Consider the following 56709-nt stretch of genomic DNA (forward strand, 5'->3'; position numbering starts at 1 on the left):
CCCTCGCGGGCGATGCGCCGCAGCGTGCGACCAAGCGCCGGCTGCGCGCGCCGCTCGCCGGTCTCCGGCGCGTGGCCACCGGGCAGAAACTGCGCCGCCGCGGCGGCGTTGCCCTGCAGCTTGGCGCGGAAGCGCTGCCAGTCGAAGGCGACGCGCGGCGTGATGCGAAAGCCGTTCTCGGCCGCATCGATCGCCGGCTGCAGGATGCGCTCCAGCGGCAGCGAGCCATGAGCGGCATTGAGATGGCACCAGGCGTCGACCGCCCCGGGGATGGTCACCGCATCGGCCGACGTCGGCGCGATCTGGCTGAGCCCGGCACGCGTCAGGCGCTCCAGCTCGGTCGCCGCGGGCGCGCGGCCCGAGCCGTTGTAGGCCACCGGCACACCGCCGGCCCGGGCATAGAGCACGAAGCAGTCGCCGCCGATGCCGGTCATCGCCGGCTCGACCACGCATTGGACGGCCACGGCCGCAATCGCCGCGTCCATGGCATTGCCGCCGGCCTGCAGGATGGCGAGCGCTGCCTGCGTCGCCTGCGGATGCGAGGTTGCGGCCATGCCGCGCTCGCCGACCGCCAGCGACCGGCCTGGAGTCATGAAATCACGCATGCGGCGTCTCCCTTGCGATGGTGCGGCTCACCCGCTCAGAGCATCGGCAGATGGTGTGGCTTCGGGCCGCGCGGAAAAGCGGCGTCGAGCGCGGCGATGTCGTCCGCGCCCAGCACCAGGCGCAGCGCCGCCGCGTTGTCGGCGGCGTGGGCGGCCGAAGCCGCCTTCGGAATCGGAAACACCGACGGGCGCCGCGCCAGGAACGCCAGCGCGATCTGGCGCGGTGTCGCCTGGTGACGCGCGGCGATCTGCGCCAGCACCTTGCCGCCCGCGGAGCGCGGCGGCGGAAAGTCGTTATGGCCGAACGGCGAATAGGCGACCACGGCGACGCTTTCACGTTCGCACCACGGAATCACCGCATGCTCGATGGCGCGCTCGTTGAGATGGTAGAGCACCTGATTGCAGGCGATGCGGCCCGGTCCGGCGATCGCCAGCAGTTCGTCGAGATCCTCGACATCGAAATTGCTGACGCCCCAGGACCGGATCTTGCCCGCCGCGACCAGTTGCTCAAGCGCGGCGACGGTGTCTTCCAGCGGATGGTTGCCGCGCCAGTGCAGCAGATAGCAGTCGAGCCGGTCGGTCTTCAGCCGCGCCAGCGAACGCTCGCAGGCGGTGACCGTGCCGCGGCGCGAAGCGTTGCTCGGCAGCACCTTGGACACGAGGAAGCAGTCGTCACGGCGGCGGGCAATCGCCTCGGCGATCACCAGCTCGGCATCGCCATACATCTCCGCGGTGTCGATATGGGTCATGCCGAGGTCGAGCCCGCGGCGCAGGCTCTCGACCGCGGCCTTGCGGTCGCCGCTGTCGATGTACCACGTCCCCTGCCCGATGACGGAAACGGCATGGCCGGTCAGGCCGAACGGGCGGGTCGAGGATACCATGGGCATTCACACGAAGGCAGGTCCGTCGGGTGCGTGATTCGCACCCCGCGGAACGTTGAGACGGGCGGGCGGGGCTCGATCGGCGATGATCGAGGCCGGCGCATCCTATGTCCCGGGGAAGGCCTTCGCAATGTCCGGCCCTGTTCCCCACGGCCATGTGACGAGGCGGATCAGGCGGCGCCGACGAACAGGCCATGGGCCTGCCGGACGTTGTCGAGGAACTGGCCGACGCTGTGGCGCCAGGTGAAGCGGAGCGCATGGTCGCGGCATTTGTCGCGGGGAATGTCGAGCGCCTGCAGCGCGGCGCGCCGCAGATCGCGATCGAGACAGCCGCAGCCGGATTCGCCGACGACGTCGAGCGGCCCCATCACCGGAAACGCCGCCACCGGCACGCCGCTGGCCAGCGCCTCGAGCAACACGATGCCGAACGTGTCGGTGCGGCTCGGAAACACGAACACATCGGCCGCCGCATAGACCTCGGCCAGGGCTTCGCCGGTACGCAGGCCAAGGAAATGCACGTCGGGAAAGCGCTCGGGCAGACGATCGCGCAGCGGGCCATCGCCCACCACCACCTTGGAGCCGGGCAGGTCGAGGGCAAGAAACGCCTCGACGTTCTTCTCCACGGCAAGGCGGCCGACGAACAGGAACACCGGGTGTGCAAAGCGCTGGCGCGACCGCGGGCGCGGGCGGAACAGCTCGGCGTCGACGCCGCGCGACCATGGCATCAGCTTGCGGAAGCCGTGCGCCGCAAGATCGCGCGCCAGCGTCGGCGAGCCGACCATGGTGCCCTCGCCGCTGTTGTGAAAGCGCCGCAGCGTCGCATAGCTCAGAGCCAGCGGCACCGGCAGGCGCGCCGCGAGATATTCGGGGAAACGGGTGTGATAGCTGGTGGTGAAGGCGTGGCCATCCCGGCGGCAGACATGGCGCGCCGCCCAGCCGATCGGCCCTTCGGTGGCGATGTGCACGGCATCGGCGCGCGACGTCGCGATGGCGCGGCGCACCGTGTCGGGCCACGGCCAGGCCAGGCGGATTTCCTTGTAGCCGGGCAGCGGCACGGTCGGAAAATCATCCGGCGTGAGAAAGGCAACCTCGGCGCCGAACGCCGGCGCCTCGCGCGCCAGATGCTCGAGCGAGCGCACCACGCCGTTGACCTGCGGCCGCCACGCATCGGTGACCACGAGGATGCGCATCACGCCGCCCGCGCCAGCGGCGTGACCGCCGCGGCGCGCTGATGCTGCGGCCGCGGCCAGTGCACGATCTCGAACCGACCATCGGCATGCTCGACCACGGCGGAGCATGATTCCACCCAGTCGCCGGTGTTGATGTAGCGCACCCCGAAATCATCGTGCATCACCGGATGGTGGATGTGGCCGCAGATCACGCCCTGCACGGCATGGCGCTGCGCCGCCGCGCACAGCTCCTGCTCGAAACGGCCGATGTGACTGACGGCTTTCTTGACGCTGACCTTGGCCCACGCCGAGAACGACCAGTACGGCAGACCGCAGCGTGCACGCAGGCGGTTGAGGCCGGCGTTGAGCACCAGCGCGGCGCGATAGGCCCAGTCGCCGGCCAGCGCCAGCCAGCGCGCGCGCCGCACCACGACATCGAACTGGTCGCCATGGATCACGAGATAGGCGCGACCGTCGGCGCCGTGGTGGATGGCGTGATCGACCAGTTGCACGCCGCCGAACGCCACCCCGGCATGGGCCCGCAGGAACTCGTCGTGATTGCCCGGCAGATAAACGACACGCGTGCCACGGCGCGCATGGCGCAGCAGCTCGTGCACCACGTCCTGGTGCGCCTGCGGCCAGTACCAGGCGGCGTTGAGGCGCCAGCCATCGAGGATGTCGCCCACGAGATAGAGCGTCTCCGGCTCGTAGCGGCGCAGGCAGGCGAGCAGCAGTTCGGCCTGGCTGCCATGGGTGCCGAGATGGGCGTCGGACACGAACAGCGCCCGCACCCGCACGACGTCCTGCGGCCGGATCACTGTTTCCGCCTGCGGCGCGCTGCATGGAGAATCGAGCAGTTGGGAGGCTCGGCGCGGCGTGGCGATCGCCGCGGTCTCGCGCAGCAGCGCCGCCATCACGCTGGCGAGCCCGGCCATCGCCTGCGAGGCATCGCGTGCGACGGTCCGGCGCACGGCGGCACGCTGCCAGCCGATGCCGGCCGCGAAGGCGAGTAGCGCCAGCGCGGCGCCCCAGTAGCGCCCGGCCACCATGGTGCTCGCGACCTGGTGGCCCGACAGCAGGATCGCCGCCAGCATGATGGCGCCCGGCAGTGCCGAGCGCGACAACAACAGCTTCATGTCCACCTCCACATCCGAAACGCCCCGGGCTCGAGGGCCGTCCGGCGTCAGCCGCGATCTGCGGCGAACGCACGACGATGCGCCGCCCGGGACCGGCACATCCGCACCGTCATAAAAATCAGAGTCTCGGCGGCGATGAGCACGATCGCGGTCCAGAAGCCGACTTGCGCCGCATCGTGACCGCTGTTGCGCAGCAGGTAGCCGAGACACAGAAACGGCACGTTCCAGATCAGCGTGCCGATCGCCGTCGCTGCCACGAAGGTGAGCGGTTCGAGCCGCAGCACGCCCGCCGGCAAGGACAGATAGACCCGCGCCATCGGCACGGTCTGGCCGAGCAGCGTGACCCAGAAATGGTTGTTGCGATAAGCCTCGGTGAGGCGAGCGTAGAGCGCCGGCTTGAGAAAAGCGAATTTACCGAACCGCGCCACGAGACGGGTGACGCGCGCATCGCCGAGCACGCAGCCGATGCCATACCAGCCGCAGGCGCCACCGAGCGATCCGAGCGCGGTGGCGAGCACCATCAGCGCGAGGCCCACGCCATCCGCGGCGCTCATGCCGATCAGCATCAGCAGCACATAGGACGGCAGCACCGGCACGAATTTTTCGGCGAAGGCAAGACCGGCGATGCCGACGAGACCGCAGCCGAGCCAGGCGGCAAAGAAGCTGGACGGATCCATGCGTGCCTCTCAGCCAGCCTGCTGGCGCCGCGAGATGCGGTAGACCGAAGCCGGCGGCACGTTGCGCATCGTCTGGCCGATACGCACCGCCTCGAGATCGAGCGCCTGCAGGATCGCATCCGGCACCGGACAACGCGGACCATAGGTGATCTGGTAGAACGCGCCGTTGGGACGCAGATAGCGGAATGCACCGGTCAGGATCGCCGTGACCTTGCGCGGCGGCATCGTCAGCAGACCCAGTCCGCTGATCACCGCCCCGACCGCGCCCGGCTCGAACAGCTCGTACTTGCCGATCCACGCCGCATCCATCCACAGGATGCGCGCCTGCGGAAAGCGCTCCAGCAGCAGGCGCACGAAGTCGGAGCCATATTCGATCAGCGTCAGGTCCTGCTCGCGCACGCCGCGCTCGAGCAGGGCATAGGTGAAGGGTCCAGTGCCCGGCCCCAGCTCGATCACGGGTCCGGTTCGCGCATCGATGTCCTGCGTCATCAGCGCGGCGGCCGCCGGCCCCGACGGCGCGACCGCGGCGACACGGATGGGATTGCGAACCCAGGCGGACAGAAACGGCATTACGTCGGCAAGCGGCATTGCGATTTTCCATGCAGGGGCGATGCCGGCCGACGGATGTCGGCCGGGGCGTCTTGAACCGATCGAAAACGCTGCATCCGGCAGCCGCCGCGGGGTCCGGAATCCGACTCACCGCAGGATCGGCCCGTGTGTGGTCCCATGCCGACGTTGCGGCAAACTGTCGTTCCCGACGATCGCATGCGAATTATCATCAGGCGCTACGTCCGTTCCGCCGCAAGGATGCCGTAATGCGGTGTCGTTAAATGCGGCGCGCATATCGGGCGCGGGGACCGAAAGACCTAATCGATGCGAATTCTGTTGGTGGAGGACCAGCCTGAAATGGCCTCCGCGTTGCGCGTCGCACTCACGCGCCATGACATGGTGATCGACCATGCGCTCAACCTGTCCGAAGCCGAGATCTTCGCCGCCGACGGCAATCACGACGCCGTCGTGCTCGATCGCCGGCTGCCCGACGGCGATGGGCTGTCGCTGGTGCCGAAGCTGCGCGCCAGCGGCAACGCAGTACCGGTGCTGGTGCTGACCGCCCGCGCCGATCTCGCCGACCGCATCGCCGGTCTCGACAAGGGCGCCGACGACTATCTCGCCAAGCCGTTCGCCCTCGAAGAGCTGCTGGCGCGGCTGCGGGCGCTGCTGCGCCGCCCCGCCAACATGCGCTCGGACGTGGTGCGGGTCGGCCGCCTCGCCTTCGACCTCACCCATCGCGAGGCCAGCGTCGACGGCACCGCGATCGAGCTGCCGCGGCGCGAACTGCTGGTGCTGGAGACGCTGGTGCGCCGCATGGGGCGCATGGTGCAGCGCGGCTCGCTGATGGAGGCGGTGTTCGGCCTCGATGACGACGTCCAGCCCAACGCGCTCGACACCCACATCTCCCGCCTGCGCCGCAAGCTCACCGACGCCGGCGCCGGCGTGACCATCAACGGCGTGCGCGGGGTCGGCTATCTGCTGCGTGAGACGCCGCCGTGAGCGTGCTGCGGCCGCATTCGCTGAAATGGCGCCTCGTCGGACGCCTCGTGGCGATGCAGACCGTGATGCTGACGCTGCTGGTGATGCTGATCCTGCCGGTCACCGCGGTGCTGTGGCGCAGCGGCCTGCTCGACAGCTATGAGGGCAGCACTCTCGACATCCTCAAGGAGGCGATCGCCCGTGACAGCGCCGGCCGTCTCATCGTCCACACGACCTCCGATCTCGCCACGCTGAAGGCCGAAGTGTCCGACCTGTGGTTCGTGGTGCGCGACACCCAGGGTCAGCAACTGACCGAAGGCACCATCCCGCCGGACTTCGAACCGATCGCCCGTGCGCTCGACCATGTGAGCGACGCGCGGCTCGGCTTCGGCGAGGGCCTGCCACCGGCCGGCGTCGTCAAATGGGTCGATACCGAAGCGGGCAAGGTGCAGATCCTCACCGGCACGCGCGGCCGCATGTCGGTGCGCAAGATCTTCTCGGTGACGCAACTGCTGTTCCTCAACGTCATCCTGCCGCTGGTGGTGCTGATGGCGCTGGCGACGCTGGTGGCGACGCCGCTCGTCGTGCGCCGCGCGATCGCCGGGCTGCGCCAGACTGCCCTGCAGGCCGAGAAGATCGACATCGACCGGCGCGGCCTGCAGCTGCCGCTCGACACGGTGCCGGCCGAAGTCGAACCGCTGGTACGCGCGATCAACGGGGCGCTGGCGCGGCTCGACAGGGGCTATGAGCGCCATCGCCGCTTCCTGACCGATGCCGCCCACGAGCTGCGCACGCCGATCGCCATCCTCTCGACCCGCGTCTCGTCACTGCCGCCGGGCCCGGAGAAGGCACGGTTGCTGGAGGACGCCACGCGATTGACGGTGATGACCGGACAGTTGCTCGACCTGCAGCGCCTCGACCAGAAGGCCGACCCATTCGGCCCGGTCGAGCTGGTCGCGCTGGCGCAGCGCGTGGTGATCGACCTCGCGCCGCTCGCCTTCAACGCCGGCTATGAAGTGGCGTTCGAGCCGCAGGCCGAGACCGTCACCGTGAAGGGCGACACCACCTCCATCGAGCGCGCCCTGACCAACCTCGTGCAGAACGCCATCGACCACGGCGGCCGCCGCGGCACCATCACCATCACCGTGACCCGCGACGGCCGCATCGAGGTCGCCGACGAGGGCGACGGCATCCCGGCCGGCGAGCGCGAGCATATCTTCGAGCCGTTCTATCGCCTGCAGGAGGGCGGCCGGGGCGCGGGCCTTGGCCTCGACCTTGTCCAGAAGATCATGCACCTGCACGGCGGGCGCATCGAAGCCGACGCCAGCCGCTCCGGCGGCGCGTGCCTGCGCCTCATCTTTCCGGCGGCAGAGACCACGGTCTCCACGCCTGCGGTCGCCCAGGTCGCGACCGCGTAAGACCGCCCCATGGGTCCCCTCAGGCGCCTCGTCTGGCTGTGCGCGCTACCGCTGTTCGCTGCGCTCGCGATCGTTGGCCTGCCGCCGCCCCAGATCATCCGCCCCCACCCGCTCCAACAGCATCAGGAAGAGACGGTGCGGCTGGAGCGGTGACGGCGACGCCGGGGATTGCTGATTCGCTCTACGATGATAATGGCGCGGCGGGATTGGCCGCATGGTTTGTCGTGACGCCATCCTTTTCGCGCCGCGCTCCCCTCACTCACCGGGAGCGAGGCGGCCCTGCGGCAGCGGCGCCGGGCGGCGCAGCCGGCGGCGTGACAGGTAGAGCAGGACGCCGGTGACGACGAACAGCGGCATCAGCGCCGCCGCGATCATGAACGCCAGCCGGCCGGGCCAGCCCAGCACGCTGCCGCGGTGGATGTCGAGCACCGCCGCGAGAACGCGCTCGCCGAAGGTCTTGTCGGCATAGATGTCCGATACCATCAGGCGGCCGGAGGCGGCATCGATGCGGAATTCGTCACGCACGCTTTCGAGCGAGGCGTCAGGCGACCACGACCGCACCCGCACCACCGTGCCGGCCTGCAACGTCAGCTGCGCCGTGGCGTAGTGCGTGCCCTGCTCATGCAGGAACGTCGCCCATGCCCGGTCGAAGCCCGGTGACGCCGCCTCCGGTGCCGCAGCGGCGCGTGGCGCTTTCTTTTGCATCGGCGCGGCCGTCGCCGCCGGGCGCGCCAGCAGCCATTTCGCGCCGTCCTTGTACCACTCGAACGAGTACCACAGGCCGGTGAGCGTGAAGACGAAATAGACCGGCAGCACCCAGGTGCCGACGACCGCATGCAGCGAACGCTGGAAGCCGCGGCCACGCAAGGCCAGCTCCGGCTTCAACCATGCCCGCGCGCTGCGGGACCGGCGCGGCCAGCGCAGCACGAGGCCGGTGATCAGCATCGCGAGAAGGCACAGCGCCGTCGTGCCGGTGATCGTGCGGCCATAGCCGTTGCCGTCGCCGGACAGCAGCAGCCAGCGGTGCAGCTTGCGCACGGTGGCGAAGAAATCCTCGCCGCGCGGCACGCCGAGCACCCGCCCGTCATGGGGATCGACATAGAGCGACGATGGCCGCGCCCCGCCGCCGGAGCGCGCGAAGCGCAGGTGCACCGCGGCAGCGCGATCGCTCGACATCGTCACGCCGGAGACCTTGTCGAGGTTGTAGGGTGACGGCAGGCGCGCGATCAGCTGGTCAGGCGTCAGCGCCGGCGCCTCGCGCGGCTCGACCTTCTCCAGCCCCGCATTCAGCGCCGCAACGATCTCGTCTTCGAACGCCATGGTCGCGCCGGTAAGCCCGACCACGGCCATGACCAGCCCGAGCGCCAGTCCCACCACGGAGTGGATGCGCAGCAGGACTGCCTTGACGAAATGTCCCCGGCTACTCATCGAAGCCGACCTTTTTGACGAGGGCGACCGCAGCCTGCTGGTGGGTCGCGATGACATCGATCGGCAGGGCGTCGGCGGCGAAGACGCCGATGTCGTTGACGATCGGCGCGCGCTCCGCCGCGGCAACCACGGGATATTCGAGCTCGGCGGCGGCGAAGACGGTCTGGGCCGCCGGCGTTGCGAGGAATTCGACGAAGCGCTGCGCCGCGGCGCGGTGGGGCGCGTGTCGCGCGATCGCGACCGCGGTGAGGTTGACATGCGTGCCGCCGCCCCTGAAAGCCGTCGGTACCGCCCTGACCTGCTCCGCCCATACGCGCCAGTCGTCGCCGTCGCGCCCGTCCCGCAGTTGCGCCAGCGCGACGGTGTTGCCGATGCCGATGGCGCAGCCGCCCTCGGCGATGGCACGGATGACGTCGTTGTCCTTGCCGGCCGGCTTGCGGGCAAGATTGGCCTTGAGGCCACGCAGCCAGGCTTCGGTGGCGTCCGCACCATGCTGGGCGAGGAAGGCGGCGATCAGCGCGATGTTGTTCTGGTGCAGCGGCGAGCGCATGCACAGCCTGCCGCGCCAGGCCGGACCCGCGAGATCCTCGTAGTCGATCGGCCCAACGGCGCTGTCCTTGCGCGTCATGACGACCCGGGGCCGGACCGCCAGCGCTGCCCACTGGCCATCGCCGCCGCGCAAATTGGCCGGCACAGCGGCGTCGAGCACCGCCGACGCCAGTGGCTGCGTCAGTCCGTGGCGGACGAGTTGTGTCGTCTTGTCGAGGCCGATCGTCAGCAGCACGTCGGCAGGCGACCCTTCGCCTTCTGACGTCAGGCGCTTGACGAGATTGTCCGCAACGAATTCGACGCGAACGGTGTCGCCGCTCGCCGCGGTGAAGGCGGCCACGACGGGCGCGATCAGGTTGGCTTCACGGATGGAATACACCGTGATCTCGTCCGCACGAGCGGATGCGAAGCCCCCGACGATCGCGCAGGCCAGCGCGGCCACGCGCCCAAGGGCTCGCGCGCCACCGCCCCGCACCGACGGCGGGAGCGTCCAACCACGGGGGCCAGCGGTCGCCACTAGAACTTCACCGTCGCTGACAATGACACGCGCCGCGCGTCGCCCATCGCCACGAAATACTGGCTGACCGCCGAGGGATAATAGACGGTGTCGAACAGGTTCTTGACGTTGAGCTGGTAGACCACCGGCACGTTCTGCAGCTTCGTCTCGTAGCTCGCGAAGATATCGGCGACGACATAGGACGGCAATGTGAAGGTGTTGGCGGAATCGCCGGCCCGTTTGCCGACATAGTGCGCGCCACCGCCGAGGCGCAGCCGGCCCGGCAGCGCATCGAGGAAGTCGTAGACCAGATACAGCGATGCGGTGTTCATCGCGACGTTCTGCAGCGCTTTGCCGACCAGCGTCGGGTCTTCGGTGACCCGCGCATCGGTGTAGCCGTAGCTGCCGATCAGGCTCCAGTTGTCGCTGAGCCGGCCGGTGACGTCGAACTCGACGCCGCGCGAGCGCACCCGGCCCGCCGTGCGGTATTCGACAATGCTGGTCGAGGTGTTGAGCTGCGACACCAGCACGTTCTTTTTGTCGATGTCGTAGAACGCCAGCGTGCCCGACAGGCGGTTGTTGAGATCGAACTTGACACCGGTCTCCCACTGCACGCCCTCCTCGGGCGCGAGATTGGAGCCGATCACCACGCCGCCGGTGAGCGGCGCAATGGTCGAGGTCGGCTTCAGCGACTGGGTGTAACTGCCGTACAGCGAGACCTGTTTGTTGAGCTTGAGGATGACGCCGGCGAGCGGCAACGCCTTGTCGCCGGACAGATCGGTGTTGGCCTTGAACGGCCGGCCGCGGCCGGCGAGCTGCTCGTATTCCATGTAGCGCACGCCGCCGACCACGGCGAGACGGTCGGTGAGATGCAGCGTGTCCTGCAGGAACACGGCGCGGGTGCCGAGCTTGTCGGTCTGGTCGCTGTCGCTCGCCGACACCGTCGTGCCCGGCTGCAGCAGGCCATAGACCGGGTTGTACATGTTGAAGACGTTTGGCGTCGCCTGGCGGATCAGGTCGCGACGGTAGATGACGCGATACTGGGCGTCGCCGCCGATCACGACGTCGTTGCGCAGGCCGCCGAGCCAGAACGCGCCCTGCAGATAGGCGGTGCCGTAGCTGACGTTGCTGAGCGCTCCCTGCGTACCGTCGTTGCTGCGCGTGACGATGCCGCTGACGGGATTGATGCCGGTGATGCGCAGCTGGTTCGCGCCGTAGGACTCGGTGTTGTAGCTGTAGCCCGCGTAGAGCTTCCAGTCCTGGTTGAGACGGTGCTCGACCGAGGCCTGCACCAGATCGGACGTGCCCCACATGTTGTTGTAGGGCTCGTCGAGGCGACGCGTCTTCGGGAGTGCGAGAGGCGTCATGGTACGCGGATCGAGCGAGGTGCCGCGGTCGAACGGATAGATGAAGTCGCGGTGCTCGTAGTTGAGCTGGATGGTGGTGTTGCCGCCATACCAGGCCAGCGAGGGCGCGATGAGCGTCTCGCGGCGCTGGCCGAAATTGCGCCAGTAGTCCTCGTCGACATTGTCGAGGATGAAGCGATAGGCGAGCCCGTTGGCGCCGATCGGCCCGGTGAGGTCGAGGGTGCCGTTGAAGCCGTTCTTGCCGGCGCCGTAGGTCGAGCCGAGCAGCGTGACCGAGCCGTGCTGATAGAGGTCTGGGCGCTTGCTGATGGTGTTGACGACGCCGCCGGGGTCCATGATGCCGTACAGCAGCGACGCCGGGCCCTTCAGCACCTCGACGCTGTCGACCGCGGCATTGAGGCTGCGGCCCTGCACCAGCGGCATGCCGTTGCGCATGATCGAGCCGTCGCGGTTGTCGCCGAAGCCACGGCGCATCACCGCGTCCTGGGTGCCGGCCAGCGTGTTGGTCTGGGTGACGCCGCTGACATTGACCAGCGCGTCGTCGAGGTTGCGCGGCAGTTGATCCTTGAGGACCTGCGAAGGCACGACATTGACGACCTGAGACGTATCGAGCGGCGACGCGCCGCTGCGCAGCGTGGTCGCGCTGGGCATCGCGCGGTAGCCGAGCTTGGCTGTTTCCAGAGCCGCCGCGGCGGCGGCCGCGCGCTCCGATGGCGTCGGCGCCGCGGCGGCGGCAGGCGCCGCGGTCCGGCTGCGCTGGCGCGCGGCCGCCTGGGCGCGGCGTGCGGGCGATGCCGACGCCTGCGTCGTCTTCGGCTTCTGCCGTGGCGCATCGACCGTCACAGCCGGCAGCGGCATGTGCGACTGGGCCTGCGCAACCACTGGCACGAAAATATCGGCCAGCAGGAATGCCGCACCGATCATATATCCCGCATGGCTCTTGTCGGCATGATGGTGGCGATCGTCGACGGAGAGGCGATGAGGTCTGCGCGGCACGTTGTTTTTGCTTTCGGCTCGGAATGCTTGTTCGCGGCAGGCCGTAGCAGCCGACGCGCATGCCGAAAACCTTGCGCAGACTTGAATCGCTCTAAGCAACGCGCGCCTGCACATCGCGGTGGCAAACCACGGTCGTGACGACGATCATCATGATGAAATTGATCGCATCGCCACGCCCGACGGACAAAATGTCGCAGCATCGCGCGCGAGCCCTGCGGCGGCGCATGCGCGTCGACGCGCGCTTCGTGTTGCGAAGCGCAGCCACTGCGCGCTGTCGCGATCATGGAGCGTGTCATCCCAGAGCAAACGCCGCGCGCCAACCTCGTCGCCTCGACAGGCGCGCAACGTGGCGCTCCGGGACACATCATGAAGGGATGGACGCGACAGCCTGCAACTCCCGGCACGATCCGCGGGATCGGCGAATGCTGCGGCCTGTCGCGAACCTTGAACCGAGAGTGCCTGACAGGCGTGCGGCCTCCCGGGGCATCGGCGGACCCGATCCCGGCCGAAGCAAGCCCGGCGAGGAAGCACAACGATCGTCAGAATCGGATGGGGAGGAGGTCTCTCACGGACCCGAGACGGCGGGGCTCGGAATGGTGGGCGCGACAGGGATCGAACCTGTGACCCCTACGATGTCAACGTAGTGCTCTCCCGCTGAGCTACGCGCCCGAAACCGTGAATAAGGGGTGGCGTCCCTATATCGGCTCAGATCGTCCCAGGCAAGGACCCGGGAGCGGGTTTCTTTGGGGGTCCCGGCAGATCCCATGGGCTCCGGAGCGTTTTTTGCCCCGGAAGACGGCTCAGGCCGCCAGCATCTTGTTCACTTCGCTGACCAGTTCCCGCAGGTGGACCGGCTTGGCCAGCACCTTGGCGTTCTTGGGGGCGTCCGAATCAGAGTTCAGCGCCACGGCCGCGAAGCCCGTAATAAACATGATCTTGATGTCCGGATCGAGCTCGGAGGCCCGCCGGGCCAGCTCGATGCCGTCCATTTCCGGCATCACGATATCGGTCAGCAACATTTCGAACGGCTCTTCCCGCAGCCGCTGGTAGGCCGACAGGCCGTTGTCGTAGGACGAGACCTGATAGCCCGCATTCTCCAGGGCCTTCACCAGGAACCGGCGCATGTCGTTGTCGTCTTCGGCGAGGAGAATCTTGTGCATGGCGTCCGGTACGATTCTGGAGGAAACGATTTGCCCCTTATTTGCCCGATAGAGGGTAAATTTCGGGTGAAGGGGAACAGCCGTTGCCGCGTCAGCTTACGAACATTCCACAGCTGAGCTGAATAAAACATGCACCCCTGCGGCCAAAATGTGCTGTCATCAGCGCCCAGACGGTTCGGCACAGGACCCTACGGAAGGCAGCGCCCTGCATGACCCGCTTTGACGACGGCCTGTCGTCCCCCTTCGAGATCGTCGAGCCGCCCCGCTGGCGGGCGCCGATCATCTTCAACTCGCCGCACTCGGGATCGGTCTACCCGGCCGAGTTCATCGATGCGTCGCGGATCGACGTTGTCGCCCTGCGCCGCTCCGAGGACTCGTTCATGGACGACATGATCGCAGGCCTGTGCGACGACGGGGTCGCGGTGGTGCGGGTCAACTTTCCGCGGTCCTATGTCGACGTCAATCGCGAGCCCTACGAGCTCGATCCCCGGATGTTCAGCGGCCGCCTGCCGAGCTTCGCCAACACCCGCTCGATGCGGGTCGCCGGCGGCCTCGGCACCATTCCGCGTGTGGTCGGCGACGGCCAGGAGATCTATCGCGAGCGGCTCAGCGTCGAGGACGGGCTGAGCCGGATCGAGGCGCTGTACAAGCCCTATCACCGCGCGCTGCGCCGCCTCATCGGCAAGGTGCACGAGATGTTCGGCACCGCCATCCTGGTCGACTGCCACTCGATGCCGTCGATCGGCATTTCGCGCGATGAGCCGCGCCGCCCCGACGTCGTGATCGGCGACCGCTACGGCACCAGCTGCGCGCCGCTGCTGACCGCCGTGGTGGAGGAGACGCTGACGTCGCTGGGCTATACGGTCGGGCGCAACAAGCCCTATGCCGGCGGCTTCATCACCGAGCACTACGGCAATCCGGCCGGCGGGCTGCACACCATCCAGATCGAGCTCAACCGGGCGATCTACATGGACGAGCGCAAGCGCGAGCGGGCCGAACGTTTTCCACAGGTCGCGGCCGATTTCGCCGCCCTCGCCCGCACCCTTGTGGCGCTGCCGCTCGGTAACCTCGGCCCCTTCGAGACCGCCGCCGAATAGCCCGCGCCCGAACGATGGACCCGAACGATGGACAGGACACGCCATCGCGTCCGGACGCCGTAACCGCACGACCTCCGGCACAGCCGGAGAGTCACGACAGACCCCAAGGAAAAGACCCCAAAGAAAAAAGGGCCGCTTGCGAAGGCAAGCGGCCCAAGTCTAGGGAGGAAACGCCCAAGGAGGGCAGCGGTAACGCAAAGCGCTACCGCACCGCAACAATATGCAGCCGCGACGCACAAAATGCAAGGGGAATCGAAACCTTTTGCATGCGATGAGCGCATAACTGATCTGTTGCACTCGCAACCAATTGCGAAATTATTACCCAGCAAATTCAAGGAATTAATTAAAAACAACCCCGCCCTGAGCCATTCAAAAACGCCGAAACCAGCCCCAAATTATGAATATTAATTTCAATTCTTGAGCATTCGAACGCCAAAGATGTGAACGGAAGATCTCTCCCGCCGACCTTTCCGATTCCAATATTTGGCCGCCAGCTCCTGGCCTGCAAGACCATCCAGCGCGCGACCGCCTGATCACGCCACCACCGCCCTCATGACGACACACGCCGTTTATGATTCTAGTGTGGATGGAATCGGCGGCAGCATCGGCGCCGTCGCGCCCTTTCGAACGGCCCTGCCCGGGGAGCCCCTGTGACCCTCGTCGACTTCACCGCCTTCCTCGACCGCCTCGCCTCCGCGTCCGGCGAAACCATCCTGCCTTTCTTCCGCACCTCGCTCGGCGTGGAGAACAAGAACGCCGGCAAGGACCTTGATCCGGTCACCGAGGCCGACCGCGCCGCCGAAGCGGTCATGCGGCGGCTGATCAAGGCCAACTTTCCCCAGCACGGCATCGTCGGCGAGGAGTTTGGCGATGAACGCACCGACGCGGAATATGTCTGGGTGCTCGACCCGATCGACGGCACCAAGTCCTTCATTTCCGGCCTGCCGATCTGGGGCACGCTGATCGCCCTGATGCGCCATGGCGTGCCGGCGTTCGGCATGATGCACCAGCCCTATATCGGCGAACGCTTTACCGGTGACGGCGGCGCGGCGACCTACACGGGACCGTCGGGCAAGCGCAAGCTGGCGGTGCGCCGCTGCGCCTCGCTCGCCGACGCAACGCTGTTCACCACCAGCCCGCGCCTGATGAACGAGACCGACCGCGCCGCGTTCGAGCGTGTCGAGACCACGACCCGGCTGTCGCGCTATGGCGGCGACTGCTATGCGTATTGCATGCTCGCTGCCGGTCATGTCGACCTCGTGGTCGAGACCGAGCTCAAGCCCTACGACATCGCCGCGCTGGTGCCGATCGTCACAGGCGCCGGCGGCATCGTCACGACGTGGGACGGCGGGCCGGCGCAGCACGGCGGCCGCATCGTCGCCGCCGGTGACCCGCGGGTGCACGAGGCCACGCTCAAGATCCTCAACGCCTGACGAGGCTGCGCGGTGTCCGAGCTGCTCACCGGCCGGATCGATTCTGCTCCTGCCGCTGACGGCGCCGACCGGCGTGACCGCATCCGTCTCGCCCCCGGCGCCGCCGGCATCGAGCGGCTGGAAGCGCATCTCCACGGCCAGGCGTTCGCGCCGCATCGCCACGACACCTACGCCATCGGCCTGACCCTCGCCGGCGTGCAGACCTTCAGCTTCCGCGGCCGGCGCTGGCATTGCCTGCCCGGCCAGTGCCAGATCCTGCACCCCGACGAATTGCACGACGGCGGCGCCGGCGACGGCGGCAGCTTCGCCTATCGCATCCTCTATCTTGATCCCGCGCTGCTGCAGGAAGGGCTCGGCGGCCGGCCACTGCCGTTTGTCGCCAATCCGGTGCATGACCTTCCCGGCAGCGCGGCCCGGGAGATCTGGAGCCTCGACGCCGAACTCGACGACGTCGCCCGCACCGACCTCGTGGTCATGGTGGCGCGGCTGCTGACGGACGCCGCAGCCGCCCGCGAGCCCCACGCGGCCACGCTCGCCCTCGACGGCCTCAAACGGGTGCGCGAGCTGATCGCCGCCGATCCCGTCCCGCAGCACGCCATGGCCGAGCTCGAGCAACTCGCCGGCCTCGACCGCTGGTCGCTGGCGCGCCAGTTCCGCGCTGCGTTCGGCACCAGCCCGAGCCGCTTCCGCACCCTGCGGCAGCTCGACCATGCGCGCCGGCTGCTGACGGGCGGCGCGCCGCTCGCCGACGCCGCCGCGGCCAGCGGCTTCGCCGACCAGAGCCACATGACGCGGCAGTTCAAGCGTGCCTTCGGCCTGACGCCGGCGCGCTGGACCGCTGCGCTGTCCTGAGACAGGCCCGTTCAGCGCGCCTGGGCGGTGCGCCGCGCGATCGCCCGCACCACCGCCACCATGTCCTCGCCGCCGAGCCCGAGCGCCTGGGTCTCGCCGTACAGCGCATGACAGACGTCGAGCAGCGGCGAGGCGATGCCCGCGCGCCGAGCCGCTTCGGCGACGAGACGGTTGTTCTTCAGCACATCGGTGATCGAGGCCTGCACGGAGAAGTCGCCGGCCGCAAGCTTGTGCAATTTGACCCGGGAGACGCTGCTTGCCATCGGGCCGGCGTCGAGGACCGCCGTGAACTGCTGCATGTCGAGACCGTGCTGCTCGGCGAAGTGTGCCGCCTCGGCGAGCCCCGTCACCATGGTGATGAGAAACAGGTTGACCGCGAGCTTGGTCAGCAGCGCGGTCGGCACCGCACCGCAGTCGGTCGCGGTGTGGCACATCGGCTGCAGCAACGGCCGCACCTCGGCGACAACAGCTGGCTCGCCCGCGAGCATCGCCACGAGCTGGCCGGCCTCCGCCGGCTTGCGCGAGCCGGACACCGGCGCCTCGACATAATGTCCCCCCGCGGCGCGGATGTCGGCCTCGAGCGCCCGTGAATAGTCCGGCTCGGTCGTCCCCATGTGCACGACGGTGCGGCCCGCCACCATTGCGGCGAACGCCTCGGTACGGCGCCGCAGCACGTCGTCCATCGCCGCTTCGGTCGCGAGCATCAGGATCACGACGCGCGCGGCGCCGAACACCTCGGCGGGCGAGCCGGCGACCCGCGCGCCGGCAGCGCGCAGCCGCTCGCAGCTATCGGCCGAGCGATTCCACACCACGAGGGACGTGCCTGCGCGCACCAGATTGAGCGCCATGGGTTCTCCCATGACGCCGAGACCGATGAAACCGATGTCCATTGCCGTTGTCCTTGCAGCCCCGCATCCTCGTTTGAGCGTCGCCGGTGCGGCCGGAGGTGCCGGCGACGGCGCAACGCTAAGGCCGGCGAACCATGGACGTCTTGAACGGTTGTGCGGCCAGCGTCTGACGCCTCACGACGCCCGCCTCTGCCGTCAGATCGTTGCGCTGCTGCGCAGGTGGCTGACGAGTTGCTGCGCGGGCCTGGACAGGGCCTTGTAGCTGCGCATGCACACCACGAGACGGCGCTGCGTCCAGGCATCGCGCACCCGCACCACCGCGACCTTCATGGTGCGGGCGGCGCGGCGCGCGGCGACCTCCGGCATCATCGCGACCCCGACCCCGGCCTCGACCACCTGGCACACCGCATCGAAGGTGCGGAAGCGCGCCCGCAGGCGCAGGCGGCGGCCAAGCCGCGCGGCATGGCTCGCGATGTGGTCCTGCAGCGCGCTGCCCTCCGACAGGCCGATGAAATCGCGGTCGAGCACATCGTGAAAATCGATCAGGCGGCGGCTGGTGAACTCGTCGCCCGGCGGCGTTACCAGCACGAGGCGGTCATCGCAAAACGGAAACACCTCGAGCGTATCGGGCACGACATGGGCGGCGGCGAGACCGAGATCGGCGACGCCGGAGGCGAGCGCCGGCCCGATATGCGGGCTCTCGCGCTCCTCGACATGGATGCTGATCTGCGGATTGCGCACGAGATAGGCCGCGAGCACCTTGGGCAGGTGCTCGGACATGCCGGCGGTGTTGGCGAGCATGTGGATGGTCGCCTTGGCGCCGCGGGCGTAAGCTGCCAGATCGCCCTGCAGCACTTCGACGTCGTGCAGCACGATGCGGGCATGGTCGAGCAGGCTGAGCCCGGCGGCCGTCAGTTCGACGCCGCGGCGCTCGCGCTGCAGCAACGGCACCCCGAGCGCCTCCTCCATGCCCTTGATCCGCGCGCTGGCCGACGCCAGCGCCAGCGCCGACCGCGCCGCACCATGCGTGATGCTGCGCGCCTCGGCCACGGCGACGAACAACCTGAGATCGACGAGATCGAAACGCACTGCACAGCCTCCTGAGCCTGTACCGCGGACAGGCGACCGCGGCCTGCCTTCGGATCTGCCGAAGGGAAAATGCTGAACCTCCACATTGTGCCCGCGCCCGCGCTGGGTCAATGTACGCATCGACATTCCTGCCCAGGTTCATTTGATGACTTCTGTCTCGCCGTCCCTGCTCGTCGCCATCGCCGCTGTCTTCATGCTCGCCGGCTTCGTCAAGGGCGTGCTCGGCCTCGGCCTTCCGACCGTCGCGATGGGCCTGCTGGCGACGCGCATGCCGCCGTCGCAGGCGCTTGCCATCGTCATCGTGCCGGCCATCGTCACCAACATCTGGCAGACCTTCGTCGGCCCCTATCTGCGCGACATCGTGCGCCGGCTGTGGCCGCTGATGATCTGCACCTGCCTCGGCATCTGGAGCGGCGCCGGCCTGATGACCGGCCCCTATGCCCGCTTCGGCACCATCGTGCTCGGGGGGCTGCTGGTGGTGTATGCCGTGATCGGCCTCGGCAACGTCCGCTTCAGCGTCGCGCGCGCCCATGAGAAGTGGGTCGGCGGCATCGTCGGCATGATCACCGGCCTCGTGTCGGCCGCAACCGGCGTGCAGGTCATTCCCTCGATGCCCTTCATGCAGGCGATCGGCATGGAGAAGGACGAACTGGTGCAGGCCCTCGGCGTGTTCTTCACCACCGCGACGCTGGCGCTATCGTTCAATCTCACCAGCGCCGGATTGCTCACGACCTCCACCGCGCTGCCCGGCCTCCTCGCTCTGCTCACCGCGTTCCTTGGCATGTATATCGGCCAGATCGTCCGGGTGCGGATGGACGCCGTCACCTTCCGCCGCTGGTTCCTGGTCGGCATGGGGGTGCTCGGCCTTTATCTCGCCGCCAACACGCTGCTGACTCTGCACGCTGGCTGAAGCACGTCCTCACGCCTCCACCGGCTCGAGCAGCGACCAGAAGCGCTCGGCCGCGGCGCTTTGGCGGGCGCGCGCCCGGAACAGCCGGATCTCGATGGGAATGTCCCACTCCGGTCCGCCGGCCCGCACCAGGCGCCCCGTGGCGAAATCATCGGACACGACGCTGAGAGGCGACCAGGCGATGCCGCGCCCCTCCCGCGCCATCGCCACCAGTACGGTCGCAACATGGGAGGTGAAGCTCGCATGCAAGAACGCCGGCGGACCGCCGGCGCCGCGCACCGCCGCGACGATGCGGCCCATGCCCGATTCGGCGCTGTAGGCGAGATGAGGCAGCGGCTGCGCCGCATCGCCCGGCAATGAATGACGTGGCTGCCCCGGACGCTCCGGATCGGGCGCACACACCGGCACCAGCAGGTCGTCGCCGAGATGCAGCGAGCGGAACTGGTGCGAATCGAGCTGGGTCCGCGCCGCCGGATGATGATGGCACAGCAGGAACTGGGCCTGGCCCTGCAGCATGATGCGCTCGCACGCCGCCATGGTGTCGGCCACCAGCCGCACGCCGTCACCGAGCGAGGCGCGCTGCTCGACGCCGCGCAGCCAGGCCGGAAAGAACGTCAGCGACAACGCGTTGGTCGCGGCAAACCTTAACGTGCCCGCCGAGGCGCGCGACGCCTCCAGCGCCTCCTCGCGGCCGAGATAGAGCCGCCGCAACGTCTCCTCGGCGACAGGGCGAAATCGCTCGCCCGCCGCCGTCAACGCGACGCTGTGGGTGCTGCGGTCGAACAGCGGCGCGCCGACCCAGTCCTCCAGCGCCCGCACCCGGCGGCTGAACGCGGGCTGCGAGATGTTGCGCCGCTCGGCCGCGCGCGAGAACCCGCCGCAGTCGACGATCGCCAGGTAGTCCTCGAGCCAGCTCAGATCCATCGCGTATGCCTTGTGTGCATCAATTGATCGGGTTTTGGCATTGGCCTGCCGCCGGCACCGGCCGCAGGGTGGAAAGCTGTCAGTTTCCAATGGATTTCCAATGGCTTCCCCACGCACACTGTATGACAAGATTTGCGACGCGCACAGCGTCCGCCGGCTCGACGATGCCGGGCGCATGCTGCTTTACGTCGATCGCACCGTGCTCAACGAGTACACCAGCCCACAGGCGTTCACCGCACTGCGCGAGGCCGGACGCAAGCCGTGGCGACCCGAAGCCGCGCTCGCGGTGGTCGATCACGTCAACCCGACCGCGGCGCGGCGCACCGCAGCCATGGCCGACGCCGACGCTGCGCGGCAGGTCGATTATCTCGGCCGCAACTGCCGCGACTTCGGCATCGAGCTGTTCGATGTGCTCGACCCGCGCCAGGGCATCGAGCATGTGGTTGCGCCGGAACAAGGCTTCGTGCTGCCGGGCATGGTGGTCGCCGCGGGCGACAGCCACACCACCACCTACGGGGCCCTGGGCGCGCTCGGCTTCGGCATCGGCACCTCCGACATCGAGCATTATCTCGCAACGCAGACGCTGGTGTACCGCCGCCTGAAGACGATGCGCATCACGGTCGACGGCGATCTGCCGCCGGGCGTCGTCGCCAAGGACATCGTGATGGCGGTCATCCGCCGTATCGGCGCCGACGGCGCCACCGGCTTTGCGGTCGAGTTCGCCGGAAGCACCATGGGCGCGCTCGGCGTCGAAGGCCGCATGACCATCTGCAACATGATCGTGGAGGCCGGCGCGCGCGGCGCGGTGATGGCGCCGGACGACGCGGTGTTCGCCTATCTCAAGGGCCGCCCGCGTGCGCCCAAGGGGGCGCTGTGGGATGTGGCCTGCGCCAGCTGGCGACAGCTCGCGAGCGACGCCGACGCCGCGTTCGATCGCGAGGTGACGATCGCTGCGGAAGAGATCGCGCCGATGGTGACATGGGGCACGAGCCCGGACCAGGCGGTGCCGATCGACGGCTGCGTGCCCGATCCCGGCGAGGCGGCGACGCATGAACAGCAGCGCGGCCTGCAGCGCGCGCTCGACTACATGGGCCTTGTGCCGGGCACGCCGATGCAGACGATCAGGATCGACCGCGCCTTCATCGGCTCCTGCACCAACGCTCGCATCGACGACCTGCGGCAGGCGGCGACCGTGGTCGCCGGCCGCCGCGTCGCCGATGGCGTGCGCGCCATGGTGGTGCCGGGCTCGACAGCCGTGCGCCGCGAGGCGGAGGCGGAAGGGCTCGACCGCATCTTCATCGCCGCCGGCTTCGAGTGGCGGCAATCCGGCTGCTCGATGTGCCTCGCCATGAACGACGACGTGCTGGCGCCGGGCGAGCGCTGCGCCTCCAGCACCAACCGCAATTTCGAGGGCCGCCAGGGCGCGCAGGGCCGCACCCATCTGATGAGCCCGGCGATGGTCGCCGCCGCCGCGATCCGCGGCCACCTTGCCGATCCCCGCACGTTCGCCGGAGGACAGTGACCATGCAGCCCTTCGTCACCGTGTCCGGCCCCCTCGCGGCGCTGCCGGCCGCCAATATCGACACCGATGTCATCATGCCCAAGCAGTTCCTCAAGGGCATCGACCGCAGCGGCCTGCGCGACGGCCTGTTCTTCGACCTGCGCCGCGATCCGGATTTCATCCTCAATCGCGCCGGCTTCACCGAGGCGCGCTTCCTCGCCGTCGGGCCCAACTTCGGCTGCGGCTCGAGCCGCGAGCACGCAGTGTGGGGGCTCGCACAGTTCGGCATCCGCGCGCTGATCGGCTCGAGCTTCGCCGGCATCTTCAGCGACAACTGCGCGCGCAACGGCGTCCTGACCGTCTCGCTCGATGCCGACAGCCTCGCGCAGGTATTCGCCGCCGCAGGCGACGCCACCGACAACACCATCACCATCGACCTGCCGACGCAGACCATCGCGCGCGCGGCGGCGTGCTTGCGCATTCCCTTCGCGATCGATGCGCTGCAAAAGGACGCGCTGCTGACCGGCACCGACGCCGTCGGCGCCACGCTGCGCGACGCCGAGGCGATCCGGTCGTTCGAGACCGCCCATTTCGCCGCCAGCCCCTGGCTGGCCTGAAGGCGACAGGCGTGCGGGCGAGATTCCGCACGCGACCAAAAAACGATCCGGGAGGACAGACATGACGACCATCGAGCTGCCGGCGCAGTCAGCCGCGCCCGTTGCCGGCCACGCCCGGTCGGGACCGTGGTGGCGGCAGCAATATGTGCTGGTGATCGCCGGCGCGGCGTTCGGCGGCCTCGCCGGCTGGCTGTGGCCGCTGCAAGCAGCGGCGCTGAAGCCGCTCGGCGACATCTTCATCGATCTCGTCAAGATGACGATCCCGCCGCTGGTGTTCTGCGTCGTCGTCACCGGCATCGCCCAGGCAGGCGACCTGCGCAGCGTCGGCCGCATCGGGTTGAAGGCGATCGTCTATTTCGAAGCCGTCACGGCGTTGGCGCTGCTGATCGGCATCGCCTTCGCCGAGTTCGTGCGGCCGGGCGACGGTGTCGCCCACGCGACGCCGGAGCAGGCGGCCACGGCGGCGCGCTACGCCACCGCCCATGTCGAATCGCTGTCGGCCTATGTCATGCACATGGTGCCGCAGAGCTTCATCGGCGCCTTCGCCGATGGCCAGGTGCTGCAGGTGCTGGTGCTGGCGCTGCTCACCGGCATCGGCCTGCTCACGCTGGGCGACAAGGCGGCTCCGCTGCGCGCGACTTTCGGCCAGCTTTCCGATCTCGTGTTCGCGATCGTCCGCCTCGTGGTGCTGGCGGCGCCGCTCGGCGCGTTCGGCGCCATGGCCTTCACGGTCGGCAGGTTCGGGCTCGCCACCGTGTGGGGCCTTGCCCTGCTGGTGCTGACCGCATGGGCCGCGCTCGCCGCCTTCGTCGCGGTCGTGCTCGGCCTCGTCTGCCGCGTCGCCGGCATCCGCCTCCTCGACCTGATGCGCCTGCTGCGCGAGGAATTGCTGGTGGTGGCCGGCACGTCGTCGTCGGAAACCGCGATTCCCGGCATGATGCGCAAGCTGCCGCTCGCCGGCGTACCAAGCGCCGTTACCGGCCTCGTCATTCCCTCCGGCTATTCGTTCAACCTCGACGGCGTCGCGCTGACGCTGCCGCTCAGCGTGCTGTTCATCGCCCAGGTCTACGGCATCCACCTGACCAGCGAGCAGCAACTCGGCCTGTTCGTGCTGATGCTGTTCACGAGCAAGGGCGCGGCCGGCGTCACCGGCGGCGCGTTCGCCGCGGTGGCGGCAACGGTCGTCGCCACCCGCGCCGTGCCCGCGGAGGGCCTCGCGCTGCTGCTCGGCGTCGACCGCTTCCTGTCGTTCGGGCGGGCGCTGGTCAACACCCTCGGCAACGCGGTGGCCGCCGTCGCGGTCGCCCGCTGGGAAGGAACCTTCGACCGCCGCGCCTGGACCGCCGCGGTCGCCGCCTCTCGTCTCTCTCCCTCCGATCGCCCTGAAAGGACCACCCCATGACCGACGCAACCCTGCCGATCCTCGCTCTCACCCCCGGCGACTGCACCGGGATCGGCCCGGAACTCGTGGCGAAGATCCTGCACGACCGGCGCATGGCGGGTGTCGCGCGCCTTGTCGCGGTCGGCGACGCCCGTGTGTTCGAACTCGGCATGCGGCAGGCCGACACACCGTTCTCTTATCGCCGCATCGCCTCGCCGGCCGAAGCCGACTGGTCGGCGCCGGAGGTGCCTCTGGTCGATCTCCGCAACATCGATCCGGCTCAGTTTCCGCCGGGCAAGGTCAGCTCCGAGTCCGGCCGCCTCACCGGCGATACGCTGGCGCAGACGATCGACTTCGCCAAGCGTGGCGAGATCGATGGTATTACCTTCGCCCCGCTCAACAAGCGCGCAATGTTCGATGGCGGCTGGCGCTTTCCCGACGAGCACAAGATGTTCGCCCATCTGCTCGGCCACCGTGGCGGCTTCAGTGAGATGAACGTGCTGAAGAACCAGTGGATGTCGCGCGTGACCTCGCATGTCTCGCTGCGCCAGGCGCTCGACCTGATCACCGGTCCGGCGATCGAGGCGGCGATCGAGCTCGCCGACGCCACCATGCGCCGCGCCGGCATCGCCAAGCCGCGTCTTGCGGTCGCAGCGCTCAATCCGCATGGCGGCGAGAACGGCCTGTTCGGGCGCGAGGAGATCGAGATGATCCGCCCCGCGGTGGAGGCGATGGCGGCGCGCGGCTTCGACTGCCGCGGGCCATTCCCGGCCGATACCGTCTATGTCCGCGCCTTCGCCGGCGAATTCGATGGCGTGCTGGCGATGTATCACGACCAGGGCCAGATCGCGACCAAGGTGCACGGCTTCAACAAGGGCGTGACCATCACCGCCGGCCTCGAGACCGTGTTCACGACACCGGCGCACGGCACCGCGTTCGACATTGTCGGCAAGGGCGTCGCCACCACCGGCGCCACCGAGAGCGCGATCCGTCTCGCCGCCCGCATCGCGGCAGCGCGCATGCAGGAGGCGCAGGCGGCGTAGTCAGCCGCGCGCGTCGAGCAGCGCGACGCGGATACCGAGATAGACGAATACGCCGCCAAGCGCGCGGTTGATCCATGCCAGGAGCCGCGGCGAGCGCTGCATCCGACCGGCGGTGCGCGCCGCGGCCACGGCGACCGAGAGATTCCACGCCGTTCCGGTGACGTTGAAGATCACGCCCAGCGCAAGGAACGCGAGCGGCTTCGACGGCGAGGCCGCATCGACGAATTGCGGCAGGAAGGCAAGAAAGAACAGCGCCACCTTCGGATTCAGCACATTGGTCAGCGCGCCTTGCCAGAAGATCTGGCGCAGCGTCCGCACCGGCGCCGCTGCCGGCGCAGGCGTCTCGCCGCCGCCCACGCGGGTCAGCACCATGCGCACGCCGATGTAGCAGAGGTAGGCGGCGCCGATCAGCTTGACCGCGGCGAACGCCGTCGACGACGCGGCGAGCAGCGCCGACAGCCCGACGGCCGCGGCGACGATATGGACGAAGCAGCCGAGACCGATGCCGAGTGCGCCGGCCGCGCCGCCGCGCCATCCCAGTTGCACGCTGCGCCCGATCACATAGGCGGTGTCAGGACCGGGCGTGACGTTGAGCAGCACGCCCGCGGCGACGAACAGCCAGAAATCATGGATGCCGAACATGCGTATCCCCACAAACGTTGGAGCCGGCGGCTCCGCAGAGATTCCGGATCTGGCCCTTCGGGCCATCACGGAATGACAATATCCTTGGCCGCCAACCCCGCCCGCCACGCGCCCACCGACGCGCCGGGCCGCATGGCGCTTCACTTGAACAGCGGCGTACCCGGCACGAAGGCGTCGAACGCCGCCCAGAACTGCGAACGGTAGCGGTCCTGCTCTTGCAGGATCTCGTGCTTCGCCCCTGCGATCACGAGATGCGAGCCGGCGCGCAGGTGATAGGCGAACTCCTCGATCGCGGCTGTCGACACGATGGTGTCGTTGCTCGCCGCCAGCATCAGGATCGGCTGGCGGATCTTCGAGGGATAATCGAGCGCGCGGAAGCCGTGCATGGTGCGAAACGCGGTGTCGGCCCAGGCGATGGTCGGCGCGGCGATGCCGAGCGTCGGATCCTCCGCCAGGATCGCCGCGTTGCGGGCATAGCGCACGGGATCGCTGGTGACGGGATTGCCGACGAACGGGCCGGTACCGACGATGGCGTCATCGCCGCGCGGCACATAGGCGCCGCCAAGGCCGGCGAAGCGCAGGATGCGCAGCAGGGTGCGGGTCGGCCAGCCGGTGACGCGGCCTGGCAGATCGATCATCGGTGCGGTCAGCACGATGCGGTCGAACCAGCGCTTGCCGGCATAGGCGGTGCGCAGCAGCACCGCGCCGCCCATGGAATGGGCCAGCGCGAAATAAGGCGGCGGACAGTCCGGCAGCACGACCTGCTGGACGAATGTCTCGACGTCGATCTCGTAGTCGGAGAAGCGGCGGACATAGCCCTTGCGGCCGTTGCGCAGGCCGCGCGCGGAATGGCCCTGCCCACGCCAGTCGATCATCGCCACCGCGAAGCCGCGGTCGCGCAGGTCGCGCACCGTCTCGAAATACTTCTCGATGCATTCGCCGCGGCCTGTGAACACGCACACCGTGCCCCTGCGGTTGGCCGGCGGCGCCCAGCGCGCGAAGCGCAGCTCGACCCCGTCGGGGGTCTTGATAGTGCCGCTGACGACGTCCTCGGGCACGGGATTGGCAGGAATCGAAAGGAGCGTCATGCGGCCGACCGGGAACCGTAAAGATGCTGAAAATGCTGCGATTTAGGGCGAGACGGAAGCTGGTGTGGCGGGCGCGGCCAGCCCCCTTGAACGCCGCGAGGCCCCTCCCATATCACCTTCGTGCAGGCCACTACAGTGGTTCGGACGCCCAGTGGTCCGGATCATCAGGCTGCACGGACGACCCAAAAGCCCGGCCCTTGCGGCGGGCAAGACGACAGCTCGCTCATCGAGAGGAGAACACACCATGCGTACCTACGACCTGACCCCCTTCTATCGCTCCACCATCGGCTTCGACCGCCTGTTTAACCTGCTGGACCAGTCCAGCGCCGAAGCGGCCCCCGGTTATCCGCCCTATAACATCGAGCGCACCGGCGACAACGCCTACCGCATCACCGTCGCGGTCTCCGGCTTTTCGCAAGACGAGCTGTCCATCGTCGCGAAGGAGAACACGCTGACGATCAAGGGCGAGAAATCCGTCTCCGACAACAAGGACAAGTCCGAGGTGCTGTACCGCGGCATCGCGGCTCGCGCTTTCGAGCGGGTCTTCCAGCTCGCCGACTATGTCCAGGTCAAGAATGCCTCGCTTGAGCACGGCCTGCTCCATGTCGACCTCGTCCGCGAGATTCCCGAGGCCAAGAAGCCCCGGCAGATCGCGATCACGAGCGGCGGCCAGCCGGTCAATGCCCAGGTGACCCAGGTCGCCGCCTGACGGCAGCCTGCCCTTCACAATTTTCTCCAGGTTCGTCGAGAAAGCGCCCCGTTGCCCCGGGGCGCTTTTTTGTGTGGATCGATCGCGACGACCGCCGGCCGCACAGTTGCTATTCGAAACCCTGAACCGGCGGCATGTCCTGGGTGGGTTGCAACTGGACCGCCGCCCGGGCGGCGGCCGGCGCAGCGGCCTGCTGCTGGACGGGCACCGCGGCACCGACGGTGCGCGGTTCCGCGGCCGGCACCTTTGCAGCTTCCGGCTTCGGGGCAGGCAGGGGCGGCGGGGTGCGGCTGGCAACCTTGGGAACCGGAAGCGGCGGCCGCAGGCTGTGGACGTCGGCCCGCTGGCTCCGCGGCGGCGCCTGCGGCAGTCCTGGCGGGCCATAAGCGCCGACCACCTCGGCGTCGCTCACCTCGGCGGGCAGGAACCGCACGATCCGACCGGTGTGGGCATCCAGCACCACGCGGCCGTCGTCACCGTCGGGATTGATGGCCGAGATGGTGTAGACCCAGCGCCGCCGCACCGGCGGTCCCAGCGGCTCGAAGCCGGTGGCACGGATGATGCGGACCACCTGGAACGGCGGCACGGCCTCCTCGTCGCCATCGGTGTCGCGAGGTCCGGCATGGCCGGCCCCAGCCAGCGGAGGCGGCGCATACGGCCCGCGCCGGATGATCACAGTGTCGGGATAAGGCGCGCGGATCTCGTCCGCCACCCGCGTCTGTGCCTGCGCGGCGCCCGCCATGAGGACGGCCGTCCCCGAAAATCCGGCCATCGCAACAATCCACCCCGAAATGATACGGCTCATCGCACACGGCTCCTGAAGATGCCTCCCCGGTGTCCCCGGGTTATCCGCCAAGATTCTTCAGGGATTCCGGCGGAGCTTGGGCCGGAACGCGGCGCGAGGGCCCCAAAGCAGGGCGCAAAATAGGCACGACGTCCGCTCCAATTCCGCCTATAGCGAATGCGGGAACGAACGCATGGGAGCGAGGACTCTCACGCGCTTGTGTGATAAGAAAAAATTTGGCAGTCTCTGAGCTAGGACAGTACGCCTGTCCCATTTTTCCGGGAAACCGGCAGGAAGCCGACGACGCGGCGGCAACCTGGATGGGCAGGCGACCTGGATGGCAGATGTCAGGCCGGAAACGGCCAACATTTAAAAAAACAGCGTCTCCTGAAATGGCTCGCCCGGTGCGATGCGGCATTCACCTGATGCCGCCGCGCCGAAGCTGCGCCGACGTAACGACCACTTCAACGTTTTTTGGGGCGTCATCAAGGCGCACTGAAAACGAGGGACATATCGGGGGTGAGAGGGTTGGACATGAGCGGATCAAAGTTCGAGCGCGACGAAATCGGTGCCCATGCGCTGTCGACGGACTGCAATCCGAAAATGGCCAAACCTGCCGCGGCTGAGGCCGCCACCCGCGAGCACACTCGCGAGCACACCTGGCGTCCGCCGGCCGAGGGTCTCTACGACCTCGGCATGGAGAAGGACTCCTGCGGCGTCGGCTTCATTGCCAATATCAAGGGAAAGAAGTCGCATCAGATCGTCTCCGATGCGCTGTCTATCCTGTGCAACCTCGAGCACCGCGGCGCCGTCGGCGCCGACCCGCGCGCCGGTGACGGCGCCGGCATCCTGGTGCAGATCCCGCACGGCTTCTTCGCCCGCAAGGCCAAGGAACTCGGCTTCACCCTTCCCGCGCCCGGCCAGTACGCCGTCGGTGCGGTGTTCATGCCGCGCGAGAAGCCCTGGCGCGAGGTGATCCAGAGCATCGTCAGCGAGCGGATCAAGTCCGAGGGCCTCACGCTGCTCGGCTGGCGCGACGTGCCGACCGACAATTCCTCGCTCGGCGAGACCGTCAAGCCGACCGAGCCCTCCCACATGCAGGTGTTCATCGGCTGCGACGACTGCGCCGACCAGGATGACTTCGAGCGCCGCCTCTATATCCTGCGCAAGTCGATCTCGAACGCCATCTACCAGCGCCGCGAGCGCTCGCTGGCCGGCTATTACCCGGTGTCGATGTCGTGCCGCACCGTGGTCTACAAGGGCATGTTCCTCGCCGACCAGCTCGGCAAGTACTATCCCGACCTGCACGAGCCGGACTTCGAATCGGCGCTGGCGCTGGTGCACCAGCGCTTCTCGACCAACACCTTCCCGACCTGGTCGCTGGCGCATCCCTACCGGATGATCGCCCACAACGGCGAGATCAACACCCTGCGCGGCAACGTCAACTGGATGGCGGCGCGGCAGGCTTCGGTGTCGTCCGAGCGCTTCGGCGAGGACATCGAGAAGCTGTGGCCGATCTCCTATGAGGGCCAGTCGGACACCGCCTGCTTCGACAACGCACTCGAATTCCTCGTGCAGGGTGGCTACTCGCTGCCCCACGCGGTCATGATGATGATCCCCGAGGCGTGGGCCGGCAACCCGCTGATGGACGAGAAGCGGCGCGCCTTTTACGAGTACCACGCCGCGCTGATGGAGCCGTGGGACGGCCCGGCCGCGATCGCCTTCACCAACGGCCTGCAGATCGGCGCGACGCTGGACCGCAACGGCCTGCGGCCGGCGCGCTATCTCGTGACCAAGGACGACCGCATCGTGATGGCGTCCGAAATGGGCGTGCTCAAGATCCCCGAGGACCAGATCGTCACCAAGTGGCGGCTGCAGCCGGGCAAGATGCTGCTGGTCGACCTCGAAAAGGGCCGCCTGATCCCCGACGACGAGATCAAGGCGTCGCTGGCGCAGAGCCACCCCTATCGCGAGTGGCTGGACCGCACCCAGATCGTGCTCGAGGAGTTGCAGGACGCGCCGAGCAAGGGCGCGCGCTCCAACCTGCCGCTGCTCGATCGCCAGCAGGCGTTCGGCTACACCCAGGAAGACGTCAACATCCTGCTGAGCCCGATGGCCTCGCTCGGTGAGGAAGCCACCGGATCGATGGGCACCGACACGCCGATCTCGGCCCTGTCGGACCGTCCCAAGCAGCTGTTCACCTACTTCAAGCAGAACTTCGCCCAGGTCACGAACCCGCCGATCGACCCGATCCGCGAGGAGATCGTGATGAGCCTCGTGTCGTTCATCGGCCCGCGGCCGAACCTGTTCGACCTCGAAGGCATGTCGCGCTCCAAGCGTCTGGAAGTGCGCCAGCCGATCCTGACCGACGCCGACCTCGAGAAGATCCGTTCGATCTCCGAGATCGCCGAATCGCACTTCAGGTCCCGCACCCTCGACACCACCTTCCACGCCGGCTTCGGCGCGGCAGGCATGGAGCAGGTGCTCGACGAACTGTGCGGCCGCGCGGAAGCCGCGGTGCGCGAGGGCGTCAACATCATCATCCTGTCGGACCGCATGGCCGGCACCGACCGGATCCCGATCCCGTCGCTGCTCGCCTGCGCCGCCGTGCATCACCACCTGATCCGCACCGGCCTGCGCACCTCGGTCGGCCTCGTCGTCGAGTCCGGTGAGCCGCGCGAAGTGCATCACTTCGCCTGCCTCGCGGGCTACGGCGCGGAAGCGATCAACCCCTATCTCGCGTTCGAGACCCTGATCGCGATGAAGGACAAGCTGCCGGCCAAGCTCGACGACAAGGAAATCGTCAAGCGCTACATCAAGGCGATCGGCAAGGGCCTGATGAAGGTGATGTCCAAGATGGGCATCTCCACCTACCAGTCCTATTGCGGCGCGCAGATCTTCGACGCCGTCGGCCTCAAGGCCGATTTCGTCGCCAAGTACTTCGCCGGCACCCACACCCGCATCGAAGGCGTCGGCCTTGCCGAGATCGCCGAGGAAACCGCGCGGCGCCACACCGAGGCGTTCGGCGACTCGCCGGTGTTCAAGAACGCCCTCGACGTCGGCGGCGAATACGCTTTCCGTACCCGCGGCGAGGACCATGCCTGGACCGCGGAATCGGTGGCGGCGCTGCAGCACGCTGCGCGCGGCAACTCGCTGGAGCGTTACAAGGCGTTCGCCAAGATCCTCAACGAGCAGAGCGAGCGGCTGCTGACCATCCGCGGCCTGTTCCGCATCAAGAGTGCCGAGGAAGAGAAGCGCAAGCCGGTGCCGCTCGCCGAAGTCGAGTCGGCCAAGGACATCGTCAGGCGTTTTGCGACCGGCGCGATGTCGTTCGGCTCGATCTCCCGCGAGGCGCACACCACGCTCGCGATCGCCATGAACCGGATCGGCGGCAAGTCGAACACCGGCGAGGGCGGCGAGGAAGCCGACCGCTTCAAGCCGCTGCCGAACGGCGATTCGATGCGCTCGGCGATCAAGCAGGTCGCTTCCGGCCGCTTCGGCGTGACGACGGAATACCTCGTCAACTCCGACATGATGCAGATCAAGATGGCCCAGGGCGCCAAGCCCGGCGAGGGCGGCCAGCTGCCGGGTCACAAGGTCGACGCCACCATCGCAAAGGTGCGCCACTCGACCCCGGGCGTCGGCCTGATCTCGCCGCCGCCGCACCATGACATCTATTCGATCGAAGACCTCGCCCAGCTGATCTACGACCTCAAGAACGTCAATCCGGACGGTCAGGTGTCGGTCAAGCTGGTGTCCGAGATCGGCGTCGGTACCGTCGCGGCGGGCGTCGCCAAGGCGCGCGCCGACCATGTCACCATCTCCGGCTTCGAAGGCGGCACCGGCGCGAGCCCGCTGACCTCGATCAAGCACGCCGGCAGCCCGTGGGAAATCGGCCTCGCCGAGACCCATCAGACGCTGGTGCGCGAGCGGCTGCGCAGCCGCATCGTGGTGCAGGTTGACGGCGGTTTCCGCACCGGCCGTGACGTCGTGATCGGCGCCCTGCTTGGCGCCGACGAGTTCGGCTTCGCCACCGCGCCGCTGATCGCGGCCGGCTGCATCATGATGCGCAAGTGCCACCTCAACACCTGTCCGGTGGGCGTGGCGACGCAGGACCCGGTGCTGCGCAAGCGCTTCACCGGCCAGCCCGAGCACGTCATCAACTACTTCTTCTTCGTCGCCGAGGAAGTCCGCGAGATCATGGCCTCGCTCGGCTTCCGCACCTTCAACGAGATGATCGGCCAGAGCCAGTTGCTCGACCAGAACGCCCTGGTGGCGCACTGGAAGGCCAAGGGCCTCGACTTCTCGAAGCTGTTCTTCAAGCAGAAGGCGGCGCCGGGCACCAAGATTCACCACTCGGAGCTGCAGGATCATCACCTCGACAAGGTGCTGGACCGCAAGCTGATCGCCGACGCCCAACCCGCGCTCGACCGCGGCGCGCCGGTGAAGATCAATGCCGAGATCAACAACACCGACCGCAGCGCCGGCGCCATGCTCTCGGGCATGGTGGCGAAGCGCTTCGGCCACGAGGGCCTGCCGCTCGACACCATCCATGTGAAGCTGCAGGGCACCGCCGGCCAGGCGTTCGGTGCCTGGCTCGCCCGCGGCGTCACGTTCGAGCTCGAAGGTGAAGGCAACGACTATGTCGGCAAGGGCCTGTCGGGCGGCCGCATCATCGTCAAGCCGCCGGCGATCTCGGGCGTCGTGCCCGAAGAGTCGATCATCGTCGGCAACACGGTGATGTACGGCGCCATCGAGGGCGACTGCTACTTCCGCGGCGTCGCCGGCGAACGCTTCGCCGTGCGCAACTCCGGCGCGATCGCGGTCGTCGAAGGCGCCGGCGATCACTGCTGCGAATACATGACCGGCGGCGTAGTCGTCGTGCTCGGCCGCACCGGACGCAACTTCGCGGCCGGCATGTCGGGCGGCGTCGCCTACGTACTGGACGAGGACGGCACCTTCGAGAAACGCTGCAACCTCGCCATGGTCGAGCTGGAGCCGGTGCTGTCCGAGGAGATGATCGCCGAGAACGCCTTCCACCAGAACGGCGATCTCGAAGCCCATGGCAAGGTCGACGTGCTCGCCAACCTGACCGGCGACGACGTCGAGCGTCTCCATGTGCTGATCACCCGCCATGCCAAGCTGACGGGCTCGGCCCGGGCTGCCGAGATCCTCGCGAACTGGAAGGCTGTCCTTCCCAAGTTCCGCAAGGTCATGCCGGTTGAATTCCGCCGCGCGCTGAACGAGATGAAGAAGCGCGAATCCGAAGAACCCAAGATCGCGATCGGCGCGTAGTCATTCGAGGCATACGTTTCTATGGGCAAGATTACCGGTTTTCTTGAGATCGACCGCAACGATCGCGTGTACGGTCCTGTCGCCGAACGGCTGAAGAACTATCGCGAATTCGTCATCCCGCTGGACGAGAAAGACCTGCGGGACCAGGCGGCGCGCTGCATGAACTGCGGCATCCCCTACTGCCACGGCACCGGTTCGGTCGCGCCGGGCACGCCGGGCTGCCCGGTCAACAACCAGATTCCGGACTGGAACGACCTCGTCTACAACGGTAACTGGGAAGACGCCTCCCGCACGCTGCACTCCACCAACAATTTCCCGGAGTTCACCGGCCGCATCTGTCCGGCGCCGTGCGAGGCATCGTGCACGCTGAACATCGACGACAACCCGGTCACCATCAAGACGATCGAGTGCGCGATCGTCGACCGCGCCTGGGACAATGGCTGGCTGAAGCCCGAAGTCGCCACCGAGAAGACCGGCAAGAAGGTCGCCGTGGTGGGTTCGGGCCCAGCGGGCCTCGCCTGCGCGCAGCAGCTCGCGCGCGTCGGCCATGAGGTCCACGTCTACGAGAAGCACGCCAAGGCCGGCGGCCTGCTGCGCTACGGCATTCCCGACTTCAAGATGGAAAAGGGCATCATCGACCGCCGCGTTGAGCAGATGGAAGGCGAAGGCGTCGTCTTCCACTACGGCAAGGCGGTCGGCGGCAAGGACGGCATCGATCCCAACGAGCTGCTGCGGCTGTACGACGCCGTGGCGCTGACCGGCGGCGCCGAAGCGCCGCGCGACCTGCCTGTGCCCGGCCGCGAGCTCGACGGCGTCCATTTCGCGATGGACTTCCTGCCGCAGCAGAACCGCCGCGTCGGCAACGAACCGCTCGGCGACATCCATGAGATCCTCGCCACCGGCAAGGACGTCGTGGTGATCGGCGGCGGCGACACCGGCTCGGACTGCATCGGCACCTCGAACCGCCACGGCGCCAGGTCGGTGACCCAGCTCGAGATCATGCCGCAGCCGCCGGAGAAGGAAAACAAGGCGCTGACGTGGCCCAACTGGCCGCTGAAGATGCGGACATCGTCGAGCCACCAAGAAGGCGCGGCACGCGACTTCGCGGTGCTGACCCAGAAGTTCAGCGGCGAGAACGGCAAGGTCACCAGGCTGCACTGCGTGCGCGTCGACGAGCGACTGCAGCCGATCGCCGGCTCCGAATTCGAGATCAAGGCCGACCTCGTGCTGCTGGCGATGGGCTTCGTCCATCCGGTGCACGACGGCCTGCTGAAGACCCTCGGCGTCGATCTCGACCCGCGCGGCAACGTCCGCGCCTCGACCAACGACTACCGGACCTCGGTCGCGAAGGTGTTCACCTCCGGCGACATGCGCCGCGGCCAGTCGCTGGTGGTGTGGGCGATCCGCGAAGGCCGGCAGTGCGCTGCCTCGATCGACCAGTACCTGATGGGCGCGACCACGCTTCCGCGCTGACACTCTCTCTCGGCGAGGACGCCCTGCGGCGTCCTCGTGTCGCCGTTTTCGCCGGGCACGGAGGCACGCCCGGCGTTTCCCGGCCACGGTGGCCGGGTTCAGTCGTCGCGAGCGGACGCAGCCATGCCCCTCGACACCAGCTCCGACACACCTTCCGCCTCTCCGGTAACGCCCTGGGGGTCACCAGCAGCGCCGCCGCCCGCGCCACCGCCGGACCCGCGCCGCAAAATCTCTCCGCTGTCGATCCTGTTCTTCGTGCTGATGCTCGCCCTCGTCGGCGGGCGGGCCTACCGGGATCTGTCCACGCCGGAGGCCTGGGCCTACTGGAAGGATTCGTACCTCTCGCCGAGCCTGAAGGGTGCGGCCGCGAAAGCCGCGCTGCCCGGCGAAGCGCCCCGTCCGGTGCTCGCGGTCAGCGGCCGGATCGGCCCCGCTGCAGCCGTGTGGCTGCGCGGCCAGCTCGACGACGCCAGATTGCAGGCCGGCGACACCGTGGTCCTGTCGTCGCCGGGCGGCGACGTCGACCAGGCTCTTCTGATGGGCGAGACCATTCGCGCACGCGGACTTCGGACCGCGGTCGGCACCGTCGACAACGATGGCCGCATCCGCCCGTCGTACTGCGCCAGCGCCTGCGTCCTCACCTATGCCGGCGGCACGGCGCGGATCGGCTTGCCCGGATCGGTGCTCGGCGTCCATCGCTTCACCACCGTCACGCCCGCGGAATCCCGGCGCGACGCCGTCGCCGACACCCAGCGCATCACGGGCATCATCCTCGGTTACCTGACACGGATGGGGGTCTCCTCGACCATCATGGAGGCGATGTCGGCAAGCGACGACATCCGCTGGCTGGCACCGTCGCAGACGGCGCAGATGAAGCTTGTCACTGATCCCCTGCCTGCCCGCTGACGCTGCGCGTCGCCATTGGCGGCTGGCCAGTCAGAGCTTGCCAGGTTCACAGCTCCACGGGTTCAGGACATCACGTTCGTTCGAGCCTTTCACGAGGCCGCTTGCCTTGCACGAGGCCGCTTGCAGACATCGCCGTCTCCGGCCCCTCGCAGGGACGAGAGGCCGGATGGCATATCTCGACGGCCTTCGCGTCACTCCACGATGCGGATCACGCGCCGCGTCCGCGGTTCGACGATCACACGCTGGTTGTTGACCACGGCATAGCGATACTCGCTGTAGCGCGGCACGGGACGCAGCTCGACATATTCGGGCAGCGGCTCGCCGACCACGACGCGCTCGCGCACCACCACCGACGGTTCGTTCACGCCGGTCACCGAGGTGATCACCGCGGTCGGAATATCGACCGCCGCGCCGACTGCCGCTCCCACTGTGCCGCCCACGGCCGCGCCCACCGGGCCCGCCACCGCACCGCCAGCCGCTGCACCGTCGCGGGCGCTGTTGACCGTGGCGTTCTGTGCCAATGCCAGCGTCGGCGCCAGCGCGACCGTCATCACCACGAGAGTCTTGCGCATCGTCATCATTGTCGTCCTCCGTATTTCCGATGAACAGAGGCCGGACAACGTGCGCCGCCCGACGCCGTTCCGCCGGGAACTGGGGCGTCATTGCGGCATGCCCCGCCACATGCATGGCGTGCGGCAACGGACGCACCATTGCCTCGCAGCCAAGGGCATGTCGGCGAAGGAGAGAAACGTCTCAGCGCGTGAACGTGAAGAAGCCGCCGTCAGGCGCGGACGCCGAGCGACCGACACTCGCAGGCGGACGCGGCGCACCGTCACGCGGACGCGGCCGTGTCTGTTGCGGCGGGCGACTGTCGAAGCCGAAGAAACCTGACGGCTGCTCGGTCGCCACCGGCGGGGCAGCCCGCTTCTTCTTCGGCGCCGCAGGCGAAGCTGCGCCATCCGGACCGGCCGACGCCCCGGGCGCCGCGTCCGTCTTCGCCTCGGCCTTGCCGTCGGTCCTGGTCTCGTTTTTGGGTGGCGTCGCCGCCACCGGCGTATTCCCCGGCTCCAGGCGTCCGACCTCGCGCCGCGGCCATGCCGCGTCGTCGGCCCTGCCGGGCGGCGCGCTGAGCGCTTCGCCCTTCACCATGGCACGGGCCGCCAGCGCATCGACGGCGGTCGGGCGGGTGCCGGGACCGCCAAGCAACTCATCCGAGCCGAACGAAGATGCCACCAGCGGCACCACCGGCCCCGCCAGCGGCCGCGGCGGCGGCCCACCCGGCCGCACGCTGGTGTCGGGCACCGCAGGCTCGTTCGGCAGCGCGACGGGCGTTGCGCGCGCCAGCAGGCGAGTGATCTCGCGCTCGGCATAGTGCGCGAGCTTGCGCGCGCCGGCCTTGGTGAAGAACACGCCATCGGCGGTGCGCAGGCGGCGGATCTGGCCTTCGAAGTCCGGGCCCTGCGGCATGAAGCGGCCGGCCTCGTCGACGAAACCATCCCAGACATCGACATAAGTGATGCCGGCCTTGCCCGCAGCATCGCGATAGAGCGCATCGAGATAGAGCATGTCCGCCGTCGCCTTCTGGCCACGCACGGCTGGCAGGCCGACCCACACCACCGGCACGCCCTTGCTCTTGAGCACGGCGATCATGTCCTCGATCTTCCTGGCGTAGAGTTCGGCCCAGCGATCGTCGCGGAAATCGGCGCTGCCACCTGCACGCGCCCCCTTTTCAGGCGCGGCAATCGACGGCGTGTCGCCATCGGCGTCGTCGGCGGGCGGCTCGGCGCTGGCAGGCTTGTCGCCGTCGGGCTTGGCCTTCTTGTCCTTGTCGGTCTTCCTGGCCTCGCCGGTGTCGCGGATCGAAACGCGGTCGTTGAGGCCGAGCATGACCACGATCACGTCGGCCTTCTCCGCCGCCACGATGCCTTTGGCCGCGGCAATCCAGTCGGACGGCTCGCCCTTGGGCTGATAGCGAAGCAGACCCGAAACGGTCTTGTGCTTGCGGATCACGCCCATGTCCGGCTGTTCGCTGAACGCGTCCTCGAGGCCATACGCCAGCCAGTCGGCCATGGCGTCGCCGAGCACCAGCACATTGCGCTCTGCCGGCGTGTCACGCTTTTCGGGCGGCGGCGCGTGGGAATAGTCGACCGCGCGCTGGGGCTGCTGCTGCGCCGGTGGCGGCTGCCCCGGAAAAATCCGTTGAAAGAAGCCACCAAAACCGTCGCCACGCGGCGGCTGCATCTGCTGGCGCGGCGGCGGACGGCCGAAACCGAAATCCAGGAATTGTGCCGACGCCGGTGCCACGATGCCGAACAGCATCACCGCCGCCGTCGCGACCGCGATCAGCGGGCCGGCTTCGGACAGGATACGTCGCAGCGGCGATCGTCTCGACATCGGCGTGACAGTGACCCGGTGGGCTGTGGTTTCCGGGAAAAATAATAGCCGATTCAGGCTGCAAGCGGGCAGCCCGCCGCGTCCGGATCAGCCGTTTTCCCATACATGGAACCCGTGATGAAAACATCATCTTTCGCGCCGGATCCCCCAAACGTGCTTAAATTCGCAACAGGTTCCATCCTTCCGGCCCCGCCCCCGCCGCACCCGACCACCGCAGGACCTGCCCATGCCCCCGAGACCGTCCGTCGACGCCGACTATATCGATCCCGTGACCGGCGAGACGTTTCCGCTGGCAACGCCGCTGTGGCGTTCGCCCGCCGGCCGTCCTCTGATGATCACCGAGCTGCCCGGGATCGGCCCGGACGCCATCGACCGCTCGACACGCTCGATCTGGCGCTACCGCGCGGCGCTGCCACTGCCAATCGAGCGTCCCGTCAGCCTCGGCGAGGGCATGACGCCGCTGGTCGAGGGCTGCCTGCCGTCCGGCCAGGTACACTTCAAGCTGGAGTGGTTCGCGCCGACCGGCAGCTTCAAGGACCGCGGCGCCTCGGTGATGCTGTCCTACCTGCGGCAGGCCGGAGTCCCCGGCATCCTCGAGGACAGTTCCGGCAATGGCGGCGCCGCGATCGCCGCCTACGGCGCGGCCGCGGGCCTGCGCGTGCGCATCCTCACGCCAGCGACCACCCAGCCGGCGAAGATCGCCCAGATGCGCGCCTTCGGCGCCGAGGTGCAGCTCGTCCCCGGCCCCCGCGACAATTCCCAGACCGAGGCCATCCGCCAGTCGGAGGAGACGTTCTATGCCAGCCACAACTGGCAAGCCTTCTTCCTGCAGGGCACCAAGCTGATCGCCTACGAGCTGTGGGAGGAGCACGGCTTCTCGCTGCCGGACAACATCGTCATTCCCGTCGGAGCCGGGAGCAACGTGCTGGGCTGCGACATCGGGTTTCGCGAGCTGCTGCGCGCCGGCCACATCACGCGCCTGCCGCGGCTGTTCTGTGCCCAGCCACACAACTGCGCGCCGCTGCACGCCGCCTTCATCGCCGGCTCGGACACGCCGGTCGAGGTGACCACCGCGCCGACCATCGCCGAGGGCACCGCGATCAGAAGCCCGGTGCGCTTCACGGAGGTGCTGCAGGCGGTTCGGCGCTCCGGCGGCGGCACCGTCGCCGTGTCCGAGCAGGACATCACGACCGCCGTGGGACTGCTCGCGCGCATGGGGCTTTATGCCGAACCGACGTCGGCGGTTGCGGCCGCGGCGGCCGAGAAGCTGCTGGCATCGGGCACGATCACGCCGGAGCAGCGCACCGTGGTGCTGTTGACCGGAAGCGGCCTGAAGGCCACGGCATTCATGACCGAACTGTTCGGCAAGGCCTGAACAGTAAGGCTTGGAAAATAGCGGCTCAGGTTCGCGGCAAGCCACCCGCCGTCGCCAGCGGCCGGCGCGCAGGACGGGTCAACGCGACAAGGCGTTCCTCGAGTTCGGCGCGTTCGGCCGGCGATATCCTGTGCAGGGTGAACGCATCCGACAGCCACAGTCCGTCGGCGGCGAGGCGCAGGATCTTGGCGAGCGCCTGATCGGTCTCGGTGATGTCCTTCTGCAGCAGCGATTCCACCCGCAAAAGCCAATCGGCCCGCAGCGCCGGATCGAGCAGCAGCGCCATCACCACGGTCGCCTGGGCGGTGCCAAGGTCGCTGGCGAGCGATGCCCGGATATAGGCCCGCGTGAAACGCCCATAATCGTCCGGATCGTCCGCGGCCAGCTCGTCGATCTTGGAGAGACACCGGGCGTAGGAATCCTCCAGCAGCGCCTGAAGCAATTCGGCCCTGGTGGAGAAGTGGTGAAGCAGCCCGCCCTTGCTGACCCTGGCCTCCCGCGCCACCGCATCGAGCGTCAGGGCATGAACGCCGGTCGTCACCAGCACGCGTGCGGCGCTCTCCAGCAGTCTCGCCCGCATGCCGGCGGCCCGTTGGGCTTGCTCCATCGAAAGTCCCATGTTGCGTGCGTAGCGCTCCCTCGCAAAAAACAGGCGGTATCGCCAGCCCGATCAAAACGAGAATCTAGCGCGTATCAAATTACCGTCCATTGACCTTTCGCAAGCGATTTCAACCGGCCACGCGATAAAACCGCGCGGCCGGAGACCGGCACCGGACGGGAGCGACCGCGAACTGGACAAGCGAAACATGCCGCGACGGCGCCATGAGCCCCGCCTACGCGACCAGTGGCGCAGCCACGGCGGCCAGCGCCGCTTGCGCATCCCGCGGATTGAGGCGGACCTGCACGCCGCGCTGGCCACCGTTGAGATAGACGAGGTCATGCGCCAGCGCGTCGGCCTCGATCACGACGGGAACCCGGCGCATCTGGCCGAACGGACTGATGCCGCCGACCTTGTAGCCGGTGATGCGCTCGGCATCGGCCGGCTTCATCATCTCCGCCGACTTGCCGCCGATCGCCGCGGCGAGCTTCTTCATCGCGACCTCGCGGTCGGATGGCACGATGGCGCAAACCGGCTTGCCGTCGACGAGAGCCATCAGCGTCTTGAGCACCCTGCCGGGCGTTTCGCCAAGCGCTTCGGCGGCCTGCAGCCCGACGCGCTCTGCCGACGGATCATAGTCATAGGTGTGGACCGTGAACCGCACGCCGGCCTGTTCGAGGGTCTTGGTGGCGCGGGTGGTTCTGGACATTCGCGTTTCTCTTCCACTTGCTGGCTGCATTGGCGGCCGGCGCAACCATAGCCGAAATCGCCCCGGCGGAACCTCATCGGCCGATCAGACATCGACCGTTCGGCGCAACGGGTCCACGGACGATCTGGAAACATTTGGAAATACAACGACATCGGCGTGCACCGCAACAATCGATGACAGGACCGTCACCGACCTGTCACACACCTATTTCAATCGCCCTCTATTGATGATCGTCATCGATTACGGACCGACGTTCGTTAAGCAGAGGATTTCAGCGATGCATACGAGCCACAACGGGCACGCCGAAGAGCAGGCCGATCACACCGTCGAAACGCCCCATGAAGAGCAGAACGGCATCGGTCTGAACAAAACCGTTGCGACGGTTGCCGTCGTCGCGGTCGGCGCGGCCCTGTTCGAAGCGGCGCTGCTGCCGGGTCTGGCTCTCGGCGTCGCGGCCGTCGCTGCGCCGAAATATTTTCCCAAGCTCGGCAACGCGCTCAATCCGCTGTTCAAGTCCACCGTACGCGGCACCTACAAGTTCGCCCAGAAGTCCAAGGAAGTGTTCGCCGAAGCGCACGAGCACGTGAACGACATCGTCGCCGAGGTGCAGGCGGAGAAGGACGCGCCGGACGCCAAGGCGAAGCCCGCGGCGTAAGCGGCGCGCCTGACGCGAACGAGCAACTGGCCGCCGCCGGCGCCCACCGCGGCCGGTGCGCGGCAACGCCTGCGGGACCCGCGCGCCATCACGCGCGCCGCCCCTGGGAAAGCGCGAACACGAGAAGACACAATGACCAAGCTGAAGCTGCAGATCGCGCACCAGATCCCTGGCCGCATCCGCATGAAGGTCTCGTCCGCCAAGGACAATCCCGAACTGCTGGAGCAGATCAGGCAGACGTTCAGCGTCATTCCCGGCATCGAGCAGGTGACGGTCAATCCGGTGACCGGCAGCGTGGTGCTGCACTACGACACCGAGCGGCACGACGAATTCCACGGCAAGCTCGAGCACCACACCGGTGGCCACTATCGGCCGCCGACCAACGAGATCGACGCGCTCGCCAGCAAGATCGAGCAGGAAGCGGAATACCTCGCCGAGCACTCCCACACCGCGAAGGTGATCGTCGACTTCTTCAAGGAGACCGATCGGCAGATCAAGGTCGCGAGCGGCAACGTCGTGGATCTCAAGATCCTGCTGGCCGCCGGCATCGCCGGCTTCACCATCTTCGAGGTCGGCGCCAGCGCGGCGACGCCGGTATGGGTGACGCTGGCGATCTTCGCGCTCAATCACATGATCCAGGCCAACATGGCCAGGACCGAAGACGAGAGTGGAGCGCCGGCAACGGCTTGAGACCGCGCCGGCGAGCGCGCGTTCGCCTGTGATGGAACCGTGAACGCGCTCTGCTTTGTGTTGTGACGCACCTTCGTCATGCGAACCGGTCTGCCGTTTCGCATGACGACGCTCCAGACTGGATGGCTGCCGAATGGACTTTGCATTCCGTCACGCGATGCCCGGCCGTATCCGGCTCTGCATCCCGGAGCTGTGCCGCAGGAAGACGCTGGCCGAGACCTTTCTCGGCTGGCTGCGCGGCCAGCCCGGCATCCGCACCGCGCGCATCAACTATGGTTGCGCCTCGCTGGTGCTCGAATACGACCCCGCCCAGGAACCGGTGCTGCGGGCCCTGCTCGCCCGTGTGAAGACGACAAGCCTTGCCGATCTCAAGGCCTTCGTCACCGCCATGGCGCCGGCCGCGGCGCCCAAGGCTGAAGCACAGGCGAGCGCACCGCCACCGCCGTCAGCGTTTTCGCGCCGCTCGCCGCTGGCGCTGCCGACACTGTCGCTGATGATGGCGTTCAGCGCCAATCCCGTCGTCGCCGCCATCAACATCCCGCTGATGCTGTGGAACGGCTTCCCGATCGCCAAACGCGCCTGGAAGGTGTGGGATCGCGAGCGGCGGCTCAACATCGACGTGCTCGACACGCTGGCGATCACCGCCTCGGTTCTGCAGGGCAACCCGCTCGCCGGCTGCATCGTCACCTGGCTGATCAAGCTCGGGGACTGGATCCGCGATCTCACCGCCGCCGGCCAGCGCCGCGCCATCAGCGACCTGCTCGAATTCCAGACCAAGACCGCCTGGGTGCTGCGCGACGGCGCCGTGGTGTCGATCCCCGCCGCGGAGCTCGCGGTCGGCGATCTCGTCGTGATCTACCCCGGCGAGATGATCCCCGTGGACGGCGAAATCGTCGACGGCCACGCCACCATCGACCAGAAGACGATCACCGGCGAGGGTCTGCCGGTGAACCGCGGCAAGGGCGAAGCCGCGTTCGCGGCCACCGTCATCCGCGAGGGCCAGATCACCGTGCGCGCGCTGCGCGTCGGCGGCGACACCACCGCCGGGCAGATCGTGCATCTCGTCGAGTCCGCGCCCATCGGCGACACCCGCATCCAGAACCACGCCGAACGCTTCGCCGATCGCCTGGTGACGCCGACGCTGGCGCTCGCCGCCGGCACCGCCGCGGTGACCGGCGACTTCAACCGTTTCCTGTCGCTGGTGATCGTCGACTACGGCACCGGCATCCGCGTCGCCGCGCCGACCTCGGTGCTGTCGTCGATGACCCACGCGGCGCGCGCGGGCATCATCATCAAGAGCGGCGGCCACATGGAGCGGCTCGCCGACATCGACACCATCGTGTTCGACAAGACGGGAACGCTCACCCGCGGCACGCCGGCGGTGATCGACGTAATTTCCTATCAGGACCACATCACGCCGAACCACCTGCTCGGCCTGGCCGCCGCCGCCGAAACGCGCCTGCAGCACCCGGTGGCGGAGGCGATCCGCACCAAGGCGCGCGAGCTCGCGGTCAACATCCCGCCATGCGACGAGACCACCTACCGCCTCGGCCTCGGCGTCGAGGGCCAGGTCAACGGCTACTACATGCATGTCGGCAACGCGCGCTTCATGCGCGAGAGCGAGATTCACATCGACCGCGCGCGGGGCGACCGCGCCGCCCTTGACGAGCGCGGCTATTCCAGCCTGTACATCGCGGTCGACGGCGAACTCGCCGGGCTCGTGCCGTATTCGGACGAGATCCGCCGCGAAAGCCGGGGCGTGATCCAGAAGCTGCACGCCATGGGCATCAAGAACACCATCATGCTGACCGGCGACAACGCCGTCGTCGCCCGCGCGGTGTGCCGCGAGCTCGGCCTGACGCAGCATTTCGCCGACATGCTGCCGGCCGACAAGGCTACCGTCATCCAGCAGTTGCAGCGCGAAGGCAAGCGCGTCGCCATGGTCGGCGACGGCATCAACGATTCGCCCGCGCTGAGCTTTGCCGACGTCGGCATCGCCATGAAGCATGGCGCAGAAGTCACTCATGAATCCGCCGACGTCATCCTGATGGAGGATTCACTCTGGAAGCTGGTCAAGGCGGTCGAGATATCGCAAGGCGCGGTTCGCCTGGTCAGGCAGAACTACGGCATCGTCGCGGTGCTCAACACGCTGGCGCTCGGCCTCGCCCTGCCCGGCGGCCTGATCACCCCCGAAGTCACGGCGCTGATCAGCAACGGCTCGGCGATTCTCGCCAGCCTCAACGGCGTCCGGCCGATCCTGCGCTATCAATGAGCGCGGAGACCGCCCCGTCGCCATTGTCCGCGGCCGATCGTGCCGCCCTGCAGCTCGCGGTCAAAAATCTCGAAAACCCCAACTTCGCCGCACGCCTCGCCGATTATGCCGGCGTGCCGGTCAACCGTGTGCTCGGGCTGCTGCCAAGCGCCGCCAACAGGCAGATCGGCGCGCTGGTGCGCTCGGCGGTCATGAAGGGCCTCGACGTCGCGATCGAGACCCTCGAAGACGAGCCGCCGCCGGCACCGGCAACCTGGTTCTCTTCCTTCCTCGCCGGCGTCACCGGCGGCGTCAGCGGACTGTTCGGTTTCGCAGCGCTGCCGGTCGAGCTGCCACTGACGACCACCTTCATGTTGCGCGCCATCGCCTCGATCGCCCAGCACGAGGGCGAGGATCTCAGCCGCATCGAGGCGCGCCTCGCCTGCCTCGAGGTATTCGCGTTCGGCGCCAAGCGCGACGCCGGCAAGGTCGACGTCGGCTACTACGCCGCGCGCGCCCTGATCGGCAAGTACACCAATGACGTCGCCGCCATGGTGGTCGAGCGCGGTGCGGTCGACGCCTCGGCCCCGGTCGTCACCAGTCTTGTCAGCGAGATCGTCTCGCGCTTCGGTCTCGTCGTCTCGGACAAGGTCGCGGCCGGCGCCCTGCCGATCCTCGGCGCCGTCGGCGGCGCCACGGTCAACGTCATCTTCATGGATCACTTCCAGCGCATCGCACAGGGCCACTTCACGCTGCGGCGCCTCGAACGCGCCTATGGCGCGAGCCAGGTGCGCGCGCACTACGCGGCGCTCGCAGCGCGGCCAGCACGCCTTCCGGCTGGCTGACGCGGCCGTCAGCCCAGCCGCGCGTCGAAGATGATCTCGTCGACCTCGCTCATGTCGGCGATGACCTCGTCGAACGACAGCCGGTCGGAATTGTCAGCCGATTGCGCCCGCAGCGTCGCCACCAGTTCGTCCTGCTCCAGCAGGCTGCGCCGGCCGTCGCGCAGGCTCACATAGGCAGCCCAGGGCACGAACTTGGTGAGCGGGAACGGCATGCCCTCGCCGGGCGAAACGTCGATGTTCAGTCCGGCGACGAACAGCAGGTTCTTGTCGCGATAGGCCGGCTCGCGCACGATGCTGCGGTAGGTGCGGTCGAACTCGACCTGGGTATGGAAGCGCGCGGCGTCGAGCGCCGGATCCGGCGACGTCACCAGCGCCGGCATCACAGGCCCGAGCGCCACCTCGATCTGGTCGTAGTGCTCGATGTCCTGCGCCGGCATGCGGCGGAACGTGAACAGGTCCGATGTCAGGCGGTCGCCGAGCGCGGCCGGCGGCTGCAGCCAGCACTCCGGGCCGAGACGCGCCAGCAGCGACGCCGCCGGCCGGAACGCCTTGCAGGTGCTCATCGCCCGCAGCGGGCCGTCCGCGCGGTCGACGAGGTTCTCGAGCTTCAGCACCAGCCCCTCGGGCCGCGCCGCGTCGAGCAGCAGGTTGTCAATGAGGACCACGGGCGCGCCGTCGAGCGCGCCGCACAGCACTTGCTCGGCGGCGTAGCGATACTCCTGCATGTACCAGTGCAGCACGCCGCAGATCTTGCCGCAGTTGTCGCCGAAGCCGCGGCCGTGCGTGCGATGGCGGCGATAGACGCCGAACCGCCGCGTCTGCGCGTCATAGCCGACATGGCTTGCCTGGACGATGACCAGATCCTCGCCATGATGGGCGTGGGGCCCATGACGGTTGACCGCAACCTTGCCGCCGACCCGGCCGTGATCGAACGGGAAGGTGCCGAAGTGCTGGGCGAGCAGGATGACCGGATAGCCCTGGCTTTCATCGGAGCAGAAGGCCCGCGACGGCATCATCCGGTTGCGATCAAAGCCGAGCGACAGGCAATAGTTGTAGAGCCGCGGAACGAACTGGCTGTAGCGCATCGCGCAACCAGCGATCCGCAGGTTGTCGATGGTCTGCCGCATGATCATGCTCCCCGCCCCGCCCGCAGCCGATGGGCTGACGCGTGCCTAGACCGGCTTCTTGACGCCGATGTGAACCCCGGCGGCTCCCGGCCGCCCGATGCAGGATTTCCCGCCGGTGTCACAACCACGTCACCACCCGGCGGAATTCTGCGCCCGCCATCGCAAGTAACGAGGCAGAGGGGATCCAAAGATGGACCATTCCGACAGTATCAATGAGGAGGCCCTGCGGGCGCGGATCAACGCCGACCTGCAGGACGGGCTCGACGAGGAGCTCGAGCTCGAACTGGAGGAGAGCCGCCTCGATCCGTTCATCGCCGCCCAGCTGAAGCACGAACCCCGCGACAGCATAGACCGCAAGCTCTACTTCCGCGAGCTGCTGCGCCTGCAGGGCGAACTGGTCAAGCTGCAGGACTGGGTCCAGCACCACAAGCTCAAGGTCGTGGTGATCTTCGAGGGGCGCGATTCCGCCGGCAAGGGCGGCGTCATCAAGCGCATCACCCAGCGCCTCAATCCGCGCGTCTGCCGCATCGCCGCACTGCCGGCACCGAACGAGCGCGAGCGCACCCAGTGGTACTTCCAGCGCTATGTCACCCATCTGCCGGCCGGCGGCGAAATCGTGCTGTTCGATCGTTCCTGGTACAACCGTGCCGGCGTCGAGCGGGTGATGGGCTTCTGCACCGAGGACGAGTGCGAGGAGTTCTTCCGCTCCGTGCCGGATTTCGAGCGCATGCTGGTGCGCTCCGGCATCATCCTGATCAAGTACTGGTTCTCGATCACCGACGAGGAGCAGCAGTTCCGCTTCCTGATGCGCATCCATGATCCGCTCAAGCAGTGGAAGCTGAGCCCGATGGACGTGCAGTCGCGCGCCCGCTGGGAGCAGTACACAAAGGCCAAGGAAGCGATGCTGACCCGCACCCATATTGCGGAAGCGCCGTGGTGGGTGGTAGAGGCCGTCGACAAGAAGAAGGCGCGGCTCAACTGCATCGCGCATCTCCTGACCCAGATCCCCTATCAGGACCTCAGCCACGCCTCCGTCGTGCTGCCCGATCGCGTGCACCATCCGGACTATCAGCGCGATCCGGTGCCGCCGGAGCTTTACGTGCCAGCGCGCTACTGACCGCGACCTGCCATCGTCGCCGGCGTCACCGCGCCGGCGGCGGCTGGACCATCAGGGTCGGAACCCCACAGGTGCGATTGCGCACCGTGAAAATCAAAGTCTTCGGCTTGCGTCCCGGGCGCACCTCCGAAACATCGAAGCCTGCCGCCGCCAGCCGCTGCCGCGCGGCGTGGGCATCGGCGACCCGCCAGCTTAATCCCATCAGGCTGTCGGTCCTCGCCGCGCCATCCTTGAGGCGCTGCGCGATTTCGACGATGAGGTCGTCGCAGCGGAAGAACATCAGGCGGACGCCCCAGTCCTCGCGCGTCAGATCGAGCCGCATGTCGAGCCCGAGCCGGGCGCCATAAAGCGCCGCGGCACGCTCGGCATCGCTCGTCGACACCACGAGATGATCGAGCCCGGTCACAGCGGCTGCCGCGGGCGACACGGCCGACGACAGCGGCCGCTCCGCCGTGCGCTCCAGGAAGAACAGCTTCACGCCATGGGCCGCGGCGGTCGCCGCGCGCGTCCGCCGCCAGCGCAGCGTCGCGCCGTCGGCGAGATTGACGCTGCTGGCCTCGGCCACCGCTTCCGGCTGGAGCTGCAGTTGGGTCAGCCGCCGCGCCATTCGATCGGCATCGTCGACGCGAAAGCATGCGCTGGCGAGGCCTTCGCCCTGCTGCGCCAGCACCTCGTTGATGCGCGCTGCCGCCGGTCCGTCGCCGACGGCCGCCAACAGCTCCAGCGACGTATTGCCAAGAGAGAAGATCGCGGTGTCCGTGCCGTCGCCACGGGCACGCCAGGCAACGCTCCGTCCGAACAACGCCTCATAGCTGTCGACGGCCGCCGCGATGTCGCGGGTCAGAACCGTGACATGGTCGAGGCCGGTGATCGGAGTGGTCATGGCGGCCTCGGCGCGCTGCAACGGAAAGACAAGGACGGAGCGATGGGGCGTTGGAACAGATCCGCGATGCTATGTCGGGAGCGCTCGGTCATGCAAGTTGAAGCAGGTTTGCCGCGTTCACATCGCTTGCTTTGGCCGGCCGAATTCCACCACAAGAACTTTCCCGCCTGTGCGCCATCACACATGCCGAACCACGCGGCATCGGGACGCCTGCGGCTATGGACGCGCCGCCCGCGTTGGTTCAAGAATGTCGCCGCGCATCGCCGGCACCTTCGCCGTGCCGCGACAGCGCCGACGACAAGAAACTTCGGGAGAAACGCATGCTGCTTCCACTCGCCGACGTGCCGCGCTGGTATGCCGACCGCAAGCCGAAAGACACTGTCGCGGTCCGTCACGGCGACGAGAGCCTGACCTGGGAGCAGCTCGAACGCGGCGCCAACCGCCGCGCCCGCGCCTTTGCCGACCGCGGCGTCAAGGCCGGCGATTTCGTCGCCATCGGCCTGCCCAACAGCAACGCCTTCTACGAGACCAGCTTCGCGGTGTGGAAGCTCGGCGCCACGCCGACGTCGCTGTCGCATCGCCTGCCGCGCGGCGAGGCGGCCGCAATCCTCGATATCCTGAAACCGTCACTGGTGGTCGGCGGCGAGCCCGACTGGAACGCGCCGAACGCCGTGCCGCAGAACTTCATTCCCGAGGGCGTTTCGGACGAGCCGCTCGACCGCCCTGTGGCGCGCTACTGGAAGGCGATGACCAGCGGCGGGTCGACCGGCCGCCCCAAGATCATCCTCGACCACCTGCCCGCCGTCACCGACACCGCCGCGGCCCCGCCGCTGCTGATGCCGTTCGGCGCGGCGCTGCTCAATCCCGGGCCGCTCTATCACAACGCGCCGTTCATCGTGTCGCACTACGCCCTGTTCGCCGGCGGCAGCGTCACCGGCCAGAAGAAGTTCGACGCCGAGGACGCGCTGCGCCTGATCGACGCCCACAAGCTGGAATGGGTCAACTTCGTGCCGACCATGATGCACCGCATCTGGAACCTGCCGGATGAAGTGCGCAACCGCTACGACGTCTCCAGCCTCAGGATCGTCTTCCACATGGCGGCACCGATGCCGGCCTGGCTCAAGGAGAAGTGGATCGAATGGATCGGCGCCGAGAAGGTCTATGAGCTCTATGGCGGCACCGAACGCCAGGGCCGCACCGTGATCTCCGGCACAGAATGGCTGGCACATCGCGGCTCAGTCGGCCGTCCCGATCCGGCCGCCTGCGGCGTGCGGATCATCGGCGCCGACGGCAACGACGTGCCGGACGGCGAGACCGGCGAAGTCTACTTCATGCCGGCCGAAGGCGTCGGCACCACCTATCACTATCTCGGCGCCGCGCCGAAGCGGCGTACCGACGGCTGGGAATCGATCGGCGACATCGGCCGGCTCGACGCCGACGGTTATCTCTACCTCGGCGATCGCCTCACCGACATGATCCTGCGCGGCGGCGCCAACATCTATCCCGCCGAGGTCGAGGCCGCGGTGATGGCCCATCCCGACGTGCAGTCCAGCATTGTCGTCGGACTGCCCGATCCGGAGCTCGGCAACCGGATCCACGCCATCATCGAGATCAGGCCCGGCGCCGATCCCCAGGCCGTGGTCGACGGCATGGCGCCGGTGCTCGCGGACCTGCTAAGCCGCAACAAGCATCCGGAGAGCTATGAGGTCTCGACCGCGACGCTTCGTGACGATTCCGGCAAGACCCGCCGTACACTGTTGCGCGATGAGCGCATCGCCTGGCTCAAGGAAGGTCGCGATTTCCGCCTGCGCCCGGCGGCCTCCAAAAGCGCCTAGACCGGCGTTGCGCGGTCCTGTCGCGGCTGCAATGCGCGCCCCGCTGCTCGACGCAGCGCGGCGCAGCGGATAGTCTTGCGGCCATGACCGGGCATGACCACCATCATCATTCGCACGACCATTCCGAGCTGTCGGAGGTCGAACTGCGCGTCCGCGCGCTGGAAACCATCCTCACCGAGAAAGGTTACGTCGATCCCGCCGCGCTCGACGTGCTGATCGACACCTACGAGACCAAGATCGGGCCGCGCAACGGCGCGCGCGTCGTGGCCAAGGCCTGGAGCGACCCGGCCTATCGCGCCCGCCTGCTAGCGGACGCCACCGCCGCGATCGCCGAGCTCGGCTATTCCGGACGGCAGGGCGAACACATGGTGGCGGTCGAGAACACACCGCAGGTCCACAACATGGTGGTTTGCACGCTGTGCTCCTGCTATCCGCTGCCGGTGCTGGGCCTGCCGCCGGTGTGGTACAAGTCCGCGCCGTACCGCTCGCGCGCGGTCTCCGATCCGCGCGGCGTGCTCGACGAATTCGGCCTGACACTTTCCGACGACGTGCGCATCCGCGTGTGGGACTCCACCGCCGAGATCCGCTACCTTGTGGTGCCGCAGCGCCCCGCCGGCACCGACGGCTGGAGCGAGGAGCGGCTCGCCGACCTCGTCACCCGTGACAGCATGATCGGCACCGGCCTGCCGAAGCAGCCAGGCGAGGTGGCGTGATGGATGGCGTCCACGACATGGGCGGCGCGCCGGGCTTCGGCCCGGTGGTGCAGGAGAAGGACGAGCCGCTGTTTCATGGCGACTGGGAAGCCCGTGCCATGGCGATGACCGTGGCGATGGGACGGCCGGGTGGCTGGAACATCGACATGTCACGCTCGGCGCGCGAGAACCGGTCGCGCGAGGATTATCTCTCCAAGACCTATTACGAGATCTGGATTGCCGGTCTCGAACGTCTGCTGCTTGACCGCGGCATGATCAGCGCCGACGAGATCGCGGCCGGTCACGCGCTGCATCCGCCGAAGCCCAATGGCCCGAGCGTTGCGCCCGGCGATGTCGTGCCGATGCTCGAGCGCGGCAGCCCGAGCCATCGTCCGGAGACCACGCCGGCGCGCTTCAAGGTCGGCGATCGCGTCCGCGCCAGGGTGATGAACCCGCCCACCCACACACGCCTGCCGCGCTATGTTCGCGGCCATGTCGGCACCATCGAGCTGGTGCATGGCAGCCACGTCTTCCCCGACACCAATGCGCTTGGCGCCGGCGAGCAGCCGCAGTGGCTCTACACCGTCCGCTTCGACGGCCGCGACCTGTGGGGCGCACGGGCCAATGCCAACACCGAGGTGTCGGTCGACGCCTGGGAATCCTACCTGGAGCCGCTGTGATGGCGCTCGATACCCTGGCGGCGACCCGCGCCGCCGCCGCCATACCGGGCCTTCCGCGCGACGCCGATGGCCCGGTGTTTCGCGAGGCCTGGGAAGCACAGGCGTTCGCCATGGCGCTGGCGCTGCATGAGCGCGGCGTGTTCACCTGGACGGAATGGGCCGCTGCACTGGCGCACGAGATCAAGGCCGCCCAGGCCGCCGGCGATCCCGACACCGGCGACACCTATTACCACCACTGGCTGGCGACGCTGGAAAAGCTGGTCACGGAGAAACAGGTCACGAGCACAGCGACGCTGCATCGCTACCGCGACGCCTGGGACCATGCCGCCGACCGCACCCCGCACGGCCAGCCGATCGTGCTGCAGCCCGGCGATTTCGAAGGCTAGGCCACGAGCCCGGATGAGCGAAGCGACATCCGGAATTGCCAACTCAGCGCGCCGCCCGCACAGCGGCTCCACAAAATCGGCGTCATCACCGGGCCGACGCGACAGCGTCGTGACCCGGTGATCCGGTTTACGATTGATCGGAACGCCGAAGAGAGAGCTCGATGGGCGGGTGACCTTAGTCCTGGCGATCCGTCGAAGACGGATCGCGCTGCCCGCGCATGACACAGAATTTGGTGCTTCGCCCTCACGCCGCCGAGGCGCCGGCGCGCTTGCGCTCTTCTTCTTCGTAAAGCTCCTTCTTCGACAGCTTGCCGACCGCCGTCTTCGGCAGCTCGGGACGGATGTCGATCGCCGAAACCATCTCGTGCTTGCCGAGCTTGTCGGCGAGAAATGCCTTCAGCTCCTCGAGCGTGAAGGGCGCCGCCCCCTGCTTGAGCTTGATGAAGGCCTTGGGCGACTGGCCGCGATAGGCGTCATGAATGCCGATGACGCTGACCTCTTCCACCGCCGGATGGGTGTAGATCGCCTCTTCGATGGTGCGCGGATAGACGTTGAACCCGCCGCACAGCAGCATGTCCTTGGTGCGGTCGACGATGTAGATATAGCCGTCCGCATCCATGTAGCCGACGTCGCCGGTGCGCATGTAGCCGTCCTCTGTCATGATCGCGGCGGTGGCCTCGGGCTTCTTCCAGTAGCCCTTCATGATGTTGGCGCCGCGCACGCACAGTTCGCCGCGCTCGCCCTGCGCCACATAGCTGCGGCCGTCCTCGACGCTGAGGAACTTGAACGAGATTCCCGGGCTCGGCACGCCGCATGAGCCCTGCTTCTGCGGCCCCGGCACGGGCGTATAGGTGCCGGTCGGCGACGTCTCGGTCATCCCCCAGCCTTCGGCAAGGCGGCAGCCGGTCAGCTTCTCGAACGCCTGCTGCACCTCCAGCGGCAGCGGCGCGCCGCCGGAATTGCACCACTTCAGCGACCGCAGGTCCGCCGTCGCCGTGCTCGGATGGTTGAGGATGGCCACGAACATCGTCGGCACGCCCGGGAAGGCCGTGATCTTCTTCTCCGAGATGTCCTTGATCGCCGTTGCGGCATCGAAGCGGGTATGCAGCACCAGCTCGGCGCCGATGCGCAGGCCCAGCAGCATGTTCACCGTCAGCGCATAGATGTGGAACGGCGGCAGCACCGCGAGGATGCGCTCATGGCCCGGATCCAGTACCGGCGGCTCGGTGCGCGTGGTTTCGACACACTGGCTGACCGCGGCAGTGAGATTGCCGTGGGTCAGCATCGCACCCTTGGGCAGGCCGGTGGTGCCGCCGGTGTATTGCAGCACCGCGAGCGCATCGGCCGGATCGGCGATGGGATGACGGCGATAGTCCGCGCCATGATCCAGCAGACTCTGGAAGCTGCGATGGCGATCATCCGATGTGACCGTCGCCAGTTGCTGACCCGCGGCGAGTTGGCCGCGCACCGCCTCCGGATGCCCCGTCATCTCGGCGAGATCGCCGACCACCAGCGTCTTCAGCCGCGTGGTATCGAGCAGGCGCGCCATCTGCGGATAGAGCAGCGCGAGATCGAGCGTGACCATGACGTCGGTCTCGCTGTCCTCGACCTTGTGCTCCAGCACCTTGGCGGCATCGAGCGGCGAGTAGTTGACCACCGTGCCGCCCGCCTTCAGCACGCCGAAGAAGCTGATGAGATAGTGCGGCGTATTGGGCAGGTAGAGCCCGACATGGACCCCCGGTCCGACGCCGAGCATCTGGAAGCCTTTGGCGGCGCGGCTGGCGAGCGCGTCGAGCTCGCGGTAGCTGATGCGCCGTCCCATGAATTCGACCGCCGGCTGATCCGGCCACTGCGCCGCGGCATCCTCCAGGATCTGCTGCACGGGCATGACCGGAATCTCGGCATTCCAGCGCACGCCGGGCGGATAGGACTTGATCCAAAGCGGGCTCAAAGACGGGTCGGTCATGGTGGCTTCCTCCTCAAGGCTTGTTGGCTCGTTGCAGGCAAGGACGACATGCGCTCAGTGGCGTCTGGATCGCACCTCCCAGATGGCTCCGCCCGCAGCGGCGCCATCGGCCGAGGCTGTCACGCTCATGTGCCGGCCATAGGCCGCCAGCATGCCCTCGACAAGACCGGACAGCGCCAGCCGGCAGGCGGGATGATCGTCGACGACATCGCGCATCAGCCGCCATTGTGCCTGCGCGACCACCGTGTCCGAACGCGCCATCACCTCGTCGCCCGCGGTACGGAAAAACCGCGACAGCAGATCGGCGAAGCCCGCCGCGCCGCCGCCCGCGGCCGCGCCGAGAGCGGCACCGATCCCGGCGCCATACTGCATGCCGATGAGCCGGCCGGTGATATGCAGCAGATGGCCGCCCTCCTCCGGCCCGAACAGGCCGATCATCACCGGCAGCGCCGTCCGGACATAGTCCATCGCATAGTCGCGGTGCGCCCGCGCCAGCCGCTCGGCAGGCCAGGTGTCGACCGGCAGCACCGGCGCCTTCGCCGGATCGAAGTCCGGCGCCTCGAGATGGCGCGCGAACACCAGCCGCTCCTCGGGCGCGAGATCATGGTCGTATTCGCAATAGTATCCTTCAAGGCCATCCTGGCCGTCGACGGTCTGCTTGGTGCAGACGAAGCCGAGCCGCGGATTGCCGAGCGAAACCCCGTTGTGCGCGTGCCAGCCCCGCAGCATCGCGCGCGAGACTTCGCCGGGAATGGCGCAAATCGCGGTGCCGCTCCAGATCCAGCGCGGCGGCGGATAGCGGATCCAGGCCTTGCGGTCGCTCTCGGGCATGTACTCGACATGGACGCCGCCGATCCAGTTCGAGAGATAGTGGTACTGCGCCGCGGCAACCGCCGGCGGCAGGCCGGTGAGGCCGAGCTTGGCGAGCCCCGGCAGGAAGCGCTCATGATGCTGGCGGCGGAACACGCGGAACACGAATTCAGCGGCGTCGCCGGCGCTGCGGCGGGTCACCACCGACATGATCAGCCCGGTGAAATAGGCATGATGAAGGTCAGCCACCGCCCGCCATTCGGCCACTCCGGTGCGACCATCCGACATGAGACCTCCCCGTTGCCGCGGCCCGCTGCGAGGCCGTCTATCGCCACGATAGAGGACAAGCGCCGTCGACCTCAAGGGCGCAGTGTCAGCGCATCAGCAGCGTCACCGCCAGCGGCACCAGGAACGACGTCACCAGCGCGTTGAGGCTCATGGCGATGCCGGCGAACACACCGGCCACCTCGTCGACCTGGAAGGCGCGCGCGGTGCCGATGCCGTGCGACGCCAGCCCGACCGCGAAGCCGCGGGCGCGATAGTCGGTGATGCCGATGCGGTTCATCATCGGCGTGACGATGATCGCGCCGATCACCCCGGTCAGCACCACGGCGACCGCGGTCAGCGCCGGATCGGCCCCGAGAGTCTCGCTGATGCCCATCGCCACACCGGCGGTCACCGACTTCGGCGCGAGCGCCAGCACGACATCGCGCGGCAGACCGAAGGCGCGTGCCAGCACGACCACCGAGCCGATCGCGGTGATGCTGCCGATCACCAGCGCGATCAGCATCGGCACGAGCGCGCGCACCACGATGCGGCGGTTCTCGTAGAGCGGCACGGCCATCGCCACGGTGGCGGGCCCGAGCAGGAAATGCACGAACTGCGCGCCGCCGAAATAGGTCGCATAAGGCGTCCCCGTCACGATCAGGAACAGTCCGACCATCCACATCGTGTGCGGCACGGGATTGAGCAGCGGATGGCGGCCCGACCGCTGCGAGATCGCATCGGCGAGCGCATAGACCACCAGCGTGACGGTAAGCCACAGCAGCGGCGTCTGCGACAGGTAGACCCACAGCGCGAACGGATTGTTGCTGGCCGCGCCGGTCATGACTGGTCTCCCGACGCCGCGAACAGACGGCCGACGATCAGGAACGTGCCCACCGTCACCAGCAGCGTGATCACCACCGACAGCGCCAGCACGACAAAGATCGCGACGCCATGGGCGGCGATCAGGTCGAGCTTCTGGATGACGCCAACGCCCGCCGGAACGAACAGCAGCGACAGATGGCCGAGCAGGCTGCGCGAGGCCCCTTCCACCGCGCCGGGCTGCAGCGGCCCCAGCGCCAGCATCGACCAACGGTCCCGCGCCAGCAGCAGGATCAGCAGGGCCACGAAGCCAACCACCGGCCCGGGCACCGGGACGCCGAGCGCGCGCACCAGAATCTCGCCGCCGAGCTGGCAGAGCAGGATCAGGCTGAAACTGGCAATCACGGCGATCTCCTAGTGGCACCGCCTGCCCCTACCTGATCGCGCACGCCGTCAGCAATGGCTTTCCAGACCTGGTCCTTGAACTCCGTCACCGCCGGAGGCGCCGGAACCAGCGGCGGCGCGCTGCGCTTGTGGCAATCTTCGACCAGTTGCAGCACCCACACCTCGCCATCGGTGAAGTAGAGGTCGCCGCCGCCATTGCGG

General features: G+C 68.0%; 52 protein-coding genes and 1 tRNA gene (2 of these 53 only partly in view). 25 read left to right on the forward strand and 28 right to left on the reverse strand.

Annotated features, from left to right (window positions below; all coding sequences use genetic code 11):
• From JQ639_RS16005 to JQ639_RS16030, 6 genes are all read right to left on the reverse strand, one after another.
• A protein-coding gene (locus JQ639_RS16005) for a gamma-glutamyltransferase family protein (RefSeq protein ID WP_211966784.1) crosses the window boundary here: on the reverse strand, positions 1-605 show its 5' portion. It extends 973 nt beyond the left edge of the window; the window shows 605 of its 1578 coding nt (coding positions 1-605); its start codon is at positions 603-605; the stop codon falls past the left edge of the window.
• 35 nt (positions 606-640) lie between these two features.
• Entirely contained in the window at positions 641-1486 is an 846-nt protein-coding gene (locus JQ639_RS16010) for an aldo/keto reductase (protein ID WP_211966783.1), read from the reverse strand.
• Positions 1487-1656: 170 nt separating this feature from the next.
• A complete protein-coding gene (locus JQ639_RS16015; RefSeq protein ID WP_249123171.1) occupies positions 1657-2676 on the reverse strand; it encodes a glycosyltransferase family 4 protein in 1020 nt (339 codons plus the stop codon).
• Complete coding sequence (locus JQ639_RS16020) at positions 2676-3791, reverse strand: UDP-2,3-diacylglucosamine diphosphatase (RefSeq protein WP_211966781.1); 1116 nt, start codon at positions 3789-3791, stop codon at positions 2676-2678. The genes JQ639_RS16015 and JQ639_RS16020 overlap by 1 nt, the downstream gene beginning before the upstream one ends.
• Positions 3792-3838: 47 nt before the next feature.
• Positions 3839-4468, reverse strand: a complete 630-nt coding sequence (locus JQ639_RS16025) for a DedA family protein (protein ID WP_211966780.1) — start codon at positions 4466-4468, stop codon at positions 3839-3841.
• A gap of 9 nt (positions 4469-4477) precedes the next feature.
• The gene (locus JQ639_RS16030) at positions 4478-5056 is read right to left on the reverse strand and encodes a class I SAM-dependent methyltransferase (protein WP_211966779.1); all 579 of its coding nucleotides are present in this window, start codon (positions 5054-5056) and stop codon (positions 4478-4480) included.
• Between the two features lie 285 nt (positions 5057-5341).
• Between JQ639_RS16030 and JQ639_RS16035 the strand changes: the two genes are divergently transcribed.
• From JQ639_RS16035 to JQ639_RS16045, 3 genes are read left to right on the forward strand one after another with little or no spacing between them, the layout of a single operon-like run.
• Entirely contained in the window at positions 5342-6019 is a 678-nt protein-coding gene (locus tag JQ639_RS16035; protein WP_211966778.1) for a response regulator transcription factor, read from the forward strand.
• Between the two features lie 5 nt (positions 6020-6024).
• Positions 6025-7416 (forward strand): sensor histidine kinase, encoded by a 1392-nt coding sequence (locus JQ639_RS16040; RefSeq protein ID WP_211967226.1) that lies wholly within the window; start codon positions 6025-6027, stop codon positions 7414-7416.
• Between the two features lie 9 nt (positions 7417-7425).
• Positions 7426-7569 (forward strand): hypothetical protein, encoded by a 144-nt coding sequence (locus JQ639_RS16045; RefSeq protein WP_211966777.1) that lies wholly within the window; start codon positions 7426-7428, stop codon positions 7567-7569.
• A 102-nt stretch (positions 7570-7671) separates the two neighbouring features.
• Here the strand turns inward: JQ639_RS16045 and JQ639_RS16050 are convergent, their stop codons facing one another.
• From JQ639_RS16050 to cpdR, 5 genes are all read right to left on the reverse strand, one after another.
• A complete protein-coding gene (locus JQ639_RS16050; protein WP_211966776.1) occupies positions 7672-8844 on the reverse strand; it encodes a PepSY-associated TM helix domain-containing protein in 1173 nt (390 codons plus the stop codon).
• Positions 8837-9835 (reverse strand): extracellular solute-binding protein, encoded by a 999-nt coding sequence (locus JQ639_RS16055; RefSeq protein ID WP_211966775.1) that lies wholly within the window; start codon positions 9833-9835, stop codon positions 8837-8839. Before JQ639_RS16055 ends, JQ639_RS16050 begins: the two co-directional genes overlap by 8 nt.
• A gap of 74 nt (positions 9836-9909) precedes the next feature.
• Positions 9910-12180: a TonB-dependent siderophore receptor gene (locus tag JQ639_RS16060; protein ID WP_211967225.1), complete on the reverse strand. Its 2271-nt coding sequence runs from the start codon at positions 12178-12180 to the stop codon at positions 9910-9912.
• Positions 12181-12846: 666 nt separating this feature from the next.
• Positions 12847-12921: transfer RNA gene (locus tag JQ639_RS16065), tRNA-Val, on the reverse strand.
• A gap of 131 nt (positions 12922-13052) precedes the next feature.
• Positions 13053-13412 (reverse strand): cell cycle two-component system response regulator CpdR, encoded by a 360-nt coding sequence (gene cpdR / locus JQ639_RS16070; protein ID WP_211966774.1) that lies wholly within the window; start codon positions 13410-13412, stop codon positions 13053-13055.
• A 209-nt stretch (positions 13413-13621) separates the two neighbouring features.
• Between cpdR and JQ639_RS16075 the strand changes: the two genes are divergently transcribed.
• The 3 genes from JQ639_RS16075 (at position 13622) to JQ639_RS16085 (ending at position 16794) form a co-directional block, all read left to right on the forward strand.
• Complete coding sequence (locus JQ639_RS16075) at positions 13622-14509, forward strand: N-formylglutamate amidohydrolase (RefSeq protein ID WP_211966773.1); 888 nt, start codon at positions 13622-13624, stop codon at positions 14507-14509.
• A 650-nt stretch (positions 14510-15159) separates the two neighbouring features.
• Positions 15160-15942 carry a histidinol-phosphatase gene (hisN, locus tag JQ639_RS16080; RefSeq protein ID WP_211966772.1) on the forward strand — a complete coding sequence of 261 codons (783 nt, stop codon included), beginning with the start codon at positions 15160-15162 and terminating at the stop codon, positions 15940-15942.
• A 12-nt stretch (positions 15943-15954) separates the two neighbouring features.
• The gene (locus JQ639_RS16085) at positions 15955-16794 is read left to right on the forward strand and encodes an AraC family transcriptional regulator (RefSeq protein ID WP_349644698.1); all 840 of its coding nucleotides are present in this window, start codon (positions 15955-15957) and stop codon (positions 16792-16794) included.
• An 11-nt stretch (positions 16795-16805) separates the two neighbouring features.
• Here JQ639_RS16085 and JQ639_RS16090 read toward each other — a convergent pair whose 3' ends face one another.
• A complete protein-coding gene (locus JQ639_RS16090) occupies positions 16806-17684 on the reverse strand; it encodes an NAD(P)-dependent oxidoreductase (RefSeq protein WP_211966771.1) in 879 nt (292 codons plus the stop codon).
• Between the two features lie 153 nt (positions 17685-17837).
• Positions 17838-18731, reverse strand: a complete 894-nt coding sequence (locus JQ639_RS16095) for a LysR family transcriptional regulator (RefSeq protein WP_211966770.1) — start codon at positions 18729-18731, stop codon at positions 17838-17840.
• Positions 18732-18876: 145 nt separating this feature from the next.
• Between JQ639_RS16095 and JQ639_RS16100 the strand changes: the two genes are divergently transcribed.
• Complete coding sequence (locus JQ639_RS16100) at positions 18877-19641, forward strand: sulfite exporter TauE/SafE family protein (RefSeq protein ID WP_211966769.1); 765 nt, start codon at positions 18877-18879, stop codon at positions 19639-19641.
• A 9-nt stretch (positions 19642-19650) separates the two neighbouring features.
• Here JQ639_RS16100 and JQ639_RS16105 read toward each other — a convergent pair whose 3' ends face one another.
• Positions 19651-20565, reverse strand: a complete 915-nt coding sequence (locus tag JQ639_RS16105; protein ID WP_211966768.1) for a LysR family transcriptional regulator — start codon at positions 20563-20565, stop codon at positions 19651-19653.
• Between the two features lie 100 nt (positions 20566-20665).
• Between JQ639_RS16105 and leuC the strand changes: the two genes are divergently transcribed.
• The 4 genes from leuC (at position 20666) to JQ639_RS16125 (ending at position 25107) form a co-directional block, all read left to right on the forward strand.
• Positions 20666-22087: a 3-isopropylmalate dehydratase large subunit gene (gene leuC, locus JQ639_RS16110; RefSeq protein WP_211966767.1), complete on the forward strand. Its 1422-nt coding sequence runs from the start codon at positions 20666-20668 to the stop codon at positions 22085-22087.
• A 2-nt stretch (positions 22088-22089) separates the two neighbouring features.
• Complete coding sequence (leuD, locus tag JQ639_RS16115) at positions 22090-22683, forward strand: 3-isopropylmalate dehydratase small subunit (RefSeq protein WP_211966766.1); 594 nt, start codon at positions 22090-22092, stop codon at positions 22681-22683.
• Between the two features lie 61 nt (positions 22684-22744).
• Positions 22745-24085, forward strand: a complete 1341-nt coding sequence (locus tag JQ639_RS16120) for a cation:dicarboxylate symporter family transporter (protein WP_211966765.1) — start codon at positions 22745-22747, stop codon at positions 24083-24085.
• Positions 24082-25107 (forward strand): PdxA family dehydrogenase, encoded by a 1026-nt coding sequence (locus JQ639_RS16125; protein ID WP_211966764.1) that lies wholly within the window; start codon positions 24082-24084, stop codon positions 25105-25107. The genes JQ639_RS16120 and JQ639_RS16125 overlap by 4 nt, the downstream gene beginning before the upstream one ends.
• Here JQ639_RS16125 and JQ639_RS16130 read toward each other — a convergent pair whose 3' ends face one another.
• Both JQ639_RS16130 and JQ639_RS16135 read right to left on the reverse strand, forming a co-directional pair.
• On the reverse strand, positions 25108-25749 hold the full coding sequence (locus JQ639_RS16130) for a LysE family translocator (RefSeq protein ID WP_211966763.1): 642 nt from the start codon (positions 25747-25749) through the stop codon (positions 25108-25110).
• A gap of 140 nt (positions 25750-25889) precedes the next feature.
• The gene (locus JQ639_RS16135) at positions 25890-26837 is read right to left on the reverse strand and encodes an alpha/beta fold hydrolase (RefSeq protein WP_211966762.1); all 948 of its coding nucleotides are present in this window, start codon (positions 26835-26837) and stop codon (positions 25890-25892) included.
• A gap of 244 nt (positions 26838-27081) precedes the next feature.
• Here JQ639_RS16135 and JQ639_RS16140 point away from each other — a divergent pair, with 244 nt between their 5' ends.
• Positions 27082-27546: an Hsp20 family protein gene (locus JQ639_RS16140; RefSeq protein WP_211966761.1), complete on the forward strand. Its 465-nt coding sequence runs from the start codon at positions 27082-27084 to the stop codon at positions 27544-27546.
• Between the two features lie 109 nt (positions 27547-27655).
• Here the strand turns inward: JQ639_RS16140 and JQ639_RS16145 are convergent, their stop codons facing one another.
• On the reverse strand, positions 27656-28351 hold the full coding sequence (locus JQ639_RS16145) for a hypothetical protein (protein ID WP_211966760.1): 696 nt from the start codon (positions 28349-28351) through the stop codon (positions 27656-27658).
• A gap of 513 nt (positions 28352-28864) precedes the next feature.
• Between JQ639_RS16145 and gltB the strand changes: the two genes are divergently transcribed.
• From gltB to JQ639_RS16160, 3 genes are all read left to right on the forward strand, one after another.
• Complete coding sequence (gltB, locus tag JQ639_RS16150; protein WP_211966759.1) at positions 28865-33625, forward strand: glutamate synthase large subunit; 4761 nt, start codon at positions 28865-28867, stop codon at positions 33623-33625.
• A 21-nt stretch (positions 33626-33646) separates the two neighbouring features.
• Positions 33647-35098: a glutamate synthase subunit beta gene (locus JQ639_RS16155; RefSeq protein WP_211966758.1), complete on the forward strand. Its 1452-nt coding sequence runs from the start codon at positions 33647-33649 to the stop codon at positions 35096-35098.
• A gap of 123 nt (positions 35099-35221) precedes the next feature.
• The gene (locus JQ639_RS16160) at positions 35222-36004 is read left to right on the forward strand and encodes a COG3904 family protein (RefSeq protein WP_211966757.1); all 783 of its coding nucleotides are present in this window, start codon (positions 35222-35224) and stop codon (positions 36002-36004) included.
• Between the two features lie 191 nt (positions 36005-36195).
• Here the strand turns inward: JQ639_RS16160 and JQ639_RS16165 are convergent, their stop codons facing one another.
• Both JQ639_RS16165 and JQ639_RS16170 read right to left on the reverse strand, forming a co-directional pair.
• The gene (locus JQ639_RS16165) at positions 36196-36576 is read right to left on the reverse strand and encodes a DUF1236 domain-containing protein (protein WP_211967223.1); all 381 of its coding nucleotides are present in this window, start codon (positions 36574-36576) and stop codon (positions 36196-36198) included.
• 181 nt (positions 36577-36757) lie between these two features.
• Complete coding sequence (locus tag JQ639_RS16170) at positions 36758-38398, reverse strand: SGNH/GDSL hydrolase family protein (RefSeq protein WP_211966756.1); 1641 nt, start codon at positions 38396-38398, stop codon at positions 36758-36760.
• Between the two features lie 226 nt (positions 38399-38624).
• Between JQ639_RS16170 and JQ639_RS16175 the strand changes: the two genes are divergently transcribed.
• Positions 38625-39773: a threonine synthase gene (locus tag JQ639_RS16175; protein WP_211966755.1), complete on the forward strand. Its 1149-nt coding sequence runs from the start codon at positions 38625-38627 to the stop codon at positions 39771-39773.
• 25 nt (positions 39774-39798) lie between these two features.
• Here the strand turns inward: JQ639_RS16175 and JQ639_RS16180 are convergent, their stop codons facing one another.
• Both JQ639_RS16180 and ybaK read right to left on the reverse strand, forming a co-directional pair.
• Complete coding sequence (locus JQ639_RS16180) at positions 39799-40380, reverse strand: TetR/AcrR family transcriptional regulator (protein ID WP_211966754.1); 582 nt, start codon at positions 40378-40380, stop codon at positions 39799-39801.
• Positions 40381-40606: 226 nt separating this feature from the next.
• On the reverse strand, positions 40607-41080 hold the full coding sequence (ybaK, locus tag JQ639_RS16185; protein ID WP_211966753.1) for a Cys-tRNA(Pro) deacylase: 474 nt from the start codon (positions 41078-41080) through the stop codon (positions 40607-40609).
• On the opposite strand from ybaK, the gene JQ639_RS35320 reads away from it, so the two are divergent.
• The 4 genes from JQ639_RS35320 to JQ639_RS16205 all read left to right on the forward strand — a co-directional run bounded on the left by JQ639_RS35320 (position 41067) and on the right by JQ639_RS16205 (position 45521).
• Positions 41067-41735: a DUF5132 domain-containing protein gene (locus tag JQ639_RS35320; protein WP_349644697.1), complete on the forward strand. Its 669-nt coding sequence runs from the start codon at positions 41067-41069 to the stop codon at positions 41733-41735. The genes ybaK and JQ639_RS35320 overlap by 14 nt on opposite strands.
• A gap of 132 nt (positions 41736-41867) precedes the next feature.
• Positions 41868-42425 (forward strand): HMA2 domain-containing protein, encoded by a 558-nt coding sequence (locus tag JQ639_RS16195; protein ID WP_211966752.1) that lies wholly within the window; start codon positions 41868-41870, stop codon positions 42423-42425.
• Between the two features lie 133 nt (positions 42426-42558).
• Positions 42559-44697: a heavy metal translocating P-type ATPase gene (locus tag JQ639_RS16200; RefSeq protein ID WP_211966751.1), complete on the forward strand. Its 2139-nt coding sequence runs from the start codon at positions 42559-42561 to the stop codon at positions 44695-44697.
• A gap of 23 nt (positions 44698-44720) precedes the next feature.
• A complete protein-coding gene (locus JQ639_RS16205) occupies positions 44721-45521 on the forward strand; it encodes an EcsC family protein (protein ID WP_249158052.1) in 801 nt (266 codons plus the stop codon).
• A gap of 8 nt (positions 45522-45529) precedes the next feature.
• On the opposite strand, the gene JQ639_RS16210 is transcribed toward JQ639_RS16205, so the two are convergent.
• Positions 45530-46648, reverse strand: a complete 1119-nt coding sequence (locus JQ639_RS16210) for a hypothetical protein (RefSeq protein ID WP_211966749.1) — start codon at positions 46646-46648, stop codon at positions 45530-45532.
• A 190-nt stretch (positions 46649-46838) separates the two neighbouring features.
• Here JQ639_RS16210 and ppk2 point away from each other — a divergent pair, with 190 nt between their 5' ends.
• The gene (gene ppk2 / locus JQ639_RS16215) at positions 46839-47765 is read left to right on the forward strand and encodes a polyphosphate kinase 2 (RefSeq protein WP_211966748.1); all 927 of its coding nucleotides are present in this window, start codon (positions 46839-46841) and stop codon (positions 47763-47765) included.
• A gap of 25 nt (positions 47766-47790) precedes the next feature.
• Here the strand turns inward: ppk2 and JQ639_RS16220 are convergent, their stop codons facing one another.
• On the reverse strand, positions 47791-48648 hold the full coding sequence (locus JQ639_RS16220; protein ID WP_211966747.1) for a VOC family protein: 858 nt from the start codon (positions 48646-48648) through the stop codon (positions 47791-47793).
• A 320-nt stretch (positions 48649-48968) separates the two neighbouring features.
• Here JQ639_RS16220 and JQ639_RS16225 point away from each other — a divergent pair, with 320 nt between their 5' ends.
• The 4 genes from JQ639_RS16225 to JQ639_RS16240 all read left to right on the forward strand — a co-directional run bounded on the left by JQ639_RS16225 (position 48969) and on the right by JQ639_RS16240 (position 52241).
• Positions 48969-50483 (forward strand): AMP-binding protein, encoded by a 1515-nt coding sequence (locus JQ639_RS16225; protein WP_211966746.1) that lies wholly within the window; start codon positions 48969-48971, stop codon positions 50481-50483.
• 83 nt (positions 50484-50566) lie between these two features.
• On the forward strand, positions 50567-51196 hold the full coding sequence (gene nthA / locus JQ639_RS16230; protein WP_211966745.1) for a nitrile hydratase subunit alpha: 630 nt from the start codon (positions 50567-50569) through the stop codon (positions 51194-51196).
• On the forward strand, positions 51196-51855 hold the full coding sequence (gene nthB, locus JQ639_RS16235) for a nitrile hydratase subunit beta (RefSeq protein ID WP_211966744.1): 660 nt from the start codon (positions 51196-51198) through the stop codon (positions 51853-51855). The genes nthA and nthB overlap by 1 nt, the downstream gene beginning before the upstream one ends.
• Complete coding sequence (locus JQ639_RS16240) at positions 51855-52241, forward strand: nitrile hydratase accessory protein (protein WP_211966743.1); 387 nt, start codon at positions 51855-51857, stop codon at positions 52239-52241. Before nthB ends, JQ639_RS16240 begins: the two co-directional genes overlap by 1 nt.
• Positions 52242-52485: 244 nt before the next feature.
• On the opposite strand, the gene JQ639_RS16245 is transcribed toward JQ639_RS16240, so the two are convergent.
• The 5 genes from JQ639_RS16245 to JQ639_RS16265 all read right to left on the reverse strand — a co-directional run.
• Positions 52486-54207, reverse strand: coding sequence for a long-chain-fatty-acid--CoA ligase (locus JQ639_RS16245; RefSeq protein ID WP_211966742.1), 1722 nt, complete (start codon positions 54205-54207; stop codon positions 52486-52488).
• Positions 54208-54261: 54 nt separating this feature from the next.
• Positions 54262-55305 (reverse strand): hypothetical protein, encoded by a 1044-nt coding sequence (locus JQ639_RS16250; RefSeq protein ID WP_211966741.1) that lies wholly within the window; start codon positions 55303-55305, stop codon positions 54262-54264.
• A gap of 85 nt (positions 55306-55390) precedes the next feature.
• Positions 55391-56125: an LrgB family protein gene (locus JQ639_RS16255; protein ID WP_211966740.1), complete on the reverse strand. Its 735-nt coding sequence runs from the start codon at positions 56123-56125 to the stop codon at positions 55391-55393.
• On the reverse strand, positions 56122-56508 hold the full coding sequence (locus tag JQ639_RS16260; protein ID WP_211966739.1) for a CidA/LrgA family protein: 387 nt from the start codon (positions 56506-56508) through the stop codon (positions 56122-56124). The genes JQ639_RS16255 and JQ639_RS16260 overlap by 4 nt, the downstream gene beginning before the upstream one ends.
• Positions 56505-56709, reverse strand: the 3' portion of a protein-coding gene (locus tag JQ639_RS16265; protein ID WP_349644696.1) for an LssY C-terminal domain-containing protein. 599 nt of this gene lie beyond the right edge of the window; the window shows 205 of its 804 coding nt (coding positions 600-804); the start codon falls outside the window, past its right edge — the gene reads right to left on this strand; its stop codon occupies positions 56505-56507. The genes JQ639_RS16260 and JQ639_RS16265 overlap by 4 nt, the downstream gene beginning before the upstream one ends.

Source organism: Bradyrhizobium sp. U87765 SZCCT0048, assembly GCF_018131225.1.
Lineage (GTDB): Bacteria > Pseudomonadota > Alphaproteobacteria > Rhizobiales > Xanthobacteraceae > Bradyrhizobium_A.

What these genes read in the sequence shown, in the direction of transcription:
- JQ639_RS16010 (WP_211966783.1), bottom strand. Translation starts at nt 1,486, where the DNA reads ATGGTATCCTCGACCCGCCCGTTCGGCCTGACCGGCCATGCCGTTTCC.
- JQ639_RS16015 (WP_249123171.1), bottom strand. Translation starts at nt 2,676, where the DNA reads ATGCGCATCCTCGTGGTCACCGATGCGTGGCGGCCGCAGGTCAACGGC.
- JQ639_RS16020 (WP_211966781.1), bottom strand. Translation starts at nt 3,791, where the DNA reads ATGAAGCTGTTGTTGTCGCGCTCGGCACTGCCGGGCGCCATCATGCTG.
- JQ639_RS16025 (WP_211966780.1), bottom strand. Translation starts at nt 4,468, where the DNA reads ATGGATCCGTCCAGCTTCTTTGCCGCCTGGCTCGGCTGCGGTCTCGTC.
- JQ639_RS16030 (WP_211966779.1), bottom strand. Translation starts at nt 5,056, where the DNA reads ATGCCGCTTGCCGACGTAATGCCGTTTCTGTCCGCCTGGGTTCGCAAT.
- JQ639_RS16035 (WP_211966778.1), top strand. Translation starts at nt 5,342, where the DNA reads ATGCGAATTCTGTTGGTGGAGGACCAGCCTGAAATGGCCTCCGCGTTG.
- JQ639_RS16045 (WP_211966777.1), top strand. Translation starts at nt 7,426, where the DNA reads ATGGGTCCCCTCAGGCGCCTCGTCTGGCTGTGCGCGCTACCGCTGTTC.
- JQ639_RS16050 (WP_211966776.1), bottom strand. Translation starts at nt 8,844, where the DNA reads ATGAGTAGCCGGGGACATTTCGTCAAGGCAGTCCTGCTGCGCATCCAC.
- JQ639_RS16060 (WP_211967225.1), bottom strand. Translation starts at nt 12,180, where the DNA reads ATGATCGGTGCGGCATTCCTGCTGGCCGATATTTTCGTGCCAGTGGTT.
- cpdR (WP_211966774.1), bottom strand. Translation starts at nt 13,412, where the DNA reads ATGCACAAGATTCTCCTCGCCGAAGACGACAACGACATGCGCCGGTTC.
- JQ639_RS16075 (WP_211966773.1), top strand. Translation starts at nt 13,622, where the DNA reads ATGACCCGCTTTGACGACGGCCTGTCGTCCCCCTTCGAGATCGTCGAG.
- JQ639_RS16090 (WP_211966771.1), bottom strand. Translation starts at nt 17,684, where the DNA reads ATGGACATCGGTTTCATCGGTCTCGGCGTCATGGGAGAACCCATGGCG.
- JQ639_RS16100 (WP_211966769.1), top strand. Translation starts at nt 18,877, where the DNA reads ATGACTTCTGTCTCGCCGTCCCTGCTCGTCGCCATCGCCGCTGTCTTC.
- JQ639_RS16105 (WP_211966768.1), bottom strand. Translation starts at nt 20,565, where the DNA reads ATGGATCTGAGCTGGCTCGAGGACTACCTGGCGATCGTCGACTGCGGC.
- leuC (WP_211966767.1), top strand. Translation starts at nt 20,666, where the DNA reads ATGGCTTCCCCACGCACACTGTATGACAAGATTTGCGACGCGCACAGC.
- leuD (WP_211966766.1), top strand. Translation starts at nt 22,090, where the DNA reads ATGCAGCCCTTCGTCACCGTGTCCGGCCCCCTCGCGGCGCTGCCGGCC.
- JQ639_RS16120 (WP_211966765.1), top strand. Translation starts at nt 22,745, where the DNA reads ATGACGACCATCGAGCTGCCGGCGCAGTCAGCCGCGCCCGTTGCCGGC.
- JQ639_RS16125 (WP_211966764.1), top strand. Translation starts at nt 24,082, where the DNA reads ATGACCGACGCAACCCTGCCGATCCTCGCTCTCACCCCCGGCGACTGC.
- JQ639_RS16130 (WP_211966763.1), bottom strand. Translation starts at nt 25,749, where the DNA reads ATGTTCGGCATCCATGATTTCTGGCTGTTCGTCGCCGCGGGCGTGCTG.
- JQ639_RS16135 (WP_211966762.1), bottom strand. Translation starts at nt 26,837, where the DNA reads ATGACGCTCCTTTCGATTCCTGCCAATCCCGTGCCCGAGGACGTCGTC.
- JQ639_RS16140 (WP_211966761.1), top strand. Translation starts at nt 27,082, where the DNA reads ATGCGTACCTACGACCTGACCCCCTTCTATCGCTCCACCATCGGCTTC.
- JQ639_RS16145 (WP_211966760.1), bottom strand. Translation starts at nt 28,351, where the DNA reads ATGAGCCGTATCATTTCGGGGTGGATTGTTGCGATGGCCGGATTTTCG.
- gltB (WP_211966759.1), top strand. Translation starts at nt 28,865, where the DNA reads ATGAGCGGATCAAAGTTCGAGCGCGACGAAATCGGTGCCCATGCGCTG.
- JQ639_RS16155 (WP_211966758.1), top strand. Translation starts at nt 33,647, where the DNA reads ATGGGCAAGATTACCGGTTTTCTTGAGATCGACCGCAACGATCGCGTG.
- JQ639_RS16160 (WP_211966757.1), top strand. Translation starts at nt 35,222, where the DNA reads ATGCCCCTCGACACCAGCTCCGACACACCTTCCGCCTCTCCGGTAACG.
- JQ639_RS16165 (WP_211967223.1), bottom strand. Translation starts at nt 36,576, where the DNA reads ATGCGCAAGACTCTCGTGGTGATGACGGTCGCGCTGGCGCCGACGCTG.
- JQ639_RS16170 (WP_211966756.1), bottom strand. Translation starts at nt 38,398, where the DNA reads ATGTCGAGACGATCGCCGCTGCGACGTATCCTGTCCGAAGCCGGCCCG.
- JQ639_RS16175 (WP_211966755.1), top strand. Translation starts at nt 38,625, where the DNA reads ATGCCCCCGAGACCGTCCGTCGACGCCGACTATATCGATCCCGTGACC.
- JQ639_RS16180 (WP_211966754.1), bottom strand. Translation starts at nt 40,380, where the DNA reads ATGGAGCAAGCCCAACGGGCCGCCGGCATGCGGGCGAGACTGCTGGAG.
- ybaK (WP_211966753.1), bottom strand. Translation starts at nt 41,080, where the DNA reads ATGTCCAGAACCACCCGCGCCACCAAGACCCTCGAACAGGCCGGCGTG.
- JQ639_RS16195 (WP_211966752.1), top strand. Translation starts at nt 41,868, where the DNA reads ATGACCAAGCTGAAGCTGCAGATCGCGCACCAGATCCCTGGCCGCATC.
- JQ639_RS16200 (WP_211966751.1), top strand. Translation starts at nt 42,559, where the DNA reads ATGGACTTTGCATTCCGTCACGCGATGCCCGGCCGTATCCGGCTCTGC.
- JQ639_RS16210 (WP_211966749.1), bottom strand. Translation starts at nt 46,648, where the DNA reads ATGCGGCAGACCATCGACAACCTGCGGATCGCTGGTTGCGCGATGCGC.
- ppk2 (WP_211966748.1), top strand. Translation starts at nt 46,839, where the DNA reads ATGGACCATTCCGACAGTATCAATGAGGAGGCCCTGCGGGCGCGGATC.
- JQ639_RS16220 (WP_211966747.1), bottom strand. Translation starts at nt 48,648, where the DNA reads ATGACCACTCCGATCACCGGCCTCGACCATGTCACGGTTCTGACCCGC.
- JQ639_RS16225 (WP_211966746.1), top strand. Translation starts at nt 48,969, where the DNA reads ATGCTGCTTCCACTCGCCGACGTGCCGCGCTGGTATGCCGACCGCAAG.
- nthA (WP_211966745.1), top strand. Translation starts at nt 50,567, where the DNA reads ATGACCGGGCATGACCACCATCATCATTCGCACGACCATTCCGAGCTG.
- nthB (WP_211966744.1), top strand. Translation starts at nt 51,196, where the DNA reads ATGGATGGCGTCCACGACATGGGCGGCGCGCCGGGCTTCGGCCCGGTG.
- JQ639_RS16240 (WP_211966743.1), top strand. Translation starts at nt 51,855, where the DNA reads ATGGCGCTCGATACCCTGGCGGCGACCCGCGCCGCCGCCGCCATACCG.
- JQ639_RS16245 (WP_211966742.1), bottom strand. Translation starts at nt 54,207, where the DNA reads ATGACCGACCCGTCTTTGAGCCCGCTTTGGATCAAGTCCTATCCGCCC.
- JQ639_RS16250 (WP_211966741.1), bottom strand. Translation starts at nt 55,305, where the DNA reads ATGTCGGATGGTCGCACCGGAGTGGCCGAATGGCGGGCGGTGGCTGAC.
- JQ639_RS16255 (WP_211966740.1), bottom strand. Translation starts at nt 56,125, where the DNA reads ATGACCGGCGCGGCCAGCAACAATCCGTTCGCGCTGTGGGTCTACCTG.